60 protein-coding genes are annotated in these 54,895 nt (G+C 68.9%); 19 read left to right on the forward strand and 41 right to left on the reverse strand.

Annotated elements, in window-relative coordinates; translation table 11 throughout:
- Window positions 1–327: 327 nt before the first annotated feature.
- The 3 genes from AB0395_RS23650 to AB0395_RS23660 form a co-directional block, all read right to left on the reverse strand.
- Window positions 328–1,845, reverse strand: a complete 1,518-nt coding sequence (locus AB0395_RS23650) for an O-antigen ligase family protein (RefSeq protein ID WP_366283746.1) — start codon at window positions 1,843–1,845, stop codon at window positions 328–330.
- Between the two features lie 5 nt (window positions 1,846–1,850).
- On the reverse strand, window positions 1,851–2,615 hold the full coding sequence (locus AB0395_RS23655) for a hypothetical protein (protein ID WP_366283749.1): 765 nt from the start codon (window positions 2,613–2,615) through the stop codon (window positions 1,851–1,853).
- Between the two features lie 138 nt (window positions 2,616–2,753).
- Entirely contained in the window at window positions 2,754–3,701 is a 948-nt protein-coding gene (locus tag AB0395_RS23660; RefSeq protein ID WP_366283751.1) for a hypothetical protein, read from the reverse strand.
- Window positions 3,702–3,925: 224 nt separating this feature from the next.
- On the opposite strand from AB0395_RS23660, the gene AB0395_RS23665 reads away from it, so the two are divergent.
- Window positions 3,926–5,107, forward strand: coding sequence for an acyltransferase (locus AB0395_RS23665; protein ID WP_366283754.1), 1,182 nt, complete (start codon window positions 3,926–3,928; stop codon window positions 5,105–5,107).
- Window positions 5,108–5,164: 57 nt separating this feature from the next.
- Here AB0395_RS23665 and AB0395_RS23670 read toward each other — a convergent pair whose 3' ends face one another.
- Genes AB0395_RS23670 through AB0395_RS23705 form a run of 8 tightly spaced genes read right to left on the reverse strand, consistent with a single transcriptional unit; the run spans window position 5,165 to window position 13,749 of the window.
- Entirely contained in the window at window positions 5,165–6,052 is an 888-nt protein-coding gene (locus AB0395_RS23670; RefSeq protein ID WP_366283757.1) for a glycosyltransferase family 2 protein, read from the reverse strand.
- Between the two features lie 48 nt (window positions 6,053–6,100).
- Window positions 6,101–7,627, reverse strand: coding sequence for a lipopolysaccharide biosynthesis protein (locus AB0395_RS23675; protein WP_366283759.1), 1,527 nt, complete (start codon window positions 7,625–7,627; stop codon window positions 6,101–6,103).
- Between the two features lie 59 nt (window positions 7,628–7,686).
- Window positions 7,687–8,712, reverse strand: coding sequence for a hypothetical protein (locus AB0395_RS23680; protein ID WP_366283761.1), 1,026 nt, complete (start codon window positions 8,710–8,712; stop codon window positions 7,687–7,689).
- A 5-nt stretch (window positions 8,713–8,717) separates the two neighbouring features.
- Window positions 8,718–9,971 (reverse strand): DUF4910 domain-containing protein, encoded by a 1,254-nt coding sequence (locus AB0395_RS23685; protein WP_366283763.1) that lies wholly within the window; start codon window positions 9,969–9,971, stop codon window positions 8,718–8,720.
- Between the two features lie 55 nt (window positions 9,972–10,026).
- Window positions 10,027–11,070 (reverse strand): SDR family oxidoreductase, encoded by a 1,044-nt coding sequence (locus AB0395_RS23690; protein WP_366283766.1) that lies wholly within the window; start codon window positions 11,068–11,070, stop codon window positions 10,027–10,029.
- 5 nt (window positions 11,071–11,075) lie between these two features.
- Window positions 11,076–11,726 (reverse strand): PIG-L deacetylase family protein, encoded by a 651-nt coding sequence (locus tag AB0395_RS23695; protein WP_366283769.1) that lies wholly within the window; start codon window positions 11,724–11,726, stop codon window positions 11,076–11,078.
- On the reverse strand, window positions 11,723–12,517 hold the full coding sequence (locus AB0395_RS23700) for a sugar phosphate nucleotidyltransferase (RefSeq protein WP_366283772.1): 795 nt from the start codon (window positions 12,515–12,517) through the stop codon (window positions 11,723–11,725). Before AB0395_RS23700 ends, AB0395_RS23695 begins: the two co-directional genes overlap by 4 nt.
- Window positions 12,514–13,749: a class I SAM-dependent methyltransferase gene (locus AB0395_RS23705; protein ID WP_366283775.1), complete on the reverse strand. Its 1,236-nt coding sequence runs from the start codon at window positions 13,747–13,749 to the stop codon at window positions 12,514–12,516. Before AB0395_RS23705 ends, AB0395_RS23700 begins: the two co-directional genes overlap by 4 nt.
- Window positions 13,750–13,880: 131 nt before the next feature.
- Here AB0395_RS23705 and rfbC point away from each other — a divergent pair, with 131 nt between their 5' ends.
- Window positions 13,881–14,489 carry a dTDP-4-dehydrorhamnose 3,5-epimerase gene (gene rfbC / locus AB0395_RS23710; protein ID WP_366283777.1) on the forward strand — a complete coding sequence of 203 codons (609 nt, stop codon included), beginning with the start codon at window positions 13,881–13,883 and terminating at the stop codon, window positions 14,487–14,489.
- Window positions 14,490–14,499: 10 nt separating this feature from the next.
- On the opposite strand, the gene rfbD is transcribed toward rfbC, so the two are convergent.
- The 7 genes from rfbD to AB0395_RS23745 form a co-directional block, all read right to left on the reverse strand.
- Window positions 14,500–15,351 carry a dTDP-4-dehydrorhamnose reductase gene (gene rfbD / locus AB0395_RS23715; protein ID WP_366283780.1) on the reverse strand — a complete coding sequence of 284 codons (852 nt, stop codon included), beginning with the start codon at window positions 15,349–15,351 and terminating at the stop codon, window positions 14,500–14,502.
- On the reverse strand, window positions 15,348–16,355 hold the full coding sequence (gene rfbB / locus AB0395_RS23720) for a dTDP-glucose 4,6-dehydratase (RefSeq protein ID WP_366283781.1): 1,008 nt from the start codon (window positions 16,353–16,355) through the stop codon (window positions 15,348–15,350). Before rfbB ends, rfbD begins: the two co-directional genes overlap by 4 nt.
- Window positions 16,352–17,419 carry a glucose-1-phosphate thymidylyltransferase gene (locus AB0395_RS23725; RefSeq protein ID WP_366283783.1) on the reverse strand — a complete coding sequence of 356 codons (1,068 nt, stop codon included), beginning with the start codon at window positions 17,417–17,419 and terminating at the stop codon, window positions 16,352–16,354. The genes rfbB and AB0395_RS23725 overlap by 4 nt, the downstream gene beginning before the upstream one ends.
- A gap of 2 nt (window positions 17,420–17,421) precedes the next feature.
- On the reverse strand, window positions 17,422–18,876 hold the full coding sequence (locus AB0395_RS23730; protein ID WP_366283785.1) for a sugar transferase: 1,455 nt from the start codon (window positions 18,874–18,876) through the stop codon (window positions 17,422–17,424).
- 251 nt (window positions 18,877–19,127) lie between these two features.
- Complete coding sequence (locus AB0395_RS23735; protein ID WP_366283788.1) at window positions 19,128–19,484, reverse strand: hypothetical protein; 357 nt, start codon at window positions 19,482–19,484, stop codon at window positions 19,128–19,130.
- A gap of 99 nt (window positions 19,485–19,583) precedes the next feature.
- Window positions 19,584–20,204, reverse strand: coding sequence for a GntR family transcriptional regulator (locus AB0395_RS23740; RefSeq protein WP_366283791.1), 621 nt, complete (start codon window positions 20,202–20,204; stop codon window positions 19,584–19,586).
- Window positions 20,201–21,055 (reverse strand): EamA family transporter, encoded by an 855-nt coding sequence (locus tag AB0395_RS23745; RefSeq protein ID WP_366283793.1) that lies wholly within the window; start codon window positions 21,053–21,055, stop codon window positions 20,201–20,203. Before AB0395_RS23745 ends, AB0395_RS23740 begins: the two co-directional genes overlap by 4 nt.
- A 101-nt stretch (window positions 21,056–21,156) precedes the next feature.
- Between AB0395_RS23745 and AB0395_RS23750 the strand changes: the two genes are divergently transcribed.
- On the forward strand, window positions 21,157–21,645 hold the full coding sequence (locus AB0395_RS23750) for a ribonuclease domain-containing protein (protein WP_366283796.1): 489 nt from the start codon (window positions 21,157–21,159) through the stop codon (window positions 21,643–21,645).
- 5 nt (window positions 21,646–21,650) lie between these two features.
- On the forward strand, window positions 21,651–22,142 hold the full coding sequence (locus AB0395_RS23755; RefSeq protein ID WP_366283800.1) for a barstar family protein: 492 nt from the start codon (window positions 21,651–21,653) through the stop codon (window positions 22,140–22,142).
- Here the strand turns inward: AB0395_RS23755 and AB0395_RS23760 are convergent.
- The 3 genes from AB0395_RS23760 to AB0395_RS23770 all read right to left on the reverse strand — a co-directional run bounded on the left by AB0395_RS23760 (window position 22,052) and on the right by AB0395_RS23770 (window position 24,481).
- Window positions 22,052–22,543, reverse strand: coding sequence for a hypothetical protein (locus AB0395_RS23760; protein ID WP_366283803.1), 492 nt, complete (start codon window positions 22,541–22,543; stop codon window positions 22,052–22,054). The two genes, AB0395_RS23755 and AB0395_RS23760, sit on opposite strands and share 91 nt — an antisense overlap.
- 494 nt (window positions 22,544–23,037) lie before the next feature.
- Window positions 23,038–23,529, reverse strand: coding sequence for a GNAT family protein (locus AB0395_RS23765; protein ID WP_366283806.1), 492 nt, complete (start codon window positions 23,527–23,529; stop codon window positions 23,038–23,040).
- Complete coding sequence (locus tag AB0395_RS23770) at window positions 23,522–24,481, reverse strand: helix-turn-helix transcriptional regulator (RefSeq protein ID WP_366283809.1); 960 nt, start codon at window positions 24,479–24,481, stop codon at window positions 23,522–23,524. Before AB0395_RS23770 ends, AB0395_RS23765 begins: the two co-directional genes overlap by 8 nt.
- A 227-nt stretch (window positions 24,482–24,708) precedes the next feature.
- On the opposite strand from AB0395_RS23770, the gene AB0395_RS23775 reads away from it, so the two are divergent.
- Window positions 24,709–26,121, forward strand: a complete 1,413-nt coding sequence (locus AB0395_RS23775; RefSeq protein ID WP_366283812.1) for an MFS transporter — start codon at window positions 24,709–24,711, stop codon at window positions 26,119–26,121.
- 397 nt (window positions 26,122–26,518) lie between these two features.
- Entirely contained in the window at window positions 26,519–27,532 is a 1,014-nt protein-coding gene (locus tag AB0395_RS23780) for a glycerophosphodiester phosphodiesterase family protein (RefSeq protein ID WP_366283815.1), read from the forward strand.
- A gap of 165 nt (window positions 27,533–27,697) precedes the next feature.
- Here AB0395_RS23780 and AB0395_RS23785 read toward each other — a convergent pair whose 3' ends face one another.
- Complete coding sequence (locus AB0395_RS23785; protein ID WP_366283981.1) at window positions 27,698–28,291, reverse strand: TetR family transcriptional regulator; 594 nt, start codon at window positions 28,289–28,291, stop codon at window positions 27,698–27,700.
- A gap of 75 nt (window positions 28,292–28,366) precedes the next feature.
- On the opposite strand from AB0395_RS23785, the gene AB0395_RS23790 reads away from it, so the two are divergent.
- A complete protein-coding gene (locus AB0395_RS23790) occupies window positions 28,367–28,936 on the forward strand; it encodes a dihydrofolate reductase family protein (protein ID WP_366283817.1) in 570 nt (189 codons plus the stop codon).
- A gap of 97 nt (window positions 28,937–29,033) precedes the next feature.
- On the opposite strand, the gene AB0395_RS23795 is transcribed toward AB0395_RS23790, so the two are convergent.
- The 9 genes from AB0395_RS23795 to AB0395_RS23835 form a co-directional block, all read right to left on the reverse strand.
- Window positions 29,034–30,299, reverse strand: coding sequence for an RNA polymerase sigma factor (locus AB0395_RS23795; protein WP_366283984.1), 1,266 nt, complete (start codon window positions 30,297–30,299; stop codon window positions 29,034–29,036).
- Window positions 30,300–30,328: 29 nt separating this feature from the next.
- The gene (locus AB0395_RS23800; RefSeq protein ID WP_366283819.1) at window positions 30,329–30,703 is read right to left on the reverse strand and encodes a YciI family protein; all 375 of its coding nucleotides are present in this window, start codon (window positions 30,701–30,703) and stop codon (window positions 30,329–30,331) included.
- Between the two features lie 48 nt (window positions 30,704–30,751).
- Window positions 30,752–31,444 (reverse strand): DUF998 domain-containing protein, encoded by a 693-nt coding sequence (locus tag AB0395_RS23805; protein ID WP_366283822.1) that lies wholly within the window; start codon window positions 31,442–31,444, stop codon window positions 30,752–30,754.
- 274 nt (window positions 31,445–31,718) lie between these two features.
- Window positions 31,719–32,876, reverse strand: a complete 1,158-nt coding sequence (locus AB0395_RS23810; RefSeq protein ID WP_366283825.1) for an alpha/beta hydrolase — start codon at window positions 32,874–32,876, stop codon at window positions 31,719–31,721.
- A gap of 336 nt (window positions 32,877–33,212) precedes the next feature.
- Window positions 33,213–34,163, reverse strand: a complete 951-nt coding sequence (locus AB0395_RS23815; protein ID WP_366283828.1) for a CU044_5270 family protein — start codon at window positions 34,161–34,163, stop codon at window positions 33,213–33,215.
- On the reverse strand, window positions 34,163–34,729 hold the full coding sequence (locus AB0395_RS23820) for an RNA polymerase sigma factor (RefSeq protein ID WP_366283830.1): 567 nt from the start codon (window positions 34,727–34,729) through the stop codon (window positions 34,163–34,165). The genes AB0395_RS23815 and AB0395_RS23820 overlap by 1 nt, the downstream gene beginning before the upstream one ends.
- Before the next feature lie 166 nt (window positions 34,730–34,895).
- A complete protein-coding gene (locus AB0395_RS23825; RefSeq protein ID WP_366283833.1) occupies window positions 34,896–35,672 on the reverse strand; it encodes a neutral zinc metallopeptidase in 777 nt (258 codons plus the stop codon).
- Between the two features lie 312 nt (window positions 35,673–35,984).
- Complete coding sequence (locus AB0395_RS23830) at window positions 35,985–38,240, reverse strand: transglycosylase domain-containing protein (protein WP_366283835.1); 2,256 nt, start codon at window positions 38,238–38,240, stop codon at window positions 35,985–35,987.
- A 131-nt stretch (window positions 38,241–38,371) separates the two neighbouring features.
- On the reverse strand, window positions 38,372–38,902 hold the full coding sequence (locus tag AB0395_RS23835; protein ID WP_366283838.1) for a CGNR zinc finger domain-containing protein: 531 nt from the start codon (window positions 38,900–38,902) through the stop codon (window positions 38,372–38,374).
- Window positions 38,903–39,010: 108 nt separating this feature from the next.
- Here AB0395_RS23835 and AB0395_RS23840 point away from each other — a divergent pair, with 108 nt between their 5' ends.
- Both AB0395_RS23840 and AB0395_RS23845 read left to right on the forward strand, forming a co-directional pair.
- Window positions 39,011–39,766 carry a class I SAM-dependent methyltransferase gene (locus AB0395_RS23840; protein ID WP_366283841.1) on the forward strand — a complete coding sequence of 252 codons (756 nt, stop codon included), beginning with the start codon at window positions 39,011–39,013 and terminating at the stop codon, window positions 39,764–39,766.
- 153 nt (window positions 39,767–39,919) lie between these two features.
- Window positions 39,920–41,068, forward strand: a complete 1,149-nt coding sequence (locus tag AB0395_RS23845) for a hypothetical protein (RefSeq protein WP_366283844.1) — start codon at window positions 39,920–39,922, stop codon at window positions 41,066–41,068.
- Window positions 41,069–41,076: 8 nt separating this feature from the next.
- Here AB0395_RS23845 and AB0395_RS23850 read toward each other — a convergent pair whose 3' ends face one another.
- Both AB0395_RS23850 and AB0395_RS23855 read right to left on the reverse strand, forming a co-directional pair.
- Window positions 41,077–41,202, reverse strand: a complete 126-nt coding sequence (locus tag AB0395_RS23850; protein ID WP_366283847.1) for a hypothetical protein — start codon at window positions 41,200–41,202, stop codon at window positions 41,077–41,079.
- A complete protein-coding gene (locus tag AB0395_RS23855; protein WP_366283849.1) occupies window positions 41,199–41,630 on the reverse strand; it encodes a hypothetical protein in 432 nt (143 codons plus the stop codon). The genes AB0395_RS23850 and AB0395_RS23855 overlap by 4 nt, the downstream gene beginning before the upstream one ends.
- Before the next feature lie 944 nt (window positions 41,631–42,574).
- Between AB0395_RS23855 and AB0395_RS23860 the strand changes: the two genes are divergently transcribed.
- The 4 genes from AB0395_RS23860 to AB0395_RS23875 all read left to right on the forward strand — a co-directional run bounded on the left by AB0395_RS23860 (window position 42,575) and on the right by AB0395_RS23875 (window position 44,735).
- Window positions 42,575–43,120 carry a matrixin family metalloprotease gene (locus AB0395_RS23860; protein WP_366283852.1) on the forward strand — a complete coding sequence of 182 codons (546 nt, stop codon included), beginning with the start codon at window positions 42,575–42,577 and terminating at the stop codon, window positions 43,118–43,120.
- Window positions 43,117–43,545: a hypothetical protein gene (locus AB0395_RS23865; protein WP_366283854.1), complete on the forward strand. Its 429-nt coding sequence runs from the start codon at window positions 43,117–43,119 to the stop codon at window positions 43,543–43,545. Before AB0395_RS23860 ends, AB0395_RS23865 begins: the two co-directional genes overlap by 4 nt.
- A 330-nt stretch (window positions 43,546–43,875) precedes the next feature.
- Window positions 43,876–44,169, forward strand: a complete 294-nt coding sequence (locus AB0395_RS23870; RefSeq protein ID WP_366283856.1) for a hypothetical protein — start codon at window positions 43,876–43,878, stop codon at window positions 44,167–44,169.
- A gap of 41 nt (window positions 44,170–44,210) precedes the next feature.
- The gene (locus AB0395_RS23875) at window positions 44,211–44,735 is read left to right on the forward strand and encodes an NUDIX domain-containing protein (RefSeq protein WP_366283858.1); all 525 of its coding nucleotides are present in this window, start codon (window positions 44,211–44,213) and stop codon (window positions 44,733–44,735) included.
- Window positions 44,736–44,981: 246 nt separating this feature from the next.
- On the opposite strand, the gene AB0395_RS23880 is transcribed toward AB0395_RS23875, so the two are convergent.
- Complete coding sequence (locus tag AB0395_RS23880) at window positions 44,982–45,644, reverse strand: hypothetical protein (RefSeq protein ID WP_366283860.1); 663 nt, start codon at window positions 45,642–45,644, stop codon at window positions 44,982–44,984.
- Between the two features lie 63 nt (window positions 45,645–45,707).
- Here AB0395_RS23880 and AB0395_RS23885 point away from each other — a divergent pair, with 63 nt between their 5' ends.
- Window positions 45,708–46,433 carry a MerR family transcriptional regulator gene (locus AB0395_RS23885; protein WP_366283862.1) on the forward strand — a complete coding sequence of 242 codons (726 nt, stop codon included), beginning with the start codon at window positions 45,708–45,710 and terminating at the stop codon, window positions 46,431–46,433.
- A gap of 107 nt (window positions 46,434–46,540) precedes the next feature.
- Here the strand turns inward: AB0395_RS23885 and AB0395_RS23890 are convergent, their stop codons facing one another.
- From AB0395_RS23890 to AB0395_RS23905, 4 genes are all read right to left on the reverse strand, one after another.
- On the reverse strand, window positions 46,541–47,011 hold the full coding sequence (locus AB0395_RS23890) for a hypothetical protein (RefSeq protein WP_366283864.1): 471 nt from the start codon (window positions 47,009–47,011) through the stop codon (window positions 46,541–46,543).
- A 166-nt stretch (window positions 47,012–47,177) separates the two neighbouring features.
- The gene (locus AB0395_RS23895; RefSeq protein WP_366283867.1) at window positions 47,178–47,552 is read right to left on the reverse strand and encodes a type II toxin-antitoxin system death-on-curing family toxin; all 375 of its coding nucleotides are present in this window, start codon (window positions 47,550–47,552) and stop codon (window positions 47,178–47,180) included.
- Window positions 47,549–47,752, reverse strand: coding sequence for a hypothetical protein (locus AB0395_RS23900; protein ID WP_086577476.1), 204 nt, complete (start codon window positions 47,750–47,752; stop codon window positions 47,549–47,551). Before AB0395_RS23900 ends, AB0395_RS23895 begins: the two co-directional genes overlap by 4 nt.
- 415 nt (window positions 47,753–48,167) lie before the next feature.
- Window positions 48,168–50,081: an FAD-dependent oxidoreductase gene (locus tag AB0395_RS23905; RefSeq protein WP_366283869.1), complete on the reverse strand. Its 1,914-nt coding sequence runs from the start codon at window positions 50,079–50,081 to the stop codon at window positions 48,168–48,170.
- A gap of 337 nt (window positions 50,082–50,418) precedes the next feature.
- Between AB0395_RS23905 and AB0395_RS23910 the strand changes: the two genes are divergently transcribed.
- Together AB0395_RS23910 and AB0395_RS23915 are read left to right on the forward strand one after the other, a co-directional pair.
- The gene (locus tag AB0395_RS23910; protein WP_366283987.1) at window positions 50,419–50,679 is read left to right on the forward strand and encodes a DJ-1/PfpI family protein; all 261 of its coding nucleotides are present in this window, start codon (window positions 50,419–50,421) and stop codon (window positions 50,677–50,679) included.
- Entirely contained in the window at window positions 50,592–51,116 is a 525-nt protein-coding gene (locus AB0395_RS23915; RefSeq protein WP_366283872.1) for a helix-turn-helix domain-containing protein, read from the forward strand. Before AB0395_RS23910 ends, AB0395_RS23915 begins: the two co-directional genes overlap by 88 nt.
- 275 nt (window positions 51,117–51,391) lie before the next feature.
- On the opposite strand, the gene AB0395_RS23920 is transcribed toward AB0395_RS23915, so the two are convergent.
- Window positions 51,392–51,538 (reverse strand): hypothetical protein, encoded by a 147-nt coding sequence (locus tag AB0395_RS23920; RefSeq protein WP_366283875.1) that lies wholly within the window; start codon window positions 51,536–51,538, stop codon window positions 51,392–51,394.
- 199 nt (window positions 51,539–51,737) lie between these two features.
- Between AB0395_RS23920 and AB0395_RS23925 the strand changes: the two genes are divergently transcribed.
- The 3 genes from AB0395_RS23925 (at window position 51,738) to AB0395_RS23935 (ending at window position 53,595) form a co-directional block, all read left to right on the forward strand.
- Window positions 51,738–52,112 carry a nuclear transport factor 2 family protein gene (locus AB0395_RS23925; protein WP_366283882.1) on the forward strand — a complete coding sequence of 125 codons (375 nt, stop codon included), beginning with the start codon at window positions 51,738–51,740 and terminating at the stop codon, window positions 52,110–52,112.
- A 1,112-nt stretch (window positions 52,113–53,224) separates the two neighbouring features.
- Window positions 53,225–53,386, forward strand: a complete 162-nt coding sequence (locus AB0395_RS23930) for a hypothetical protein (RefSeq protein ID WP_366283990.1) — start codon at window positions 53,225–53,227, stop codon at window positions 53,384–53,386.
- Entirely contained in the window at window positions 53,383–53,595 is a 213-nt protein-coding gene (locus AB0395_RS23935; protein ID WP_366283992.1) for an ATP-binding protein, read from the forward strand. The genes AB0395_RS23930 and AB0395_RS23935 overlap by 4 nt, the downstream gene beginning before the upstream one ends.
- Before the next feature lie 104 nt (window positions 53,596–53,699).
- Here the strand turns inward: AB0395_RS23935 and AB0395_RS23940 are convergent, their stop codons facing one another.
- Both AB0395_RS23940 and AB0395_RS23945 read right to left on the reverse strand, forming a co-directional pair.
- Entirely contained in the window at window positions 53,700–53,984 is a 285-nt protein-coding gene (locus tag AB0395_RS23940) for a hypothetical protein (protein WP_366283885.1), read from the reverse strand.
- A 247-nt stretch (window positions 53,985–54,231) separates the two neighbouring features.
- A complete protein-coding gene (locus AB0395_RS23945; RefSeq protein WP_366283888.1) occupies window positions 54,232–54,816 on the reverse strand; it encodes a hypothetical protein in 585 nt (194 codons plus the stop codon).
- Window positions 54,817–54,895 lie beyond the last annotated feature (79 nt).

Below are 54,895 nucleotides of genomic sequence, written 5' to 3' on the forward strand. Positions count from 1 at the left end.
TGTGCGGGTTTGCGACCGCGCCGATCCCAGCGGGGGGGACCCGGGCCATGGGTGCCCTCCTTGTGTTCGCCCCGCCTGGGCGGGCGTTCACACGCCCGCCCCGCCGCGTTTCGCCGACCCGTCCCCGGCGTTTCTCCGGCCTGTCCCCCGGTGGGCGTCACTCGCGGACGCCACCGCCCCGTCGTGTTTCTCCGGCCCCTCCCCCTGTCGGGCGTCACCCCCGCGGACGCCACCGCCCCGCGTGGGCGCCGCGGGAGGCCCTCGGGGGCGTTGGCGTCCCCTCCGCGGTTACCGAGCTCCGTCCGCGGCCTGAGCGTCGCGGGCGGGTCAGGCGGCGCCGGGAGCGGCCCGCTGTTCCTCGGAGGGCGCAGCGGGCCGCTCCCGCCTGTGGAGCAGGCGCCGCGCGCCCAGGCGCGCGGCCTCGCGCCACGAGAGGCTCTGCGTACGGGGCCGCGGTCTGGCGGTACTCATCGTGCTGCGCAGCAGCGAGCCCGCCGCGCCGATCAGCACGAAGGACAGGCCGGTTATGGTGGCGAAGGAGAGCAGGTCGAAGGTGGCCGCGCCGATCAGCGGGACCACCAGGCAGGCGGCGAGGGTCAGTCCGAGGTCACGGGTTCCCGGGTCGGTGCTGAGGTAGCGGGCCTTGAGTCCCGAGTAGATGCCGCACAGGAACATCGCCACGACCGACCCGATGCCGAGCACACCGGTCTCGACCGCGGAAAGGAGGTACTGGTTGTCGAACACCTGGTGTTTCGGGGCGTACCAGGTGCCCGCCCCGCGTCCGAGCCACAGATGTTTGGCGACCTCGTACGCGGCGACCGCGTAGTCGTGGGTACGGTAGCGGACGCTGTCGTCGTTGCCCGCGTTCGCGAACAGGTTGTAGAAGGCGTTGATGAGGCCGGGAACCATGAGCCTCATGCCGAGCAGGAACCCGGCCGTGACGAGCAGCGCCTGGATCCGCCGCCGGGCGGGCCAGCCGAGGAAAAGCACGACGGAGACGCCCGCCAGGCTCAGCACCGCGGAACGGGAGACCGAGAACATCAGCCCCATCGCGATCAGGCCCGCGCACGCCCACCACCGCAGGGCCGGCTGGGCGCGCTCACGGGCCTTGAAACCGTAGTGGGCGGCCATCGGCAGCAGCATCGCGCAGATGACGCCGAACTCGATGGGATGGCCGGTCGTCGCGGCGACCCGACGAAACTCGGACCTCGCGATGATGGACGCGTCCTCCGAGGTGTACCGCAGACCCGGCAGCGCGAGGTAGCGGGTGAGGTCGAACTCGAACAGGAACTGGAAGGCCCCGATCAGCGCGATGGCCGCTCCGGTCACCACGACCGTCTTCAGCACGAAGTCGAGACGGTCGATGCCGCGGACCCCGTCGCACACCATCAGCGCGATCCCACCGTTCGCGACCAGCAGGATCAGCGCGTGGTCGGCGAGGTTGAGCTCATCCGACGGCAGGAAGCCGTAGGTGGCGTAACCGAACGTGGCGATCATCGCGGTCAGGAAGACGAACACCGCGGTGCGCACCGGAGTGCGTCCCTTGGCCATCCCCAGCGTGACGGTGAAGTGCGCGAACAGCCAGCAGAAGGTGGCCAGGAGGGCCATGAAGTTGGCCGGGGTGAGCGAGAGCGGGATCCCTCTGAAGACCAGCCGGGCCGGAATGATCATCAGGGCCACGAGGAAGAAGCAGGCCAGGGTCGCGCCGTCGGCGTGTCGGTTGAGCGGCTGGGCGAGGTCGCGCGCGGTGACGCGGGTCGTGGCCCTGGCGGGGCCCGTGGGCCCGGCTTTGGGGGCTTTGGGGGCGCCTGCGGGCTTGGCAGGCGGGACGGGAGGGGTCGCCACGGGTATCAGGGCCTCACAACCGGGCCGCCGACCGGTAGCCGGCCGTTGAGTTCCGACGCCTTCTGCGAGTGGTTCGCGGACGCCGACGTCTCAGCGGCCTTTCTCGCGGCGGCCTCGCGGCGCAGCCTGCGGTTGGTGACGAAGCTCTCGACCGTGAAGGCCATGAACAGGCTCGCCACGACGCCGACGCCGACGGCGGCCGCGACGGCGCGCAGCTTCCGGCCCCGCTGTGCCAGCGGGACGGTCGGCGGCACCGCCTCGTAGGCGCTGATGTAGGTCGCCTTCGGCGCCTTCACGGCCTCTTGGCGGTTGACCAGTTCGGCCTTCGTCCTGGCGATGACCCGCGTCACGATGTCCTTGGCGCCCTCAGGCGTCCCGCTCTCACCCTCGATGAACACGTAGGGGCCCGTGGCCAGCGACTCGATGTTGCTGCTGCCGTTGGTGACCTTGAAGGCGGTGTCCCCGCCCTCGACCGCACCCAGCTCGGTCGCCGTGTCCGGGCTGCCCATCACCGCGATGAGGATGGAGGCGGAGATGCTCAGTCCCCTGTCGAAGTTCAGCATCGGGTTGGTCAGGCCGTTGGGCACGCGGGGGTTGGACGGCAGGCTTCCGCCGGTGGTCGGCGTGGTCAGGATGAGGACCGCGGAGGAGGCGTAGGTCGTGGGGATCGTCGAGTAGATCCCGGCCGCCGCCGCGACCGCGAGGGTGAAGGTCGGCAGAACCACGTACCAGCGCCGGAACAGGACAAGGACCGTCCCCCAGAAGTCCATGCGTTCCTCCCCGAACCGAACCGCGGGCCACCTGACCAGAGCCCGTCATTGTCATCGCCCGCACCGGGGCAGGCCGTTACTGTCTCGTCAAGCTCGTCAAGCCGTACGGCCGGGCCCGGCCCCCGGCCGCCGCGGATGTCATTTCTCGTTCTCCTCCCGCCAGCCGGCGCGGGTGAACACGATGGTGTCCGCGCTCTGGTCGTGCCGGTCGAGCGGCTCGTCCTCATCGTCGACCACGACGATGATTCCGGTGGAGTCGTCTTGGAACGGTCCTTCACCGGATTCGGAAACGGCAGGGACCCTCGGGATGGCCACAGGGGGGTCGCCGTCGACGATCGCGCTCCCGTAGCCCGCGCCCGCGGCCTCCCAGGCCTGCTCGTCGCTCATCTCCCGCTCGTCGCGGGCCACCGCCTGCCCCTGGCCGGGGGGACGCCTGCGGCCTGCCCGTATCTGGGTCACGCCGTAGACGATGCTCAGGCCGCCGAAGAGCACGACGAACATCGTCGCGCCCGCGGCCGTGAGCTTGCCGGAGATCTTCGCCGTCGGCACGGACGAGGGGACCACGTCGACGACCGTGATGAAGGTCGAGCGCGGGGCCTTGAGCGCCTGCTGGCGGTTGGCGAGCTCCCTGCGGATGCGCTCCTTGGCGCGGAGCACCACGTCCTGTGCCGCCGGGGCGGACCTGCTCTGGACCTCGACATAGACGAACGGGCCGTTGGTGCTGATGCCCAGCAGCTCCGGGTTGGTCCGGCCGTCGTTGATCACGATCTGGGTCGGGCCGTCCGGGGTGACGCCCAGCTCCGCCGAGACCTCGGGAGTGTTCATGGACAGGATGAGGATGCCCGCGGTTACCCGAAGGCCGTCACTGAACTGCAGGAGCGGGTTGGTCAGCCCGAGTGGCCTGGTCGGGTCCGCTGAGAGCGTTCCACCGGTGGCCGGAGTCGTCAGCACCATCGACGCCGTGGACACGTAGTACGTCGGTATCAGGAAGAAGACCAGCGCGGCGGAGACGAGAGAGAGGGCCGCCAGGGGCGGACCGATGGCCTTACGTCTGGCGAGACCGAAAATGGTCTTCCAGAAGTCCATGTGTCTCCGCCCCCTATTCATACCGGGGCACAGCAAACCCCCGAGACAATACAGTTACCAATCGATGAGCGCGTGCTTCCCGTTACAGGGCCGGGCGGGGCGCCGAACACTCGGCATCCCCTCCGGGATGTTACGTCTGGCGACCATACAGCGATAGACCCGTTGATAGGCCAAAAGAGGGCAGATATCGGGGCGTGTGGCGGCCCGAGACGGGAGTTGATCGGATGGGGTCGTCCCATCAGGGCGTCCAGGAAAGCTCTCCCGAGGCTCCGGCGGAGACTTCCACAGGCTGCGGCAGGCTCGCAGGGCTGGACGGCATCCGGGGCGTGGCGGCCCTGTTCGTCATGCTGCACCACTGCTGGCTCATGGCCTTTCCCGGCTTCCCTGTCAGCACGGGCCCTGTCTGGCTCGGCTGGCTGCTCTACGGGCACTTCGCGGTCGTGGTGTTCATCGTACTGTCCGGCTTCTCGCTGGCGGTATCCCCGGCCCGCGCGGGATGGCGCCTGGGGAGCCTGCGAAGGTTCGCCAGACGGCGCGCCTGGCGCATCCTGCCCCCCTACTGGGCCGCCCTGGTCTTCAGCCTGGTGGTCGCCTGGACCCTGGCCGCCCAGCCGGGTGAGGGGGCGCCGACCGCCAAGTCGGTGCTCGTCTACGGCCTGCTGCTGCAGGACATCATCGGCTCGCCCAGCCCCAACGGGGCCTTCTGGTCCATCGCCGTCGAGGCCCAGCTCTATCTGGTCTTCCCGCTGATGCTGCTGGTCCTGCGCAGGGCCGGCGCGATCGTGATGCTCGGAGCCGTCACCGCGGTCGTCGCGGTGATCGGGCTGCTGGCGCCCAGCGTGCACGTGGTGAGCATGCTGCTGCGCCTGACGCCCCAGTTCGCCGTGCTGTTCGCCGTCGGAGTCGTCGCCGCGGGCGTCCTCACCGCGGGCGAGCGAGCCCAGCGGCTGCCCTGGCACTGGATGGCGCTGCTCGCCACCCTCCCGGTGCTCGCGATGATTCTCCTGCGCGGCTCTGAGTGGACGGTCGGGCACTTCTTCTGGGTCGACATCGCGCTCGGCCCCGCGGTCGGCCTGATGCTCGCCGGGGTCGCGACGGGCCGGGCGAAGGTCCTGGTCCGGCTGCTCGACCTGCGGCCGATCCGGAGCCTGGGGTCCTTCTCCTACACCCTCTATCTGATCCACGCCCCGATCGTCGTCACGATCTTCCTGCTGGTCGTCGCCCCGCGTGTGCCCGCCGGCCTGCCCGCCTTCTTTGCGGTCACGGCGCTGGCCGTGCCGGTGGCGCTGCTGGCGGCCCGGCTGTTCGCGGCGGTCTTCGAGCTCCCGTTCCAGCGCCACCGGAGCTGGCCCGCGCTGCGCGAGGCGGCACGGGCCAAGCTGTCCCGCTCGCGCCCCGCTGTGTGAGCCCCGCCGGAGTGGAACGCTCCCGCGCCGTGAGGACGGCGCGGGAGACGCCCTGGGTCAGCGACCGGCCGCGGTACGGCCCGGCATGAGCGCCCCCGTCGCCAGCCGTACGAGCTTGCGGCTGCGCCTGGACACGACGCGCCGCTGGCGGCGGGCGTACATCAGGTGCACGGCCGCGCGGGCACGGCGGCGCTGCTCCGGGGTGAGGTCGACCTCGTCCAGCCAGCGCAGGAGTTCCCGGCACTGGAGCGTCGTGGAGAAGTGCGCCTGCCAGCCGGGAACGCCGAGGCGCCGCCCGATCGTGCCGATGCTCTCGTGCTTCCAGTGACGGTGGGCGAGCACCTCGTTGACATGCCCCCACGGCCCGGCCAGCGCGAGCTTCCCGGCGAACACCTCGTCCTCGCGGAGCATGTTGCGCCGGGGGATGCCGACCACCGCCTCGCGGCGCATGAGGCCGTACAGGGGGTCGACCAGCAGGTGGCTCTCATTGAGCACGCGCAGCATCTCGGCGAACCGGTCGGCCGGGTCGTCGGAGCGCAGCCCGGGGTGCTCGTAGACCGCGGTCTGGGTCGTCCCGTCCGGGTCGGTGTAGGAAACCTGCGTGGTGACGAGGATGAGCCGCTCGTCCTCGGCGAACGCCTGGAGCGCGCGGGAGACGCATTCGGGCTCCAGCGCGTCGTCGTCGCCGATCCAGCGCAGGAAGGTGCCGCGCGCCGCCCTGCCCGCGTAGATGAAGTTGTTGAGCAGCCCGATGTTCTGCGGCTGCCGGTGATAGGCGATCCGGCTGTCGGCACGCGCCAGTTCCCTGCAGAGCTCCTCGGTGCCATCGGTCGAGGCGTTGTCGCAGATCACCAGCTCGAGGTTCTGGTGGTCCTGCGCCAGCACCGACCTGACCACGGCCTCCAGCCTCGCGGCGCCGTTGCGCACGGGAAGTCCGATAGACACTAACGTGTCGGAATGATCCATCCGTTTCCTTCTCGGGTCGGCCTCGGGTCAGCGTGAACGTGCGGGGATCAGGCCGGTCACCCGGCCGCCGAGCTGCCTGAGCACGGCCTGCGGCACGACGATCAGGACATAGACGAGCAACCCCGTACCACCGGCGACGGCCAGCTGCACGAAGGGGGTGGCGGTGACCACTCGGGCGAGCAGCAGTGTAACGATCGCGGAGACCACAGCGCCGAGAAGCGGGCGCGCCAGCGCGGAGACGATCGGGGCGAGGGTCACACCGGCCCTGTGCATCGCCAGCACCGCGAGCGGCAGGGCGACGACGAACGCGACCACCGCGTGCCCGATCGCCGCGCCGCGGATGCCGTCCAGGTGGGCGCCCACCAGCAGCGCGGGAATCAGCGCGACCGCCCAGCCGAGATTGAGCCACATGGTGGACTTGGTCGCGCCCATGGCCGCCAGGATGTCGACGACCAGGGCCGTCATCATCCGCACCACCATGAGGATCGACAGGAAGCTCAGCACCTGGGCGGCGGGCCCCCAGCGCTCGCCGTACAGGAAGGCGATCACGGCGGGCGCGAGGGTGCCGAGCAGCACGCCGACCGGCAGGACGATGGACAGCAGCAGCGGGACGGCCCGCTGCACGCCCAGCGAAACCGAGTCGCGGTCCTCCTCGGCCAGCCGGGAGAAGCTGGGCAGCGCCACGTAGCGCACCGCGGTGCCGACGAGCCCGGGAACCCAGCTGGAGATGTTGAAGGCCAGCAGGTAGTAGCCGAGCTCCTTGGCGCCGAGGGCGTCGCCGACGATGACGGAGTCGGCGTTCAGCAGCACCCCCTCGATGCCGAGGGTGACGCACAGCGGCAGCCCGAAGACCAGGAGCTTCTTGGCCATCGGACGGTCGAGGCCGAACCCGGTCCGCACGTTGGCGTACAGGACGACCAGCACCCCGGTGGCCACCGCGCCGAGGAGCTGGCCCCAGGCGAAGCTGTAGGCCCCCGCGCCGTTGGCCGCGAGCGTGATGGTGACCGGGGCGGTCACCAGGAAGCCGACCAGGTTGGCCTTGGTGAGCTTGTCCTGCTCGAAGCGGCGCAGCAGCGCCGCGCTGCGCACGGCGGTCATGCCGTAGACGAGGTTGACCGCGGTGAGGACCCGGATCACCCCGGTGGCCTCCTGGCTGCCGGACAGCTCGGCGAAGAAGGGGGCGATGACCCAGAAGAGCACGTACAGGGCGGTGCTCGACGTGATCGCCACGACCGTCGCCGTCGGCGCCATCTCCTCGAGCTTGCCTCGCCACTGCACGGTGGCCGCGATGATGCCCGCGTCGTTGATGTAGATGACGAACTGGCTCGCGGCCAGCGCGATGGCGTAGATGCCGAAGTCCTCCGGCACGAGCAGGCGGGCGAGGATCAGGCTCATGACGAAAGAGCCGGCCTTCATCACCAGGTTGCCCAGCACGCTCCAGCGCAGGCCACGACCGGCCTGACGGCCGATCTCCCCCATCTGTGAGACAGGGGTGCCCGGCTCGCCGGGGTCCTCGTCGACCGCCGTGGGCTGCGCGCCCTGTGTGTGTTCCATGTCTTACCTTTCACCGTTCGCCCGCCGAACCGCCATGGCCGCTCAGGGTCCCGATCGGGTCAGACGGGTTCCTCGACCCGCTCCAACCAGATCTCCCGCCAGAACGGGACGAACTCCCGCGGGCAGCTGACGTTGTACGCACCGGCGCAGACGATGCCCTCCAGCACGATGCAGGAGCTCTTCATCTCCAGCATTTCGCCGGTCCGCTCGTCGAGGCACCGGTCGACCCGCGAGAGGACTCGCGCGGTCTGCCCGCAGTAACGGGCCATCTCCTCCTCGAAGCCCAGGCCCCGGTTGAGCAGGTTCTGGTTGAGGGTCTTGACGATCTCCTCTTTGGACTTGACCCGGACGAGCTCTCCCGGCTTGAGGTCGAGTGTCTCGTTCGGCGTCGCGCCGACGAGCGCGCCCTTGACGAAGCCCCAGCGCAGACCGCCCTTGATCTGCAGCCAGCTCGGCAGCGTTCGCTTGCTGCGCTCCTGGAAGCGGTTGAACAGCCCGACGAAGAGCCCGCGGAGCGCGAAGAACACGCTCGCGTTGCCGGTCTTGACGTCCGTGACGTACTGCCGCATGTCCTTCAGCGGAAGGCAGGTCGGCGCCGCGCGCAGCAGCTCGGTCGCCTGGCAGGAGAAGCGCTCCCCGCCGTCGGGTCCCGGCTCCTTTTTGCTCGCCACCTCCAGGATGGGCAGGAGGCGGCGGCCCGCCGCGAGGCCGCCGGACGGCGTCTCGGGCGCCGGGGAGGCGCCGGGCTCGACCCGCTTGAGCCAGGCCTCCTTCCAGTACATCAGGCAGGCCGTCTGGCACCCGCCGTGCGCCGAACCGTCGCACCGCGCGCCGGTGAGATGTACGGCGCGCTCCATCCTGCGCATGCCGCTGCGGCTGATGGTGTCGCACAGCTTGTAGGCGACTTTGTGCACCGTGAGCCGCTTCCCGCAGAAAGCCAGCATCTCCGGCATGAAGGGCAACTCATCCAGCTCCCCCCTCTCGTCCAGCGTGGCCATGATCTCGGCCTCGCTCAGGACCTCAACCGTCTCCCCCACCCTGAGGTTCAGCACCTCGGGCCCTGTGACGGTTTGCAACCGCGTCATCTCCACTACTCCTTGAGGAGTCCTGCACCACGCAGGGCTTGTGCCGCTTCCGCCACGATGGCGAAGGGCAGGTCGGACTTTTCAGCGATGTCGAGCAGGGTGTGCTCTCCGTCGGAGAGATTCAGCACCCACAACATCGCCATCTGCGTCTGTTTGGTGTCGCTGCGGCCCCCCAGCGATCCGTACAGACCTCTCCGGCCGAGCTGCGGCTCGCCGTACGGACTGAGGTTGAGGTAACGGCGGTTGCCCTCGAGCACCCGCGTGACCTCCCAGAGGGTTTCCAGGGTGTCCGTCATCGCCTCGGGCGAGACGAAGTCCGGGTTGTCCGCTGAGGTGTGGTACTCCGGGTATCCGGCGTACGGCGTCCGGGTGAGGGAGCCGACGGGCAGGTTGAACCCGGGCGAGCAGAACTGCCGCTCGTCGTAGCCGTAGGGGGAGAAGTCCACGACCGTGTGGTCGCGCCCCGAGGCCCGCAGGACGTGTCGGACCGCCCTGTCGATCTCGGCGTCGCCCCGCCTGCTGCGCTTGTAGGTCAGCGCTCCGCTGTCACCGGCGCAGGCCAGTACGAGACCGTGCCTGACCCGCTCGACGCGCTCCCTGTTGCGCGCGAGCCAGGTGATCGCGCCGATGGTGCCCGGCGCGAACAGGAAGCGGTAGGTGTACCACGGGTTCGCCTCCGCCAGCCGCCGCGCCAGGCGGGTCGCGACCGCGATGCCCGCGAGGTTGTCGTTGGCCAGCGAGGGGTGGCACACGTGGCAGGAGATGAGGACCTCGTCGGTGCTCCGCCCCGGCACGACGTGCTCGCCGTACGTCAGGTGGCCCTCGGCCAGCGTCGAGTCGACCACGACCTCGTACGGCCCGTCGCCGAGCCCCGCCAGGGTGTTCTCGCGCAGGCAGAAGCCCCAGGTCTCGGCGTAGTAGCTGGTCCGGTAAGGGATCAGGTCCGGCTGCTCGGGCAGCGTGTGCAGGTGCCCGCGCAGCTCGTCGAGGGTCATGGTCGCCGCGACCGGGACGCTGTAGCCGACCACGTGAAGGTTGGACTCCGCGAAGTCGACCACCCGGGCGCCGGAGGCGTCCTTGATGTAGGCGTCGCGGATGTTCCACTCCCTGGGCACGGTCCAGTCGAGGACCTCGGTGCCCGTCGGCACCTCGCTGATCTCCAGCGGGACCGACTCGGAGACGATGTCCAGCGTGCCGCGCACCCCGTCGCCGGTGATGCTCCTGCAGAGCGGGTAGAGCCGCTCGACCAGGGCGTGCATCTCACGTCCCTCGGTCTCGCGGCTCTCCTGCCCGGGTGTTACCTCCGTTTGGGCGTCAGCCGTCACTGACGGCCGCCTCACGTGGTCGCAGCGTCTCGTCGACGGTTCCGTCGGCGCTCCTGGCCGCCAGGCGGGCGAGCCTGGTGAAGCTGTTCTTGAAGGCGTCCTCGGTCAGCCCGAACCGCTGGTAGGCCTCGACCAGCTCGTCCGCGCCCGCCTTGACGGTCCAGCGCGCCTGGTAGTCGGGAAGCGCGGCGCGGACGCGGGCGAAGTCGACCCGGTAGGAGCGCGGGTCGGCGCCCGCCTCACCGGTGATCACCAGTTTGGACCCGGGAACCGCCTCGGCGACCTCGGCGGCGATCTCCGCGACGGTCACGTTGTTCTGCTCGGTGCCGATGTTGAACGCCTTGGCGTGCACGGCCTCCCTCGGGGCGGCCAGCGCCAGGACGAAGGCGTCGGCGATGTCCTTCGCGTGGACCAGCGGGCGCCACGGGGTGCCGTCGGACAGCACCCGCACCTCGCCGGAGAGCAGCGCGTGCCCGACCAGGTTGTTCAGCACGATGTCGGCGCGCAGCCTGGGCGAGAACCCGAACGCGGTCGCGTTGCGCATGAAGACCGGGGTGAAGTCGTCGTCGGCCAGCTCGGCCAGGTCGTCCTCGACGCGGACCTTCGACTCGGCGTACGGGGTCACCGGGCGCAGCGGCGCGTCCTCCCCGACCAGCGCGTCACCGCCGGAGGCGCCGTAGACGGAGCAGGTGGAGGCGTACAGGAAGCGCCGCGCCCCCGCGTCGCGGGCCAGCCTGGCCAGGTGCACCGAGGCGTGGTGGTTGATGTCGTAGGTCAGCTCGGGCGCCAGCGAGCCGAGCGGGTCGTTGGACAGCGCGGCGAGGTGCACGACCGCGTCGACTCCCGCCAGCTCCGCGGCGGTGACGTCCCGCAGGTCGACCCGGTGGCCCGGGGGGTCGTCGGGGGAGGGACCCAGCAGACAGTCGGCGAACAGCCCGGAGTCCAGGCCGATCACCTCGTGGCCCGCTTCGGCGAGCGCCGGGGCCATCACACTTCCCAGGTATCCCTGGTGCCCGGTCAGCAGCACGCGCATCCGGTTCATCCTCCAGCCAGGTCGAGAGTCAGCTTGTTTGTGTGAAACGCCTCCGCGTAGCGCGAGTGGCACTCGATGCCGCGGATGCGGGCGAGCCCGAGGAACGCCTCGCGGTCGTACCAGGGACGTTGCCGTTGTGAGGGGTAGTGCTGTTGGAGCAGGGCCACCTTCGCCTCCGCCACCTCCGGCGTGAGCGGCTGGTAGGCCGAGGGGCGCCCGAGGTCGCCGTCCCACTTGACGATCTCGTAGCCGAGCACCTGGTGGTCGCGGAAGGCGGTCGGCACCAGCTTGGCCAGGCCCCGGTGGTCCTGGTGGGCGTCCCCGGGGTGCGGGGCGAACAGCAGGTCGGGGTCGGTCCTGGCGCGCAGGTCCTCGACCGCTGCCTTCGCCTCGTCCCAGTTCGCCGGCAGCCGTCCGTCGGGCATCTTGAGCACGGTGAGCCGCAGGTCGGCACCGGGGCAGAAGGCCGTCAGCGCCGCGTGCTCCTCCTCCTCCCGCTCCGTGCCGCCGCCGGAGAGCACCAGCGCGTCGACCCTGAGGCCGGGCCGCGCCGAGCAGAGGGTCAGCAGGCTGCCGCCCGCGCCGATGGCGATGTCGTCGCAGTGCGCGGCCAGCAGGGCGATCCGGTCGATCGCGGGAGGCTTGAGTCCGATCATGCGGTGCGCACCGCCGGTCCGCGTTCCCACAGCGCCCACGGCCGGTCGCCCCGCGAGTAGGCCTCGTCGAGGGCGATCCGCTCCTTGACGGTGTCGGTCGGCTTCCAGTAGCCCCGGTGGGGGTAGGCGAGCAGCCGCCCGCGCTTGGCCAGCTCGCCACAGCCGTCGGCGACGAGGTCACCGCCCGGCGGGATGTGGTCGAAGACCTCCTGGCGGAGCACGAAGTACCCGCCGTTGATCCACAGCGGCATGTCGCTGACCGGGGTGATCCCGCCGACCATCCCGCCCTCGCCCAGCTCGATGCAGTGGAAGGTCTCCGAGGGCGGGACGACCATCATCGAGGCGCCCGCGTCCGAGGCGGTGAAGCGGTCGATGATCTCCGGAAGCGGCGCGTCGGTGAGCACGTCGGCGTAGTTGGCCAGGAAGATCTCGTCGCCGCCGAGGTGGTCGCGGACCCGGCGCAGCCGCTCGCCGATCGGCGAGTCGATGCCGGTCTGCACGAACGAGATCGACCAGTCGGAGATGTCGGTCGACAGCAGCTCGACCTCACCGCCGCGCAGGACGAAGTCGTTGGAGGTGGTCTCCTGATAGTTGAGGAAGAAGTCCTTGATGTGGTGCGCTCCATAACCGAGGCACAGGATGAACTCGGTGTGCCCGAAGTGGGCGTAGTAGCGCATCACATGCCAGATCAGCGGCCGGGGGCCGACGAGCTGCATCGGCTTGGGCGCGTCGCCCGGGGTGCCGCTGCGCATCCGCGTTCCGTAACCGCCGCAGAAGAGGACGACCTTCACGGGTTCACCTCGACGATCTCCAGGTTCGGGATGGGGAAGACCAGCCGGCCCCCCCACTCGTGGACGTAGGACAACTGGCCGGTGAGCTCCTCGCGGAGGTTCCAGGGCAGGACCAGCACGTAGTCGGGCCGGTCCTCGGCGATCCGCTCCGGCGCCGCGATCGGGATCCGCGTGCCGGGGGTGAACCTGCCGTGCTTGTAGGGGTTGCGGTCGACCGTGTACTGGAGCAGGTCGGCGCGAATCCCGCAGTGGTTGAGCAGCGTGTTGCCCTTGCCAGGGGCGCCGTACCCCACCACGGTCTTGCCCTGCTCCGCGGCCTCGACGAGGAACTTCAGCAGGTCCCGCCGTACCTTGGCCACCCGCGCGGCGAACTCGGCGTACCCGGACAGCTCGTGCAGCCCGGCCGCCTTCTCCGCGGCGAGCACCTCGACGACCCGCTCGCCGGGCTCGCCCGCGACCTCCTGGGGACGCGCCCACAGCCGGATCGACCCGCCGTGCGTCGGCAGCAGCTCGACGTCGACCAGGGAGAGCCCGCCGGAGGCCAGGGCTCGCTGCGCCGAGGCGACCGTGTAGTACTGGAAGTGCTCGTGGTAGATCGTGTCGTACTGGTTGTGCTCCATCAGCGTCAGCAGGTGCTGGACCTCGATGGAGACCCAGCCGTCGTCCGCCACGAGCGCGCGCAGGCCCTTGGTGAACCCGATGACGTCGGGGATGTGGGCGTAGACGTTGTTGGCGACCACGAGGTCGGCGGGCCCGTGCTCCCCGCGCACCTCGGCGCCCGTCTCGGGGCCGAGGAAGGCGGTGAGGGTCGGCACGCCCTTGTCCCTGGCCGCCTGGCCGACGTTCTTCGACGGCTCGACACCCAGGCACCGGATGCCCCGGTCGACCACGTGCTTGAGCAGGTAGCCGTCGTTGCTGGCCACCTCGACCACGAACGAGTCCTCGCCGAGCCCGAGGCGGTCGACCGCCCCGGTCACGAACTCCCGCGCGTGCTCGACCCACGACGTGGAGTAGGAGGAGAAGTAGGCGTACTCGGTGAAGGTGTCCTCGGGGGTGATCAGCGGCGGAATCTGCGCCAGCCAGCACCCGGTGCACACCCTCAGGTGAAGCGGGTACGTCGCCTCCGGCTCGTCGAGCTGCTCCGCGGTCAGGAACCGCTCACAGGGCGGCGTCGCCCCGAGGTCGACGACGCTGGCAAGGCTCGTCGAACCGCACAGCCGGCACGTTGTCATCAATACGCTCCCTCGCCGCGAGACGCGGCTCGACCGGTATCTTTCATGATCATTTCATCGAGGGCGAACCCTAGGATTTCGCCCGATCGTCCTGGGTTGTTACAGCCGCCTGCTGTGTCATGCTTCGGCCCATGGAACCCCTCAGCATCGACGGAACCTGGTGCCACACCCCGCGCGTCCACGCCGACCAGCGCGGCGCGTTCCTGGAGAGTTATCGCGCCGCCGACCTGCAGGAATTCATCGGCCACCGGATGGACCTCGCCCAGGTCAACTGCTCGATCTCCCGGCGAGGCGTCCTGCGGGGCATCCACTTCGCGGACGTGCCGCCGGGTCAGGCGAAGTACGTCACGTGCGTCTCCGGCGCCGTCCTCGACGTGGTCGTGGACATCCGCGCGGGTTCGCCCACCTTCGGCCGCTGGGAGGCCGTACGGCTGGACGACGAGTCCCGCCGCGGCCTCTACGTCGCCGAGGGGATCGGCCACGCGTTCATGGCCCTCAGCGAGCAGGCGACCATCTTCTACCTGTGCTCCGAGCCGTACGCCCCGGGGCGCGAGCACGAGGTCAACCCCCTGGACCCGGCCATCGGGATCGAGTGGCCCACGGACCTGGAGCCGATCCTGTCGGACAAGGACGCCGCGGCGCCGACCCTCAAGGAGGCCCTCGACGCGGGCCTGCTGCCCGACTATGACACGTGCCTGGCCCACTACCGAGACCTCGCCGCACGCGTGCCCGGCCGCTGACAAGCATCGTCTAGACGAGCGCATTGGATTCCCGTAGCGCCTCTCGCCAGTCCCGCATCGGCGGCAGTCCCGCCCGGCTCCAGCGGTCGTGTCCCAGCACGCTGTAGGCCGGGCGCGGCGCCGGGCGGGTGAACTCCTTCGAGGAGACCGGCTTGATCCGTCCCGGGTCGGCGCCGACCAGGGTGAAGATCTCCCTGGCGAAGTCGTACCAGCTCCCCTGCCCCGAGTTGGTCGTGTGGTAGACCCCGGGCGCGGGCGCGGCCCGTGCGAGCTCCACGATCCAGGCCGCCAGATCACCCGTCCAGGTCGGCTGGCCGAGCTGGTCGTTGACGACGTCCAGGGTTGGCCTGGTCTTCTCCAAGCCTGCGATCGTGCGGACGAAGTTCTTGCCCGCCGCGCCGTACAGCCAGGCGGTCCGCACGACGTAGCCGGTGTGCGGCAGCACCTCAAGAACGGCGTGCTCGCCCGCGAGCTTGGTACGCCCGTAGGCGTTGATCGGCGAGGTCGGCGCGTCCTCGCGGTACGGTTCGAGCGCGGTCCCGTCAAAGACGTAGTCGGTCGAGGGCTGGACCATCAGCGCGCCGAGGCGCTCGCACGCCTCGGCCAGCACCCGCACGCCGTGCCCGTTGACGGCCAGCGCCTCGTTCTCCCGGGTCTCCGCGTCGTCGACCGCCGTCCACGCCGCGCAGTTCACCACGATGTCCGGCCTGTGCTCCGCGACCAGGTCCCGTACGGCCTGCCCGTCGCGGAGGTCGAGATCGCTCCTGCCGAACGCCGCGACCTGCTCCCCCTCGGCCCGCAGCAGGCCGAGCAGCTCGGTCGCGAGCATGCCGGAGGCACCGGTGATCAGCCACCGGCTCATCCGATCTCCTCCGCGACGATCTCCTCCGGGACGGTCTCCTCAGCGCCGTTCTTCGCCGCGCTGGTCCCCGCCGCGGCGGTCTTCCACCAGTCGGGGTTGTCGACGTACCAGCGGACCGTCGCGGCCAGGCCGCGCTCGAACGGGACCGAGGGGCGGTAGCCGAGGGCGCGCAGCCGGGAGTCGTCCAGGGAGTAGCGGCGGTCGTGTCCCTTGCGGTCCTCGACGTGCTCCACCATGTCCCAGCCCGCGTCACACGCCTCGAGCAGCAAGGTGGTCAGCTCGACGTTCGTCAGCTCCGCCGTACCGGCGATGTGGTAGACCTCGCCGGGCTCGCCCCGCTCCGCGACGAGCCGGATGCCCGCGCAGTGGTCGGCGACGTGGATCCAGTCCCTGACGTTGCCGCCGTCACCGTAGAGCGGGACCTTGCGCCCCTGGAGCAGGTTGGTGACGAAGAGGGGGATCACCTTCTCCGGATACTGGTAGGGCCCGTAGTTGTTGCCGCAGCGCGTGATGGAGACCGGCAGGCCGTGGGTGACCGCGTAGGCGCGGGCGATCATGTCCCCGCCCGCCTTCGACGCCGAGTACGGCGAGCGCGGGCGCAACGGCGCGTCCTCGGTCCACGAGCCGATGTCGACCGACCCGTAGACCTCGTCGGTTGAGACCTGGACCACCCTGGAGGTTCTCGCCTCCAGACAGGCCTGCATGAGGGTCTGCGTGCCGAGCACGTTGGTCCTGACGAACTCCCCCGCCCCTTCGATGGACCGGTCCACGTGGGACTCGGCGGCGAAGTTGACGACGACGTCGTGGCCCGGCACCACCTCGCTGAGAAGGCCCGCGTCGCAGACGTCGCCGAGCACGAAGTCGTGGGGGACCCCCCGCAGGTTCGCCGGGTTGCCAGCGTAGGTGAGTTTGTCGAGAACCGTCACAGCGATACCGTCCGCGCTGAGCGTGCGGACGTAGTGGGAGCCGATGAACCCGGCCCCACCGACGACCAAGACCTTCATGAGCTGATCTGCACCTTGCTGTGATCGCCCAGCACGAGACGGTGGGCTCTGGGGGTGTTGGGGGCGGGGGTGACCTCGACGTCGTGACCGATGAGCGAGGCCTCGATCCGCGAGACCCCGGAGATCGAGGCCCTGGGCAGCACGATCGAGTACTCGATCTCGCTGCCGTCGACCACGCAGTCAGCCGCGATGGAGGTGAAGGGACCGATGTAGCTGTCCACGATCCTGGCTCCCGCGCCGATGATCGCCGGGCCGACGATACGGGACCGCTCGACCACGCCGCCCGCCTCGACGACCACCCGGCCGATCAGCTCGCTGGCGTCGTCGACACGTCCTTCGAGACGGGTGTCCAGGGACTCCAGCACCAGCCGGTTGACCTCAAGCATGTCGGTGACGTTCCCGGTGTCCTTCCAGTAGCCGGAGATGACGGTCGACTCGACCTGGTGCCCCCGCTCGATCAGCCACTGGATCGCGTCGGTGATCTCCAGCTCGCCCCGCCACGACGGCTTGAGCTCGGCCACGGCCTCATGGATCACAGGGGTGAACAGGTAGACGCCGACGAGCGCGAGGTCGCTCTTCGGGGCGGAGGGCTTCTCCTCGAGGCCGACCACCCTTCCGCTCGCGTCCAGCTCGGCGACGCCGAACTGCCGGGGGTCGCCGACCTGGGTCAGCATGATCTGCGCGGTGGGCCGGTCCTGGAGGAACCGGCCCACGACGTCGCCGATGCCACCCACGATGAAGTTGTCGCCGAGATACATGACGAAGTCGTCCTCGCCAAGGTAGTCGCGGGCGATCAGCACCGCGTGGGCGAGCCCGAGCGGGGCCTGCTGCCGCAGGTAGGTGACCTGCAGGCCGAGTGAGGAGCCGTCGCCGACGGCTGCCTCGATCTCGGCCTGTGTGTCGCCGACGACGATCCCTATCTCGCGTATCCCGGCCGCCGCGATGGCCTCGAGCCCGTAGAAGAGCACGGGCTTGTTGGCCACCGGGACGAGCTGTTTGGCCGAGGTGTGGGTGATGGGCCGGAGCCGGGTGCCCGACCCGCCGGCGAGCACGAGAGCTTTCACTGCTAGTAGGCCCCTTCTCCGCCGGTTACGGCGCTCCAGGTCTTCCACAGAATCTGCAGGTCCAGAAAGAGCGACCAGTTTTCGACGTAGCGGAGATCCAACCGGACAGATTCCTCCCAGGTCAGGTCGGAACGTCCGCTGACCTGCCACAGACCGGTCATGCCCGGCTTGACGACCAGGCGGCGGCGCACGTCGGCGCCGTACTGCGCGACCTCATCGGGCAGCGGCGGACGCGGCCCCACGAGTGACATCTCCCCTCGGATCACGTTGAGCAGCTGCGGCAGCTCGTCAAGGGAGTAGCGACGAAGGAAGGCCCCCACGCGGGTGATCCTTGGATCGTTCCTCATCTTGAAAAGCACGCCGTCGAACTCGTTCTGCTGCTGGAGCTCGATCTTGAGCCGTTCCGCGTCGTTGACCATGGTGCGGAACTTCACGACGTTGAACTCCCTGCCGCCCCTGCCGACCCTGACCTGACGGAACAGTGCGGGCCCCGGGCTGGTCGCCCGGATCAGCAGGGTGATGACCAGCATCGGTACGGCCAGCATCAGCAGGGCGATGCTCGCGCCGACCCTGTCGAACAGGCTCTTCGCGAGCTGCTTGGCCCCGTCGAACTCGGGATGCTCCACATGGAGCAGGGGCATCCCCGCCACGGGCCGGATACTGATGCGCGGACCGGCCACGTCCATGAGCGCGGGCGCCACGAACAGGTCGGTGCGCGCGTCCTCGAGGCCCCAGGCGATCCGGCGCAGCGCGACGCCGTCCAGCTCGGGACAGGCCAGGATGGCCACGGCGTCGGCGTCGACCTTGGCGACCACCGCGGCGACGTCGCTGAACCCTCCGAGCACCGGGACGCCGTCGACGTCCATCGTCTCGGGACCGGAGGGCAGACACGCCGCGGCCACGGTCATGCCGTGGTGCGGCTGCCTGCGCAGCTGCATCACCAGGTCGAGCACGGACTCCCGGTGCCCGACGGCGACCACCTGGCGCATGTACTCGCCGAGGGCGCGCCGCTGGTGCAGCCGTTTGCGCATGCGGTATCGGAAAATGATGGTGAGCACGAGTGCCAGGGGGAGCATCGCCATCACGAAACTACGAGCGATCGTCGTCTGTGTGGCGTAAGCCCCGATCGCGACAGCGGCGGTCAAGCCGACCCCGCCGTCGAAAACCGCTCGGAACTCCTCCGTCCCCTCACCGTGCGCACGCTTACGATAGGCGCCCCCCACTGCCAGGAACAGGGGCCATGCCAGGGCGAGACCGAGCCCGAACAGTGCCTCCGTCCTGGGGATGAAGGCGCCGAACCAGAGTCGGACTCCCAAGACCGACTCGCACGCGACGACCGCGCACGCGAGATCTCCGGCCAACAGAATCCGCGCGTAGGACCGTGTCCAGATGCTAGGAGCGGTCCGTACCGAATCATCGAGGAGCGTTACAGCGGGCTCCTCTGTCCCCACTCTCATACCACCCCACCCAGATGCCCCATCGTTACCAGGTAACGGGACGCGCATCTCATTTCATTGGTTGACAGCTTTCCCGAATGCACCAGGCGCGTGGATACCCCTTGAAATCCTAGTGATCATCTTTCGGCAGGGGAATACTGCCCTACTGTCCACTACTGGCCGAACAGGTACAGAGGGAACATCTTGACGGAACGGTCCATACGTGTAGGTTTGCCGCTTTGCCCGGCCCGGACAGGCCGGGCTGTCGCCCGTCAGTCGTACTCGAGATCCGGCATCGGGGCAGGCGGCTCGGGGCTGCGCCAGACGACGACATAGCCGTCGCCGATGGCCTCAACCGCCTCACCGAGACGCTCGACATCGAAATCCGGCAGGTAGCGGAGCCGGGTGAGGAAGGTGGTGTCCGTCGCCGATTTGGGCACCACACAACCCTGACCGCCCCGATCGAGCAGGATGTACAGAATGTCGGAATCCGAGCTCGTGTCGCCCTCCACCCGCACCTCGACGACGTCCTCCCACGCGAGGGCGTCGACGCTACCGTCCGCGTAGTGACGGGTCACGCCTTCTTCGGTGACGTACACATAGGAGTCCGGCACTGAATTGCCGTGCATGGCCGCGATTGTGACGACTTCACGGCATCTGGTGCAAGAGAAGCGGGCAAGTCGGCACTCGATGCATCCCCGAGGTCACCCTCGGGCGATCGTCGGGCCTCACTCGCCCCAGCCGTGGTCGAGGTGCGCGGCGACGGCCCGTCTGGCCTCCTCGGCCGACCCGCCGCCGATCGCGTCGAGCAGGTCCCGGTGCTCGGTGACCAGGACCTCCCTGTCGGTGTAGACGGTGCGCAGCCGTACCAGGCCGAGACGGGTCTCGGCGGCCAGCGTGGCGTAGAGCCGCTCGAGGCGGGGGCTGCCGACCGCCACGATCAGCGCCTGGTGCAGCGCCATGTGCTCGGCGACCACGTCGGACCAGGGGGCGTCGCCGGGCAGCGCGGCCATCCTCGCCAACGCCGTGTCCGCCTCCTCGACCCGCCGGCCCGCGAGCGTGGTCGCCATCAGGTCCTCCAGAGGACGCCTGACGAACATCAGGTCCGCCAGGTCGGTCACGGTCACCTCCGCCACCTGCGCGCTGCGGTGGCGTTCGCGCCTGAGCAGCCCCTCGTGCACGAGTACGGCCAGCGCCTCCCTGACCGTCGGCCTCGCGACGCCGTACAGGGCGGACAACTCCTGCTCGGGGAGCGCGGTGCCCGGGGATATCTCGCCGGAGAGCACCCGTCCGCGCAGGGCGTCGGCGAGGGCGTTCACGGCGGAGACGGGACGGAGCGGGATGGTCACGCCGATGACCCTAACGCCGCGACGCGACGCTCAGGGAGGGCGACCACGACCAGGCTCGCGCCGAGCATCAGCAGCCCGCAGGCCGAGATGAGCGTGAGCCGCTCACCGAGCACGACGACGCCGAGCAGCGCGGCGACCGCGGGTTCGGCCAGGGCGAGGGTCGCCGCGGTCGCGACGGGGGTCGTGCGCAGGCCCCTGCCGTACAGGATGTAGGCCAGCGCGGTCGCGACGCAGCCGAGGTAGAGGGCGGTGAGCAGGCCACGCGGCTCGGCCAGCCAGGCGGTGCCCGTCCACAGCAGGACGGGGAACATCAGGACGGCGGCCCCGCCGAACATCGCGGCCATCACCGCGTCGGAGGGGGCCCCCGTGCCGATCACCCTGGCGGCCGTCACCGCGTAGAAGGCGTAGAGCAGGCCGCCGAGCAGCGCGAGCAGGACACCGTCGAGACGCACCTGGCCTCCCCCACCGGTCAGTACGGCGCAGCCCGCGACGGCGACCGCGGTCGCCCCCGCCCAGCGCCGGGTCGGCACCCGCCCGTCAAGCAGCCAGGACAGCAGGCCGGTGAAGACGGGACCGCTGCCGATGGCGACCACCGTGCCGACGGCCACGCCGGTCCTGCTGACCGCGGCGAAGAAGCAGAGCTGGTAGGCGGCCACGGCGACCGCGGCGAGCGGCAGCATGCTCCGGCGGGGCAGCAGGGGCAGGACCCGGCGCGCGGCGACCACGAGCACCAGGCCTCCGAGCACCAGGCGGGCGGCGGCGAGGGAGACCGGGTCGACCCCCGCGGCGAGCAGTCCCACGGTGCCCGCGGTCCCCCAGAGCACGGCGGCTCCGATGACGGCGAACTTCATGCCCACATTGTCTGACAACTAGACAATGTCTGTCCAATTCTTGCCGTTGATCACACGTCCCCCGTCGTTTTCCCTGATGTGCTCACGGGTAGCTTGGCCAGGTGACATATCGGGGAATCGCCGCACTCGTCTCGGCTGCGGCACTGTCGACCATGATGCTGCTGGCCGGATGCGCACCCGCCGAGCAGGCGGCACGGGCCAGGACCTCCTCCCCCACGGCGACCGCGGGACAAGGCGCTAAAGACCGGGTCTCACCGACCGGGCGCCCGGCCACGGCACGCCCCAAGCCGGAGGCGGCGGGCACGCTGCCGATCAAGGCGCTGTCCGCGCTTCCCCCTGAGGCGGGCGCCACCTGGCGGCTCATCGTGAGCGGCGGCCCCTTCCCCTACTCGCGCGACGGCGTGGTGTTCCAGAACAGGGAGCGCCGCCTGCCCGCCAGGGAGCGGGGGTACTACCACGAGTACACCGTCCCGACCCCGGGCAGCCGCGACCGGGGGGCACGGCGGCTGATCAGCGGCGGCGGGACCGAGGAGCTCTACTACACCGGTGACCACTACCGGTCGTTCGTCATCGTCGATGTGCGGAGGTGACCGGCGTGCCCAGGGGAACGTTCGAGGAGGGCTCACAGGCCCTGGAAACCCTGCATGCCCTGCGTGCCTCCGGGGGCGCGGGGGTGGCGCGTGCTCCCGAGATCACGGAGGTCTCGGAGACCGCGAGGATCACGAGGGTCACCGAGGTCCCCGAGGTCCCGGGAGTCACGGAGACGGTGGAGACGGCACGCGGCACGGCCTTCACGCACCGGATCGACGGCTCGGAGATCACCACCTCGGCGGAGGCGATGACGGCGATCGCCGAGGCGCTCTCCTTCCCCGACTACTTCGGGCACAACCTCGACGCCCTCTACGACTGCCTGACCGACCTGGCGTGGCTGCCCGCGGGAGAGCACCTGCTGATCTGGTCGCGGCCGTCGGTGCTGCGGGACGCAGACCCCGCGGCCTACGAGGCGATCCGGGCCGTGCTCGCCGACGCCGTCGCCGACGACACCCCCGGGGAGTCGTTCCTCTCGGTCCTGCTGCCGGACGGCTGAGCGGCATCCCCTCCGCCGGACGACCGGAGCGCGCCGTCGCCCTCCGGCGACCGAACCGCACCGTCACCGTCCGGCGACCGGGTCGCGCCGTTGCCGGGCGAGCGAGCCGCTCCCCCGACCGCGGACTGGCCCATCCTCCTGCCGACCGACCTGGCCGTCGCCACGCAGTGGGCGCAGAAGGCCCCATTCCTGCCCTCGTCACAGGTGCAGTACCAGCGCAGGTCTCCGTCGACGAGCTGGAACCGCACGCACGTGGCCGCGTCGTCCACCTCCGCGGTGATCAACAGCGGGCTGAACCGGACCAGCTGGACCGCACCCGCCTCCTCCAGCTCGCCGCCGCGAGCCAACGCCGTCTGTGACGCGAGTTTCGCCTCGAGTCCGATCAGTTGCGCGATGTCCACCTTGGATCGCCTCCCCCCTCGCCAATGTGGACGTGTTCCAGACGGTAGGGGTTCCCGTTATGACGAAACTCCACGTTCCACAAATAAGAGCACCCCATCTCCCCAGCCACCATTCATCTGTTATGGGTGCGATGACCGCTTTGTCCATGCCGTGAGCGAGATCCTCAACGGCATCGCACGGCGGCGGCACGGGCCCGGTCAGCACCGGCGAGCTGTCCTCGATCCGGTGACCCCTCCCTGGCCGCAGCGCCAGGGTTTCGCTGCTTTAACCATGGGTGTTCGGAGCGCACCACCATTGCGGATGTCAGTAAACTCGAAACAGGTGGCGATATTACTTTTTCGGGAAATTTCCTTTTTTCGCTAGGAAAAATGGGATTTCGGGTGTCCAGTGCCGACGACGATCGGCGCACGGCCGGATACGCGTCGTCGAATCGGCCGGGAGGCGGATCAGCGGGACCGACCAGGGGCAGGTCAGCCGGTGGCCGGGGACCAGGTCAGTCGGTGGCCAGGCGTGCGTGCCGCTCCACATCGTGCCGGACGCCCCCCTGGTTCAGCTTGGCCCGTTCGACGCCCTCGGACAGGAATCCCGCCCTCGTGGCCACCGTGCATGAGGCCTGATTGTTCAGCCGGTGCCCCAGTTCGAGACGGAACAGACCTCGTTCCCTGAACGCCCAGCTCGCCAGCTTCGTGACGGCGGCCACCGCGACTCCCCTGCCCCTGGCGTGCGACACCGTCCAGTAGGACACCCAGCCGGTGTCGTGCGAGTCGATGTTGCTCACCGCGACGTTCCCCACGACCTGGCCGCCGACCAGCACCGCGAACGCGTGCGCGTCGTCCCTGAAGCCCCACGTCCCCATCCACTCCAGCGCCGCCCTGTGAGTGTCGATCGGCCGCGCCGCCTGCTCCGCCATGTCCGGTGACTCGAACGCGGCGATCACGACCTCCACGTCACCGGGACTCCAGCCGCGCAGCTGCACCTCAATCATGCGGTGCAGGGTATTTCGCCACCGGTCCGGCCGGAAGCCCCGCGCCGTGCGAATGCCCCACGTCACGCGAAAGCCCCGCGCCATGTGAATGCTCCGCGCCGTGCCGTACGGCGAAACCCCTCAGCAGCCGCAGCGCCGCCTCGGAGGGCGAGCCGGGCTCCGCGCTGTACATCAGCATCCGCTGCCCAGAGCCGTCGGGCATTTGCATCATCTCGAAGGACAGCTCCATCGGCCCGACCAGCGGGTGGTGGAAGTGCTTCGTGCCGGAGGCGCAGTTGTGCACCGGATGGCGCGACCACAGGGCGGCGAACTCCGCGCTCTTCATCGTCAGCTCCCCGACCAGCTCGGCCAGCCTCCTGTCGTCGGAGTGACGACCCGCGAGCAGGCGCAGGGATGCGACCGACCGCTTCGCCTCCTCCTCCCACCTGGCGTACAGCTCCCGCGTGTGCGGATCCAGGAAGAGCATCCGTGACAGGTTGGGGCGGTCGGCGGGACGTTCGGGGCTTCCGGGATCGAGGTGTCCCGCGAGCAGCGCGTGGGCCGCGGGGTTCCAGACGAGCACGTCGCCGCGCCGGTCGAGGGCGACGGCGGGCACGCCCTCGACGGCGGCGACGAGCTGCCGGAGGCCGGGCCTGGCGTGCTCGGCGCGCGGCGCCTGGCGGCGGTCGCGGCTCCTCGGCCTGGCGAGGTCGCGCAGGTGGGCGTGCTCGTCCTCGTCAAGCCGCAGCGCGCGGGCGATCGCGTCGAGCACGCCCTCTGAGGCGTTCCCGCTCTGCCCCTGCTCGAGGCGTGTGTAGTAGGCCACGCTCACCCCGGCGAGCTGGGCCAGCTCCTCGCGGCGCAGGCCGGGGACGCGACGGCGAGCGCCGTAGCCGACCAGACCGACGTCCTCCGGCCGCAGCCGGGCACGCCGGGTGCGCAGGAAATCTCCCAGCTCCGCAGGTGTGTCCATGAGGACGAGTCTGCCCGACGGAGCGGGCGGCTGCCTGTCCCTGCCGGTGGTAGGAACCGCGAGCGTACGCGAGGCGGAGGGCTGGGCAGGTCTTGCCACCGGGCACAGGCTTCCTTCCGTACCCCCTCACCCCCTTCCGACGTTCCCGCCCAGACGGGCGTACTTCCTCTTGGACGTGCCGGTTCAGGACTCTCTGCCGCGCTCCGCCCAGGAAAGGACCTTCCGACATGACGACCCTCGACCACGTACGGCCCGCACCGGCCCCGGTGCGGATGACAGGACGGCAGCGGCTGCTCCTGGTGCTCCTGCTCGGCGCGCAGTTCACGCTGGCCGTCGACTTCTCCATCCTGGGCGTCGCCCTGCCCGTGATCGGCGGGGGTCTGGGGTTCTCCCTGGCGCACCTGCAGTGGATCGTCACCGCGTTCGCCCTGTCCGCCGCCGGGTTCACCCTGCTGTTCGGCCGTGTCGCCGACCTGTTCGGGCGCCGCCGCCTGTTCCTCGCGGGCATGGCGCTCCTGGGCCTTTCCTCGCTGGCCGGTGGCCTGGCCACCTCGCCCTCCGTGCTGCTCGCGGCCCGCGTGGCCCAGGGGCTCGCCACCGCGGCGGTCACCCCGGCGGGGCTGGCCCTGTTGACCACGTCCTTCCCCGAGGGACCGCTGCGGGCCAGGGCACTGGGGCTCAACGGCGCCCTGATGTCGGCCGGGTTCACCTCCGGCGCCATTCTCGGCGGCCTCCTGACCGACCTGCTGAGCTGGCGCTGGGCCTTCTTCGTCAACGTCCCGGTCGCGCTGGCCGTACTGGTCGCGGCCCCCTTCCTGATCGCGGAGTCGCGTCCGGCGCGGCGGGCCAGGCTGGACGCGCCCGGCGCCGTCACCGTGACCGTCGGCCTGCTCGCCCTGGTCTACGGCCTGACCGCCGCGGGAGAACGCGGCTGGACCTCCCCCGTGGCTCTCGGCTCACTGGCCCTCGGCGCGGTCATGCTCGTGGCGTTCTGGTTCGTCGAAACCCGCGCGGCGGCTCCCCTGGTGCCGGTGCGGATCCTCAGGCGCCCGACGGTCGTCTGGGGCAACCTGGCCGGGCTGATCGCCTTCCTCACCGAGACCTCGCTGGTGTTTCTCATGACCCTCTACCTGCAGAAGGTGCTGGGCTACTCCGCGCTGGCCACCGGCCTGGCCTTCGGGGTCCTTGGCGCGGGCACCGTCGTCGGCGGCGTCGCCGGTGCCCGCGTCGTCGGCCGTCTCGGCACCCGCGTCTCACTGGTGACGGGCTTCGCGATCCAGGCCACGGCCACCCTCGCCCTGGTCGCCCTCGGCGACGACCGCGGCTGGCTCCCCCTGCTCCTGGTCGCCACCTTCGTCGGCGGCGTCGGCAACATGGTCGCCATCGTCGCCTTCATGATCACGGCTACCGGGGGCCTGCCTGACGAGGAGCAGGGCCTGGCCACCGGCCTGGCGACCATGACACAGCAGGTCGGCATCACCATGGGCATCCCCGTCATGAGCGCCGTCGTCACCGCCAGGATGGCCGGTCAGGGCGTGACCGTCCTGGACGCGGTCGCGACCGCGACGGCCGCGAACGCCGCCGTCGTTTTGGCGGGCGCCGTACTCGCCGCCCTCCTCCTGCCCCGCGGGCGGGCGTGACCGGTCCTACCAGCACGGACATGGCGGCTCTGATCACGGGATCCAGATACGCCTCAGGATGCCGCCCAGCAGGCGCCGGTGAGGCCGTCGGTGCAGTCGGCGGGCGTCGAAGCCGGAAACACCTTCGTCATCGCCACGAACACCCTTCCCGCCGCGATCGCATCGTGCGCGAAGATTTTTCCTCCGGTTTCCGCCGCCCGGTCTGCCCGTTCGCCGCCTGAGGCGCACGAGAGATTCCAAGCGTCTCCAACCATTCGCCCCGCGCTCGGCCGCAGGACGCCCGCCCGCCGCCCCGGCCTCCGATGGTGTCGGGTAGGCGCACACGAGCGGAGGAAGGGGACTGACGCGTATGAGGATGAGGCGCACGGTCGCGGCCGCCCTGGTCTGTGGAGCGGTGATGACATCGCTCACCGGAACGGCGTGGGCGGACGACGCCCGCGGCGGGCACCGCCGTACCTTCGACCTCCAGGCCCACCGCGGCGGCCTCGGCCTGGTGGTTGAGAGCTCGCTCCTCGGTTTCGCCAACGCGCTGGAGATCGGGGTCAGCACCCTGGAGCTCGACGTCCAGATCACCGAGGACGGCGCGGCCGTCGTCACCCACGATCGGCGGATCAGCGACAGGAAGTGCCGCGACACCGCGCCCGCCTTCCCCGGCGACCCCGAGTTCCCCTACGTCGGCAAGTACGTCAACACCCTGACGCTGGCCCAGATCAGGACCATGGACTGCGGCTCGCTGACACTGCCGGAGTTCCCCGGTCAGCACCCGTCGCCCGGCGCGCCGATGGCCACGCTGCGCGAGGTCTTCGACCTCGTCAAGAGCTACCGGGCGAACGACGTCACGCTCAACGTCGAGACCAAGGTCGAGGCGGGAGCCCCACAGGAGACGGCGCCGCGTGAGCAGTTCGTCCAGGTCACGCTGGCGGAGATCAGGCGGGCGCGGATGTGGCGGCAGGTCACGATCCAGAGCTTCGACTGGGGTTCCCTGATGCGGGTGCGGCAGCTCGAGCCCCGGCTGCCGATCGTGGCGCTGACCAACAGGGATTTCCTGCAGACCGGACAACCCGGGGCCTCGCCCTGGCTCGGCGGGATCGACATCGACGACTTCGGCGGCGACCCGCTCAGGGCGATCGACTCCTTCGGCGCGGACGCGTTCTCACCGGTGCACGGCTTCCCTCAGGACGGCAAGGTGACCGACCCGGGCTACCAGCCGTACGTGACCAGGGAGATGACCGACCAGGCCCACGCCCTCGGCATCAAGGTGATCCCGTGGACCGTGGACGATGAGCCGACCATCGACAAGTTGATCGACGACGGCGTCGACGGCCTGATCACCGACTACCCCGACCGGCTGCGGCGGATCATGGGGGAACGGGGGTTCAGGCTGCCCAGGCAGTACCACGGGCGGCGCTGAGCTCCGCTCGGGCACCCACGATCCCAGGCGGCGCCGGGTGCCCCGACGCTCCTCGCGCCCGCCCCATACACGGCGATCGTCGTCCCGTCGTTCAACGGAGCACGGGGGACGGCGGTCGTCGCCACGGCGCGCACGCCGTCGCGAACGCCCCCTGCCCGCGCCCGCTCACCCCGCGCCCGATCGGTCCGATTCCGGGATGAGGCGCTCGACCGCGCGCTCGACCAGGTCACGCAGCTGCTCCTGGGTGAACACCTCGGGCAGCGTGAGCTGCTCCACGATCAGCCAGTTCATGGCCAGGTAGAGGAGCATGACCGCCGTGGCGTCGCCCGGCAGCCCAGAGCGCAGGTGGTAGTCGACGTTGGCGTCGATGTCCGCCCTGATCCTCGGGGTGAGCACGGCGCGCAGCCCGGGCCTGCGGGTCGCCTCGAGACGCAGTTCGAGCAGGGCGAGATAGCCGGTGCGGTAGGTGCTGATCCGGTCGACCAGCTCGTGCATGAGCTGGGTCACCCGTTCACGGTCGCGAGGACCCTCCAGGCTCCTGGCCAGGGTCGCGGCGTCCGGCTCCAAGCGCTCATAGATGCGCGCGCCCGCCTGGGTGAGCAGGTCGTCCCGGTTGGCGAAATAGTTGGACGCCGTACCGCCCGGCACCTCCGCCTGGGCGTCGACGGCGCGGAAGGTCAGGCCCCGCGCCCCTTCACGGGCCAGCACGTCGATGGCGGCGTCGAGCAGCGCGGCCCGCCTCGCCTGGTTCTGTCGCATCTCGGTTGACACCACTCCGATTGTAGTACTACGTTTCAGGCCACTACAAACAGAGTACTGCAAACGGAGTGACTTATGCGAAAGCTCGTCTACTACGTCGCCGTCAGCATCGACGGTTACATCGCGGGTCCCGGCGGCGAGTTCGACTTCTACCCCGAGTCGGACGACATGGCGGCATGGATGACCGCTGAGTATCCGGAGACCCTCCCGACCCACGTCCGCGCGCGGATCGGCCTCGACGCGCCGAACAGGAGCTTCGACACGGTGCTGATGGGCCGCGGCACCTATCAGCCCGCGCTCGACGTCGGCGTCACCAGCCCGTACGGGCACCTGAGGCAGTATGTCGTCTCGACCACGATCCCCGAGATCCCCGACCCCGAGGTCGAACTGGTCACCGGCGACCCCGCCGGGCTGGTGCGCGCGCTGAAGCAGGAGGACGGCGCGGACATCTGGCTGTGCGGAGGCGGGAAGCTCGCGGGCGCCCTGCTCCCGGAGATCGACGAGCTGATCGTCAAGAGCTACCCCGTGGTCGCGGGTTCCGGCGTCTCCGCCTTCACCGGAGCGTTCGGCCCCACGCTCTTCATCCCGGCCAGGACCCGCTCCTTCGGCAACGGCGCCACCGTCACCTGGTACCGCAGGGCGTAGCCCGGACAACGCGCGGCACGGCGCCCGTCACCGTTACGCCCGCCCGGGCGGCTCCGTGGATCCGGTCAAAGCGTCGCAGCCGCCCCTCCCGGGAAGGTCACGCACCCGCCTCGCGGATGGCGGCCACGCGGGCGAGGAAGACGGTCCGCTCGCGCTCGTTGCGGGTGAGCGCGGCGGCGCGCTCGAACTCCTCGCGCGCCTCGTCGAGGCGCCCCAGCTTCTCCAGCAGATCCCCCCGTACGGCGGGCAGCTGCGGATAGTCCCTGAGCGCGCGCTCCGCGACGAGCCCGTCCACGATCTCCAGGCCGCGTGCCGGGCTGTGGGCCATGCCGACCGCGACCGCGCGGTTCAGCTCCACGACGGGGGAAGGGGCGACGTGGGCCAGCACCCGGTAGAGGGCGGCCATCCGCTCCCAGTCGGTGTCCCCTGCGGACGGCGCGCGGGCGTGGCAGGCGGCGATCGCGGCCTGCAGGCCGTACGGACCGAGCGTGCCGAGGGCCTCGGCGCGTCCGAGCGCCTCCAGGCCGCGGCGGATGAGCAGCCGGTCCCACAGCCCTCGGTCCTGGTCGAGGAGGAGGACGGGCTCGCCTCCCGGGGCCGTCCTCGCGCCGATGCGGGAGGCCTGGATCTCCATCAGGGCGACGAGGCCGTGCACCTCGGGCTCCTCCGGCATGAGGGCCGCCGTGATCCGGCCGAGGCGCAGTGCCTCCTCGCAGAGCGACGGGCGCATCCAGTCACCGCCCGCGGTCGCCGAGTACCCCTCGTTGAAGATGAGATAGACCACCTCGAGGACGGACGAGAGCCGCTCGGCCAGCTCGGCCGGCCCGGGCATCTCGATCCGGATCTGTTTGTCGGCGAGAGTGCGCTTGGCCCGGAAGATCCGCTGACCGACAGTCGGCTCGGGCACGAGGAAGGCCCGCGCGATCTCCTCCGTGGTCAGGCCGCCGAGCAGGCGGAGGGTCAGCGCCAGGCGCCCTTCCGTGGACAGCACGGGGTGGCAGGCCGTGAAGAGCAGGCGCAGCACGTCGTCGCCGATGTGGTTGTCGAGGGCGTCGTCCAGCTCCGCCTCCGCCGACGCCTGGCGGATCTCCATGTCCCTGCCGACCTCTTCGAGCTTGCGCTCGTACCGGGTCCTGCGGCGCAGCAGGTCGATCGCCCGGTGCTTGGCGGTGAGCATGAGCCATGCGCCGGGATTGTCCGGCACCCCTGACGTCGGCCACTGCTCCAGCGCGGCGACCAGGGCGTCCTGTGCCAGCTCCTCCGCGAGGCCGACGTCGTGCACCATCCTGGCGAGCCCCGCGATCACCCGGGCGGACTCGATCCGCCAGACCGCCTCGACCACACGATGAGGATCGGCAACCATCATGACCACCGATCCAACCATCTCACCTCTTATGCGGGGGCGGCGAAGTCCTCGGGACCGAAGACGCGCAGGACGTCGGCCTCACCCTCCCAGCCCTCCCAGAGATCGCGGTGGAGCCTCAGGAAGCGGGAGGTCCATTCGACGGCCTCCTCCTTCGACCTGACCTGGTAGAGGGCATAGCTGATCAGCTCCTTCGTCTCGGCGAACGGACCGTCCGTGACGCTCAGCCTGCCGCCGGTGAGCTCGACCCGCGCCCCCTGGGCGCTCGGCGCCAGGCCCGCGGTGTCGAGCAGGGCACCCGCCCTGGTCGCCTCCTCCCCGAGCTTGGCGATGGCCTCCATCAGCTCGGCGGGCGGCGGGGTCGCGGGCTGGTCGGTGACCCTGAGGATGATCATGTATCGCATCGCGTTTCTCCCTCGATCTGGTTTCCTGAACGGTGTGCTCTGACGGGTCTAGACGTGCTCGGGCGTGACGTGCCGGTAGAGGTGGAGCGAGAGGGCCGAGAGCCAGGCCCAGACGATCACGACTCCGGTGACGAAGCCAAGGTTGGCCCAGGCGGCGCCCGCCCCGGTGGCGACGGCGACGAAGCCCGCGAGGAACAGCGTGCCGGTGAGCCGGGAGTAGACGGCCCATCCCGTACGGCCCGCGACCGCGAACCGGCGGCCGATGACGAAGCAGGCCGCGATCACGCAGAGAAAGCCGACGGCACCGCAGGCGAAGTGGAGCATCCCGTGCCAGGTGACCTCCCCCGGGCCCTGCGGCGTCCCTGCGGGAAAGCCCATCGCCGGGTCCGCCCTGAAGATCCCCGCCCCGACCAGGGACAGCCCGTACCCGCCGACGAGCCGGGGCGCCCAGGCCGCGCCGTACCCCGTGCCGAGTGCCCGGCGCAGGCCGGTCGCGCAGACGACGACCATCAGCCCGGCGAGCACGAAGTTGGCGATCTGGATCCAGCCGAGGCCTCCGTTGGCGAGCAGGCTCCACGCGTGGCGGGAGAGGTCGAACCCCTCCCGGGTCAGTGCCTGGGCGAGGGAGACCATGACGTACAGCGGTCCGGCGATGACGCCGTAGCCCAGGAGCGACCTGGTGACGCCGGTCCGCGGGTCACAGGTCGCCGGGTTCGCGATCCTCGTCATCTGCTGGGTCATGGCCTTCTCCTCGCGGGTCCGGGGCCGGTTCTCGGATTCCTCCCGGCCCTCTGACCACGCTTCGAACGGGACCACACCGATTCGACAGATCACCCCAATCTTTTTTCAAGATTTTTCAGGACGCGCGTCCTCCCAGCTCAGAGCGGGGTCACGGCGGACGCCGAGCCCGAAGGCCTGACCGGGTCCCGGACTCGGCGCCCGCCGGGCGCGCCGCGGGGCCGCACGGGTGGCTCGGCCGAGGCCGCGCAACCCGGCGGCCGGGGTCACCGCGGGGTCACTTCCAGAACCTGACCTCCGGGTAGCGGGGGGAGGACCGCTCCAGCAGGGGCTGGGGGCGTCCACGGAGGGCGCGGTCGAGGAAGGCGCCGACGTACTTTCGGGTGATCTCCACCGCACGGGTACCGGAGAACGTGCCCGCGGTACCGCTCAGTTGCTCGAGGAGCAGCTGGTGGTCGGTGAAGGAACCGTGGTTCGCGCCGTCGACGCTGAGCCAGCGCTTCCACCCGGTCATGTGCCGCCAGTCGCGCTCCCAGGTGGGGTCCTCCCCTCCCGGACGGCTATTCTCCGCGCCAAGCAGGAGGAACGGCCGGGAGAGCCCGCTGTCGGGGATCGGCATCCAGAAGGTGCCGTCCATGTTGACCCCCGCGTCGACCCGGGGATCGTTGAGCATGGTCCAGGTGGCGCTGTTGCCGCCGATGGAGTGACCCGCCATCGCGATCCTGGACGAGTCGATCAGGTCGGCGTGCTCCCAGGCCGGACGCGATCCGGTCAGCCGGTCGAGCACGAAGGAGACGTCCGTCGCCCTGATCCTGGTCGACTTCTCCCCGAAGCCGGGCTTGCCCTCGGACCCGCAGGGGACGCAGGTGGCGGTGTGCCCGTCGGGGAAGGTCGTACCGGCCACCTCATGGGTGTGGTCGATGCCCGCCACGACATAGCCCCTGCTCGCCAGGTCCTCGGCCAGGGCCGTCAGCGAGCTTCGGGGCAGCCCGAACCCCGACGACAGCACGACGAGGGGAAGACCGCGCCTGCGCCCGACCGGCGGAGCGTCGGCGACCGCGTTGGTCCGCGTCCTGCTCAGCAGGTCCGGAGGCAGGTCGCCAAGATCCTGCCCCTTCAGCAGCAGCGCCGATTCCTCAGGAGTCATGTACGGCGCCCGCCGCCCCTGGGACGTGCGTGACGGGTACCACAGCGAGACCATGAGCTCACGTGACGTCTCCTCGGCCACCCAGGGGTCCGGGCGGGAGCCGTCGACCAGGTGCAGGGGCGTCATGCCCACCGGATGCGGACCGGTCGGCCGGGGCAGGAACAGGTTCGGGATGGGCGGGGCAGGGGTCGGAGTCGGCGGAGCGGAGGCGTCGGCCGTGGCGGGGACGGCGAACGCGAGCAGCATGACAGCGGCGGCCAGAGCGCCGCGAAGGACGGATTTCTGCATACGAAGGATCCTGGTGACGTACGGCCACGAGCACATCGTCTGAAAGACGATCGGGAACTGCGACTTCCGTCACCGAGATGCGACGACAGTCGCAGCGGACAGCGGCGGGACGTCCTCCGCGGGAATGACGGCGACCCGGGTCTCAACAGCGGCAGGCACCCGGCCCGGCTCTCGACAGCGGCAGGCACCCGGCCCGGCTCTCGACAGCGGCAGGCGGCCGGCAGGGGTCTCAATGGCGGCACGGCCAATGGGTGAGGCCGCTGCCCACCCCCGCGGGCAGCGGTCTCACCCATGTCCCATCACGTCTCGGACGCGATCACGAAGGTCTCACCGGAGTCAGCCCTGGTCGTCCGCGGCCGCCTGGGACACGACGGCGCTGCTGCTCAGGAGGGTCCCGGCCTTGCCGCGGGAGGAGCTGGCGATCAGGTAGTCACGCGTCCCGAGATAGGCGAGGGAGTCCTTGTCGAAGACCCACTCGACGCGCTCCCCGTCACTGTCGAACGCCACGGCCATCCCCTTGCGGTCCATCGCATCCTCCGAGGAGGCGATCACATGCACGCCGGGAATGAGCGCCGTCGCCCGGTAGAACGCGGCACGGGTCGTCGGCGGCACGATCACCTCGCTCATCAGGCCCTGGACCAGACTGAACGCGCGCGCGGGACTCCGGTCGCCCTGCCGGGTGTAGATCCACTCCAGCAGCGCGGCGGGATCGGTCGGCAGCGCGGCCATCTGCTCATAGGTCAGGCCGTCCCCGGCCAAGGTCAGAGGTATGTCACGCCCGCTCTCCCGGATGAGCCCCTGCTCCGACGAGTCCTGGGGAATCCACGTCTGCCGTTTGTGCAGGGCGATCAGCTCAACGGGCCCGTCGAAGGTCCGCTGTTCCATCGGCCGTGTACTCGTCACCATGCTCTCGGTGTAGGTGTACTGGTCCGGGCGGATGGCGACGGCCGGTTCGCGCGCGGCGGCGTCGGCGATCCGCTCCAGCGTCGCGGCGACGTCATCGGTGGTCGCGTCCTGCACCTTGATGATCGGCGCCGGGACATACGCGATCTTCTCTATGGGGGTGCTGGGGTCGCTGCTCCCGCCAAGCACCTGGAAGGCCACGAGCAGCCCGAGCGTTCCCGCGGCCGCCGGAGCCAGTAGCGAGATCAGGCGGATCCGCGGCCGGGTGCGGGAGCGGCCGATCTCCCGCTCGAAGTGGCTCTTCAGCTGGCGGTGCCGCATCGGCGACAGTTCGGGATCGCCCGCCGGAAGCATGCGAGCGAGATCCTCGATCTCGGTGTCCATCAGTTTTCCCCCTGCATCGTCTTCTGCATCGTCGTCTTGGTGAGTTCACGCAGCCGGGTCCTCGCCCGCGACAGCCGGGAACGCACGGTGCCCACCGGAATCCCAAGCGCCTCGGCCGTGCCCGCGTAGTCCAGCCCCGCCCAGACACACAGCGTGATGATCTCCCTGTCGGTGCTGCTCAGCTGGGCCAGCGCCGTATGGGCGGCCTCGACCCGCTGGGCGTCCTCGAACCGGCCGACCAGTTCATCGGCGAAGTCGGGCACCGGGTCGCCGGGAGGTATCCGAGACAGCGCGGCTCTGTGCCGCCGGGTGGCGCGCGTCTTGTTGCGCAGCACGTTGGTTGCGATACCGAAAAGCCACGGGACCACGCTGTCCCCCTCCGGCTCCAGGCGTCCGCGCAACCGCCAGGCCTCCAGGAAGGTCAGGGAAACCACGTCTTCCGCCGCCGCCCAGTCCCCCGTGGTCCGGGCGGCATAACGGTAGATCGCCTGTGCGTGTTCGTCGAACAGCTCGCTGAAAGCGGCTGGGTCACCGGCTCGGAGCCGGGCACGCGTTTTTCGTTCCACACCCGCTACCTGTCCGCCGCCGCCGGCGGGTTCCTGTGATCTGCGTCACCGGTCACGAAGAGGCGAGGACACGGGAGCAGGCCAAGCTTCGTCGATGCGCGATCCCGGATCCGGCGATCCATGGAACCGCCGGTCAGAGGTCATGCAGGCCGCTGCCCATGGTAGGTCAGGACACCTGGGGCGCCCGAGCCGTCCAGGTGTTGCACGCCGCCGGTGACGTGGCGCGGAAACCTTTGTCGAGCCAGGCCGCGATGTTACGGCCCTTCCCGTGGTCGCGGACCTTGGAGTGCTCGTCACCGCTGTCGCGCGTGATGTCCAGCAGTTCCTCCCAGTCCGCTTCCGTACGGTCCAGGGAGTTCCAGACGCTGCCGGTGAAAACACCTCCCAGGCACTCGGCCTGCAGTTCGTTGCGGCGGATCTGCTCGTTCAGCTCGCTCTTGCCCTTGTACGGGTGGTACTCGAACGCACGGCCCATCCCGGTGATGTTCTGAATGTGGTGCCCGTATTCGTGGGCGGCCACCTGAAAGAGATAGAGATCCGAGGGATCGCTGAGCGTGTCGTCGTCCAGGATGACGAGGAAGCGCTGCTCAGCGTCGCAGTAGGTCCCCGCGGTCTCCTTCCCCCACGGCTGCCCGCAGAACCGTTTCGGCTTGGTGATGAATCCAATTTCGGCCTTGGTGAACGGCAGACCGGCCCGCTTGAAATAAGTGCCCCATGAGGCGTTGAGACAGTTCATCACCGAGGTCAGGTACCGCTTCGCGGAAGGGACGTCGTTCGGTTTGATGCGCCGCTCCGGGCACTCGCTCGGTTTGAGTTTGCCGCTGCGGTACAGCTTGTTCTGGGTCAGGACGGAGTCGTTGATGGGATGAAAGGCGGCGTTAGCCGTACCTGATAGTAAGAGTGAGAAAAGCGTGCAACCTACAAGAATAGGAGTGAAACGCATGATGGGCATCATAGAAGCCATACGGCCTTTGATGCCGACAATTTATCCGCAACGGCGCCGCGTAGACCCGTGGCCTCTGCCCTGAGAACGCCGCGCCGTGGAACGCGCCCTCGCGGCTCCGGGCGCCGACGACCACGGGGTGCTGCTTGATCAGGCGATCAAGCAGCACAAACGGTTCCGGGTGCCGACCACGACGACGTGGCAGGCCCACCGGCTCTTGTGTCTTCGCGATGGCCGTCGGGGCACCGCGTGATGACCATCGCGTCGCCGTACCGGCAGCGATCGTCCCCGCAGACGCCTCCCGGCGCCGTGTCAGTGGTCGTTCTGGCCGAGAGCGTCGTCCTGAGGGCCGGGGTCGTTTCCGTCGGTGCCGTTGGCGTCGTTGGTGCCGTTGGCGTCGTTGGTGCCGTTGGCGTCGTTGGTGCCGTTGGCGTCGGCGTTCCGGTCGGGGCCGCCGTCATTCGACGGAGGCGGCGCGGGCTGGCAGGCCTGGCCGCAGCCACCGAACCGTGCCATGTTCATCGGGGTGAACAACGTCGGGTCGACGTTCTTCAGCGCCGCGAGCATCGTGTCCTTCCAGATGGGCCCCGGGATGCTGGCACCGGCCACCACACCGTAATAGCGGCCGCCGATGGTGACGCCGGTCAGCTTGTGGTTCTGCGAGCCGCGCGGGTCACCGATGCTGACCGCGCCGGCCAGGTCCGGGGTGAATCCGGCGAACCAGGCGGTGGCGTAGCTGTCGGTGGTGCCGGTCTTGCCCGCCGCGTCACGGCTGATGCCGCCGACGGCCCGCATGGTGCCCTTGGTGAACACCCCGGACAGGACGTTGGCCGCCGCGTCGGCGACCTCGGGGTCGAGCGCCTGACGGCATTTGGGCTTGTAGGTGGTGGCCTTGCCGTCGCGGTCGGTGATCTGGGCGATCGCCGTCGGCGCGCAGTACTTGCCGCGGGCGGCGATCGCGGCGTAGGCGTTGGCCACGGTCACCGGGTCCATCTCGTTGATGCCGAGCGTGAACGTCTCGTACTCCTGGAGCTTGTTCCCGTCGGAGCGGTGGATGCCCAGCGACTTGGCGGTCTTGACCGTGTCGCAGAGCCCGACCTGCTGCTCCAGCGTCATGAAGAACGTGTTCACCGAACCCCACGTGCCCGTCTGTAGAGTCCGCCAGCCGGGAGAGCCCTCGTCGTTGGTGACGGTGTGGTTCGGGTCACCGATGTTCTCGTTCTTGCAGTTCTTGAACGTCGAGTAGCCCGGCGCGCGGTAACCCGCGCCGACGGTGAAACCGTCGTTGACCTTCATGCCCTTACTCAGGGCGGTGAGCAGGGTGAAGGTCTTGAAGGTGGACCCGGCCTGGAAGCCGATGCCGCCGCCGTGCGCGGCGTCCGCGATGAGGTTGTAGGCCATCTCGTGCTTGGCCGCATTCTGGCCGTACGGCCGACTGGCCGCCATGGCCCTGATCGCCCCGGTGCCCGGCTGGACCAGCGCCTCGGAGGCCACCGGGTTGTCGGAGGAGTGGACCCACTTGCTGATCGCCTTGTCCGCCGCCGCCTGCATGGCCGGGTCGATCGTGGTCCTGACCGTCAGGCCGCCGCGGTTGAGGAGCTTGAGACGATCCGCGGCCGTCTTCCCGAAGTCAGGATTTTTCAGGATGTCGTTGCGAACGTAGATGCAGAAGTACGGATACTTGCTGGACTCACAGCCGCCGGGCAGCTTCGTGCCCTTGTACCCAAGCCCGGTGGCCTTCGCCTTCGCCGCCTCATCCGGAGTGATCTTGCCCAGCTCGGCCATCCGGTCCAGCACGACGTTGCGCCGGTTCAGCAGCCGCTCACGCTGCTTCCTGCCCAGGTTGGGGTCGGTGGCGTTGGGGTTCTGTACGGCGCCCGCCAGCGTCGCCGCCTGCGGCAAGGTGAGCGCGTCCGCCGTGACGCCGAAGAATCGCTTGGCCGCCGCCTCGACACCGTAGGCGCCCGCGCCGAAGTAGGCGATGTTGAGATACTTGCCGAGGATCTCGTCCTTTGGGTACTTCTTCTCCACCGCCATCGCGTAGCGCAGCTCCTTGAGCTTGCGCGCGTAGCTGGCCTCCAGCGCCTTGTTCCGCTCGGCGTCGGTATCAGCGGAGTTGAGCAGCACCTGCTTGACGTACTGCTGGGTGATGCTGGAGCCGCCCTGGGCCACCCCGCCGGCCTGCAGGTTCCTGGCGAACGCCCGGATGGTGCCCTCGACGTCGATCGGACCGTGCTCGTAGAAGCGGTAGTCCTCGATCGAGACGATGGCCGTCTTCATGATCGGGGCGATCTGGTCGAGCCCGACGACCTCGCGGTACTGCTCGTAGAACCGCGCGATCTCGTTGCCCTTGACGTCTTGCACGACCGTGACCTCCGCCGGAGGCGGCTCGACCAGGTCCTCGGGTGCGAGGTTCACCTCGTTGGTCGCCGATATGAGACCGAAGCCCGCGCCTCCCACGGCCGGTAGCGCGAGCCCCGCGACCAGAGCGCCCGCTGCCACTCCCGTGGCAGCGAGAAGCGCGACCTTCGACACGACTCCCGACTGCGCCTCACCCCGTTTTGGCATAGGCCAAGACTATGGCGTCCCAAAGCACCCCTGTCGCACGACGCGTTCGTCTCGGTCAGCTCACCCTCTTCAACCACCGCGACCACGGAGGCGTCGACGGCACCATACGAGGACCTGTGACGCGACCCTCACTAGGGGTTTCCCCTGGCGCGGAAGGCCGCGGTCTTGACGCGGTTCTGGCATGCGGTACTGCAGAATCGGCGGGTGCCGTTGCGGGAAACGTCCACGTAAACCCGGTCACAGTGCGGCGCCGTACACACGCCGAGCCGGTCGTGGAACTCGCTCCCCAGCACGATCGCCAGCCCGGTGGCGCAGCTCGCCGCCCAGTCACCGGCCACGGCGCCACCGGGGCCGTGGAAGTGCAGATGCCACGGCTCTCCGTCGTGCCGTTGGAGCAGCGGCCGCGCGCGGGTCTCCTCGAGAAGCCTGTTGACCCGCAGAGCCGCCGCGTCGACGTCTCCTGTCGCGACGGCGTCGAAGACCGCACGCAGCCGCGCCGCGATCCCGGCGAACTCAGTGGCCTCGCTCTCGGTGACCTCCTGGTGGCCCGGATAGCCGGCCCGCAGACCCTCGGTGGCGGCGGCGGTGAGGTCGCGCGGCGGCGGGAAGGGGCGGCCTCGCCTCTCCCCGGGGGTCAGCTCGTTGACCAAGCCGACCGCCACTCGGACGATCATATCGGCGTGACTGTTGAAATCCACTTGACCAGTTACATCCTCACGCTCTAGCTTGTGACTATCAAAAGCTTAAACGACAGTCACAAGGAGGTCATCATGCTTACCCACGATGCCGCACTCACGTGGATCGCACGCTGGGACCGCCAGCAGGAGGGCTATCTGCCCGACCGCGAAGAGCGCTTCACCGCGTTGATCGACGCCGTCGAAGCGATGGGCCGCCCCGATCCGTTGATCATCGACCTCGGCTGCGGACCGGGCTCGTTGTCCGCCCGCCTTCTGGAGCGGCTCCCCGGGGCGACGGTGGTCTCGGCCGACGCGGACCCACTGCTGCTCGGCCTCGGCCAGGCCGCCTACCCTCACCTCACGTTCGTCTCCCTTGACCTGCGCACCCCCGGATGGACCGGCTCCCTGGGCCTGGACAGGCCCGCCGACGTCGCGGTGAGCACCACCGCGTTGCACTGGATCTCCGGACCGGATCTCCCGAAGATGTACGCGGAACTGGCGACCGTGCTGCGTCCAGGCGGGCTCCTCCTCAACGGAGACCACCTGGAGACCCACGACACCACCCCGGTCATCGCCCACCTCGAGCGCGCCGTGCAGAAGCGGGAGACCGAGCGCAGATTCGCCGGCCACCGCCCCGAGGACTGGCGGCAGTGGTGGGAAGCGGTCGCCGCCGACCCCGCCTTCGCCGAACTCCACACCGCACGCACCACCGCGGGCGCCGACCACCACGGCTCGGAGTCCCCCCTGCTCTCCACGCACGTCGACGCCCTCCTCGACGCCGGATTCACCGAGGTCGGCTGTCTGTGGCAGCGCGGCGACAACCGCCTCCTCTGCGCCGTCCGCGCCTGACCCGGGGATCAAGCCGTCCGCGCCTGACCCGGGAATCAAAGGGACGGCGCCACCACGCCCGCGGTAATCTCCTCCGCCTACTGTTCACCTTCGGAGGCGCAACCGGAGACCGGCGAACACCGTCTCCCTAGTGTGGACGGATATCGCATCCTCTTGCCCCTCATGCTGGCGGTCGGCATCAGCCTCGCGCCAGCCCCTTCGACCGCGGCCGATTCGGCGCCCGGCTGGCAGGTGAGCCTGCGCGGCGGGGCCGACTCGTCCGTCGGCGACCTCGCCGCCACCGGGACCGCCGACGCATGGGCCGCGGGCACGCGCAGAACCAGGACGCTCGATCCGAGGAACGGCTCGTACTTCACGGCTCCCCTGATCAGGCACTGGGACGGGAGCAGGTGGACGACGACCGCGAACCCCGCCGGTCCCCCGGGGTTCCCGCTCCGCGAGATCTCACTGATCGACGCCTCCTCCCCGGCCAACGTGTGGACCGCGGGAACGGCCGTCGCCCAGGGAACGGGTGACGTCTCAGCCGCCACCCGGTCGGTGCTGTCGCGCTGGGACGGCACCCGGTGGCGGCTCATGGGCTCTGGCCGTACCACGATCGCCGACCTCGACGTTCTCGACGCGACGCACACCTGGATCCTGGGCCGTGACGACCGAACCGGAAGAGGGTTCTTCAAGCGCTTCGAGAGCGGCCGCTGGACGAGCCTGCCCGCCCCGGCCTCTCTGAAGGGGATCAGCGTACGGTCGCCGGGCGACATCTGGGGCTTCGGGCCCTCGTCGGTCATGCGCTGGAACGGCCGGGCCTGGAGCAGGGTACGACTGCCCGAGATAGCCGTGCCCGCCGCCCCCGCCCCGGCGTACGGGCCCGTGAAGCTCCGACTCGACGCGCTGGTCACCTCGGGGGCGAAGGACGTCTGGGTCGCCGCGGGGTTCCAGCAGGGCGACTGGTCCCAGCCGGGAGCCGTCCTGCTGCACTGGGACGGCGCGAAATGGCATCAGATTCACCTGCCCGGCGACGTCCTCAGAGACCTCTCCTCCGACGGCCGGGGCGGCGTGCTCGCGGCTTCGTACCGGCAGTCGATCACCGCGACGCCTGACGGGCAGGACCCCTACGCCTACACCACCCTGTCCGTCGACTCCCTGCGCTACACCGGCGGGAAGCTGACCCGCCAGACCGTCACCCCCGCCTCGAGCGGCTTCGAGTGGTCGGACATCGTCGCCATTCCGGGTACCGGCTCGGCGCTGGCCGCGGGCTTCAACTGGCGAGTTCCCCAGGGCCATGTCGTCTTCCGCTACGGCGGCTAGCGCGTCATTCAGGCCAGGCGGCACGGCGTCCCCGCGGGAATCGCCACCATGATGACCGTCGTGCCGATGCTCGTCCAGAGCGTGGCCTCCGGCTGGATCGAGGCACGCCCCTGCCCCGGCCTGACCACAGTCACCGGGGGGAGCCGAAGGTGTTGATCTGCACCCCCTGGCCCTGCACCGCCTGCTGGGCCTGGCCGAACGCCTGGGCGTTGACCTGCACCGCGCCGGAGGCGGCCACGGGCACCTTCTGGCCGAGAAAGTCCAGCGCTGCCCGCAGCTGCGCCTCCCGCTCCGGTTCCTCCTCCAGAAGATCAGCGAACCGGGTCCGCCACGCCGCCTCCTGCGCGGCCCTGACCTGCTCCACCTGATCGGCGGTGGCCGAGGTCACCTCTTGGCGACTGCGCTCCAGCCGGATCTCCTGCCGGGCCTCCTGCTCGGAGTCCCCTCGGCCCAGCAGCTTGCCAAAACGCGTCTTCACCTCGGTCCACGCGTCGGTGGTCATCGCCGTCACCAGGCCCGTGCCTGCGGCACCCGCCAGTGCCGTCAACGCCTCGTTCAGCATCCGCCCTCGTCTCTCTGTTTCCGCTGCCCCGACATTTCCGGCCGTTACCTTTCGATTACCTCACCGAACATCGAAACGAGGCGAGCTTCCAGCAAAAAACACCAACCGAACATTATTCTTTTCTATTTCAGTGGGGAATCGCCCTGGCCGCAGAGGCCGTCACGGCGCGGAAACGAGTCCACGAGACGTGCGAGACGGTGTAGCGACTCGCTGCCACATGGCGGGCAGTCGGCGCATGCGTGACGTGGCCGCGACTGGCCGGAGAGCCGTAGCACGGTCGACGACCCACCCGACGACGCACGGCGGGACACCGAAGGCGGCCCGCCTCCACCCCTATGAACTCTGTAATGAAACGCCTCGCCGAAAATGACTCCACCCCAAGATCGGCATCGGGCGTGCCGAATGACCCTGAGCCAGGACTGCACCATCTCCGCAGGTCTACGTCTCACCGGAGGTCAGACTCACAGGACAGGCGACGCTCGTGCCGCCAACGCCGCGGCAGCCGTTCCCGCCTCAGAGACATAGCCGGCGACAGCGCTTTTGCATCCGGTCGAAAAGCTCCCACATCATTGGCCACTTCGGCGCGAACTCGTGACTGGAAGGTCGCCGGGGGATGTTGGGCCGTGTCGAGCGCTCGTTGGCGGTTGTTCGACACTGGCGTGGTCACTGCCGGGTGACCGCACCCCCGTTCGCGAGCGGCGAGCGGACCGTGGCCGAATGCGAACAAACGATTCCAGGTGTCGCAATAATTTATTTCGGATATTTTCGGGGCTGCAATAGCCGGCAATCATGGTCGACTCCCAACACTTTTCCACTCCCTCCATCCGTTCCGATCCCCCAGTGGCGATGAAGCAGTTTGGCCATCGACAAGGACAAAGAAACGCCCATTTATGATCACTTACATGTCAAGTGTTGCTAATTGACGTTAGCATTAACAAGATCTCATGATCTTGCTTATGCATCGATCTTCAATCCGATGGCGACTGACGCAGATAATCGCTGCGTTAGGCATAGCCGCAGGAGTCATTGCGGGATTTCCCGCGTCCGCCAGCGCCGTCCACTATCTTCTCGGTTCCGATGCCGTAGGCAGCGGACCCGAGATCGACTGGGTGGACAACACCAAGTATGACACCGCCCGATCGTACGCGCAGAACCTCTGGGTTCCGCTGAACTGTGTCAACATCACCCCTGACACACTGTTCACGATCGCCGATCTGTACTGGGAGGATTACTCGGCCAACGACGGCTACCTTGCGTATTATGACCTGGGTGATTCGATTTACATGAATGAGTTGGGTCTTGACGCCAGCTCGGTGACAAGGCAAAAGAACGTCGCGGCCCATGAGTTCGGTCATGCTCTCGGGCTCGGCCACAGCGTCAGCGGGCAACTTATGTGGTCGAACGTTCAGAGCTACACCTCTCTCAAGGGCATCGACTCACAGGACAGTTACGACTACAAACACCTGTGGTGCGGAGGGCCGTTAAGATGAAGATCCAGACATCTGTGATTACCTCTGCCCTTCTGGGTTGTGCGGTTAGAAGTCTGTCGATGGCTCCTATCACCGGCAGCGTCGCCAGCACTCCCGAGTTCAGCGTCGCCCGAGGACACGCCGCCCTCGCCTTCGATGCCACCGATGACAGAAAGGTGGCCGGCTGGGCCGACGACGTATTCATCGGAAAGGTGGTCGCCAAGCAGGAGCAAACTACGGCTCCGCGGACGAAGTTCCCTCTGACACTGTGGTCCGTCGAGGTCGTCGAGAACTTCAAGGGCGACCTCTCCGGAACCGTCACGGTCAGTCAATACGGTGGCTATGACGCCAAGACCAACACTCTCCGACTCATGGAGGAAGACACTCTCCTGGAGCCCGGACAGCAATACGTTTTTGCCACTAACGCCAACAAAGAGAAGGGCTGACATCACCTGCTGTCGCAGTACGGTGACGTAAAGATTCCGGAAGGCGCCCTTGCGCGCTCCGATGACATTCGCAACCGGTGGAAGGACGCCGTCGCGAAGCAACTATCACGCGACGAGGTTCCGAAGAACGGCTAATGACCTGACGCGATTCGGTCTGTGAAACATTTGGGTGCGACCTCCGGTCACTGACCACAGAGGTCGTGCCCAGATTTTTGCATTCAATTCTCCGCCGTAGGGCTCACGCCCGGCTTCATTACACGACGCCACGCCTGTCACCAGCGAAAACTCGCGCACCATCCCCCTGGACGTGAACGGCGGCTCGGTGATCTCATGGCGGCACAGGCCTACGCCGAGGAGGCACTCAAGTCCGCCGGCACCTGCCATCTGCGCGGCCAGACACACCGGCTCGCCCCCCTCGCCCTCGCCCTTGTCCTGGCCGAGCGTCGCGAACTGGATCAGGCCGTCACCACCGCCGAGACCATGTTGGAGCACGCGCAGGGCATGGAGTCCGAGCGCATCGCCGAGCGGGTCGCCACGGTGGCCGACGCGCTGCGGCCCTACGACGCCCGTGCGGTCCGAGGGTTTCTGAGGCAGGTACGCCAGCAGGCACGTGTGCCCTTGTAGCGTGGGGCCGAGATCAGGCAACCACACTGGGAGTACGCCGCATGCGCTGGCAGGTCAACTCCGAAGAGCCTCTCTACACCGACCCGTGGCTCGACGTCCGGGTGGCGGATGTGGAACTGCCCGACGGCAGGCATCTGGATCACCGGCTGATTCGCACCGCGCCCGGAGCCGGAGCCGTGGTCACCGATGAGCGGCGCCGGGTGCTGCTGATCTGGCGGCATCGCTTCATCACCGACTCCTGGGGATGGGAGATTCCCATCGGGAAGATCGAGGATGGGGAGGAGTCGGCGGCCGCCGCGGCGCGCGAGGTCGAGGAGGAGACCGGCTGGCGACCAGGGCCACTGCGCCCGCTGGTGAAGGTCCAGCCGACCAACGGCATCTCCGACTCCGTCCACCACGTCTTCCACGCCGACAGCGCCACCTACATCGGCCCGCCCACCGAGGATTGGGAGGCCGAGCGCGTCGAGTGGGTACCGCTGGGCGACATCCCCCGACTGGTCGGCAAGGGCGACATCGTGAGCGGCACCAGCATGGCCGCGCTGCTGTATGCCCTCACCGAGCTATAGGAACCGGCTGTAGTCCGGATAACAGGACGGCTCGCGCCCAGGAGTTGAGCGCGAGCCGTACAACGGAGTGCTGTGAAGTTACTCTTCGGTCGGAACCAGGCCCGTCTGGCAGGCGCCCCATCCCGACGGGTCACCTAGCTTGACGTTGGTGCCGCCGACGCCGCAGTAGCCGATAGCGCAGCGACGCCTTCGGTGCCTCGCTCAGAGCCGCACAGGCAGCAGGGCGTACGGGTTCACAGGTGCCGGTCACCGGCCGCGCAGATACCGCCAGCCCAGCACCCCGTACCAGAGCATGATCGGCAGATGGAGGACGTACCCGAGCTGTTCCAGCGCCGCCGTCGGCCCACCGGTTCCGGTCGTCCACGGAAGCGCGACCGCGGCCAGGCCGGAGATCGCGGCGACCGCCCCGGCGATGCGGAGCCCGGCGGGCATCGGGATACCGGCTGCCGCGGCGGCGGTGGCGGCGACCCACAGCAGCCCGGCCAGGTTAACCGCCCACTTGGCGGTGAGCAGCACCGCCCAAGCCACGGAGGCGGCCGCCGGGGCGGCGGGGTCGGCGGCCAACTGGGTCAGCGCCAGGTTCCCGGCGTCATGAAGAAGGCCCGCCAGCCCGGCGGCGGCCAGCAGTCCGCCGGACAGCGTCACCAGGTGCGGTCTGGGTGCCTCGGCGGAGCCGGCGGACATCACGAGCCCGACCGCGGTCAGTGCCAGCCAGCCCAGCACGTCGAGGGCCAGCTCGGTCAGGTGCAGCTCGAACTGCTCGCCTACCGCGGCCAGCGCGGCGGCGGGGTCGGCTGAATTCAGGGTCAACCCCGATGGCACCACGATGGCCGCACCGGTAATCATGGCCAGCAACGAGGTCAGCAACAGGACACCGGCAAGTCGGGGCCGAGGATTCGAATCGGTCATGGACGGTGACGGTAGGACCTTGCCGCAGCGACAAGGTCAACATGTCGGGGAGAAGAGGCCACCGTGTGGCGGATCGGGCAACTGGCGCGCATGGTCGGCGTATCCGAACGCACCCTCCGCCATTACGACAAGATCGGACTGCTGACTCCCGCCGCGGTGAACCACACCACCGGTTACCGCTGGTACGGCGTGGCCGAACTGTCACGGTTGGAACGCATCCGCGGATTGCAGCGCCTCGGCCTGCCGCTACGCCAGATCGCCGATCTGCTGGACGCTCCCGAGGAACACCTGCGACAGGCCCTGGCCGAGATCGTGACGGACATCAAGCGTGACATCGCCGCTCTGGCCGCCACCGCGGCCCACGCCGAGGACCACCTCGCCACGCCGATGTCGATCCTGCCCCAGCAGACCACGATGGGCCCGCGCCGCCTGCGCGTCCGCCGTTTGCACCTCGATCATCCGTCCGAGCTGGCCGCCGTGTGCCCGGCACCGCCGGCGACCCTGCTGACCTGGCTGCGCGGGCAGCCGACCGGCGGATTCACCGCGGCGGTGACCACCGATCGCGTCGGCGAGCGGCTCACCCTGCCCGCTCGCGCCGTCGTGCGAGCCGTCGTTCCGCCCTCCACGGATGTGGTCCGCGCCGGGCGGGAGTTGTTCGGTTGGTTGCACCGCCATCGCCTGGCCGTCACCGGCCCCACCGTGGAAGAACACCTCGTCGACGCCGACGGAGCCGACGCCGTCGTCCTTGAAGTATCCGTACACCCCCAACGACACACCCCCTTGGCCTGATCGCTCCTCACACGCCTCCCACCCCCTGACCGCGTCGCCGGCACCGAACCGGATGTCCCATTCGTCATCCGAAGGCGGGACCGTGACTCGGTCACCGCGCTTTGGGCTCACGCTGAAACCTCTACCGGCCCATAGTCGCCGCTCGTGGCCTTGCGGGCCTGGGCGTAGTGGGCGGGGTCGGCCTTGATCCGAGCGGTCGCCCGCCAGCCCGCGATGACTTCCTGTGTGGTGAGGTCGACATCCAGTTCCGCGGCGTCAGAGAGCGCCTCTACCAGTTCGAGGGTGAAGGCGCGCAGTTCGTCAGAGGTGAGGTGGCGCACCCAGGGGAAGACCTCGGGCATGGCGATGACCAGCGCGCGGGCGGTCGGATCGTGCTTGATGAGGGCAAGGAACAGCCGGGATGCCGTAGCCAGTGTCTGCCCGCGCTGATCCTCACGATCAGCGGCGGTCAGGTAGAAGTCCGGGGCATCACGGTGAGTGACGCGTACTCGTCCGAGGCGTGCGGCGCGTTCGGCGACGGCTCGGGGGTTTCTCGACAGGTCCGAGAAGGTGACGGCGTCGGCGTTGCTGGTACTCACGCTGCCATCGTAAGTCAGAACACATTCTGAAGTTGGCGAACCGGGGAAGGAGCGTCACACGATCACCTGTCTGCAAGCGGGCCAAACCGAGCTGCCAAACGACTCTCAGCGCGAAGAACAGCCATGAATCGTGCAGCAGCCCTTAGAAGGTCACCCTTGTCAATCTTCACTCACGAAGTTTGCGGAGTCGCTGCGCCAGGTCGGGGATGTCTTTCAGCTCACCCATTGCTACGGCGATGACGAGCTTTTCGGCTTCGTCCACGTCCCGGTACTCCAGGATCTCCCCGTTGTCCTCCAGAAAGGCGACGGACGCCGCCCAAGCGAGCCGCTTGTTACCGTCCACCAGCGGGTGCCCGATCAGAATGCTCTGCATCAGAGCCGCCGCCTTCTCCCACAGGTCCGGATAGGCGTCATCGCCGAAGACGATGGCCTGCAGGCGCAGCACCGCTGCGTGCAGTTGGCCACCATCGCGGAGAAGGACCTCCGGCAGCACCACCTCAGCCAAGGCAAGAAGGTCCGAGGTGGTCGGATAGAGCATCATCGAGCGAGCCGCTCAAGCAACTCCCGGTCCCGCTCAGCGATCTTCCGGCCCATCGCCTGGTAGCGTTCCCGCCTCCGTCGGGCGATGTATTCCTCGATGGCCACCACCATCGCCGAGTTAACGCTCTGCGCGTCACCGCCGGCGATCTGCTTGATCTGCTCGTACGTCTCATCCGGCAGCCGAAGCCGTGTCTCAGCCATACGACCGACGGTACCATTTTTTGGTACCACTTCTCGGTGACATGAGGGTCTTCAAGCCCTGGTTCTGCGAACCGGTCTTGCTTCAAGAGGAGTACCCATGGTGCAGCGCAGCGGACGGGGCCCGCTTTAGGCAGTAACTCATATCCCCCACGGGAGGACGAGCCAAGCACCTGGCGGCTGTGATCAGTGTCGCCCTGTCATGAGATGATCATCTGGTTCGGTCCGTACGAGCTCTCGTCCGAGGCCGATCTACGCACCGACATGCTGATCGGCTGCCCCCGGGGCGAGGTTGTCGCCGTCGGTACTACCGCAACGCTGAGCGAGCGGGCCGCCACGCATGAGGCTCCAGTCGGCCCACCACACCAACCGGGCACGCGTGGCCCGTCGGCGGACCCAAGGAGGGCCTGGGCAGGTCTCAGATGGTGCCGACGTCGCGAGTGATCCCCCCGGCGATGGCCTGGAGTTTGTCCGGGTTGGCGATGTTGTGGATGGTGGTGATGCGGCCGTCGGCATCGAAATCGAAGGTCACAGTGGCGATGATGCGTTCCAGACCGCTGAACACCATGCCCGGGCCGCCGTTGATCTCGACCAGTTCGGCGTTCATGTCGGCGGGCTCGACGCCCTGGTAAGTGACCTTGCCGATGGCGGCGAACCAGGCGGCCACCGTCTGAGCACCCACGACCGGACGCAGGGCCTGACGGACCTTGCCTCCCCCATCGGTCCACAGCGTGACGTCCGGGGACAGCAGTTCCATGAGTGTGTTGATGTCACCCCCGGTCGCGGCAGCGAGGAACCGCTCCGTGACATCGCGCTGCCGCGATCGGTCGGCGGTGAAACGCGGCCGCCGTGCCCGTACGTGCTCGCGGGCACGGTGCGCGGCCTGGCGCACCGCCGTCTCGGAACGCTCAACCGCCTGCGCGATCTCGGCATGACTGAAGTCGAAGACCTCCTTCAGCACGAACACCGCGCGCTCAAGCGGGCTCAGGGTTTCCAGCACCACCAGCATCGCCGTCGAGACCGACTCGGCGTTCGTGATGTCGTCGGCGGTGTCGCCGACGGTCAGGATGGGTTCCGGCAACCACGGCCCCACATAGGTCTCGCGCTGGTACCGGCCTGAGGCCGGCATCTTCTTCATACGGCCGTAGGTCGGCCAGGGTGATGCGGTCACCGTCTCCTTATACCGTGCCGCCACGCGACCGGTCAGATACACCCGTCGGGGGCTGTCGTCGGGGTGGGTGAACTGGACAACCGCATCGTGCCGTCCCAGGCTCACCGGCGTGTGGTAATAGCCGAAGCGGAACGGCTTGGGCTGCCCGCCGTCCAGTGCGCGGACGATCGACACCGCGGCGTGCACACCGGTCGGCATGCCCCCCTGACAGGTGCCGTGCATGACGCCAAAGCCCTGGCGGATCGCGGCCGCGTCGCCCACGGCGTACACGTCCGGGTGCGACACCGACCGTAGCGTTGCGTCGGTGACGATGCGGCCGTGCTCGTCGACGGTCAGACCGGCGGCGGCCGCCAGCGGCGACACCCGCGTACCGCTCGTCCACAGGACGACATCGGCGGCGACGCTCTCCCCGCCCGCCAGTTCGACCGAGTCGGGCAGTACCTTCACCACCTCGATCCCGCTGCGCACCTGGACACCCAGGCGCGTGAGCGCGGCCTGCAGATACGCCTTCGGCTTGGGGCTCATAGCCGCGCCTGGCTCCTGCCGGCCCAGCAGCACGACGTTCAGCCCGGGGTACCGCTCAGCGATCTCCGCGGCCGACTCGACACCGGTCAACCCGCTGCCGCCGACCACGACCGTGCCACGGTCGAGCCGAGCCAGCCGCTCGGCCAGCACCTCAGCGTCTTGGGCGGTGTTAAGGGTGTACGCGTGCTCCTCCACACCCGGCACCGTCACCGTGTCGGCCACGCTGCCCAGCCCGTACACCAGCGTGTCGTAGTGCAGCACCCGGTTGTCGTCGATCCGCACGATCTTCGCGTCCGCATCCACCGCTGTCACCCAGCCGCGCACGAACCGCGCATCCGTGCCCTCCAACAGCTCCGGGATGTTCATCTCGGCGACCTGCTGCCCGGTCGCCGAGATGTGCAGCCGCAACCGCTCGGTGAACCGCTCCTGCGGATTCACCAGAGTCACCTGCATGTCTTCGCACCCTTTGGTCCGAGCCGCGAGCTGGATCACCGCGGCCATGCCTGCGTACCCCGCCCCCAGGATCAGAACGCGGTGGGGGGCCGCCGTGCCGGTTTCGCGCTGTGTGGTCATCGTTGTGCCTTTCACTTGGTGTGGACAACCACGGGATGCAAGTTGCCCACCGATCCGTGACATGCGATCGATGTGACACGTGACACAGTCATCTGGCCGAGGCACCGCGAGATCAAACGCCTCCAGCCGTAATCGCCGCGCAGGCGACGCCGTCGGCTGCGACTACCGTGTTGCCCCTGGATCCGAGCGATGAGAAGCGCGCCGGGCACCGGATAGGACAGCCCTCAGGCCGTGCCGCCTTGCGAGCGGTTGAGCAGCCCCCACCGGGAACGGATGAGGTCCACGAGCGAGGGACCTCCGCTTTGACCTGTCCCCCCCGATCGAGGTCTTCACCCGTACGCGATCGCCGGACGGCCGTCCCGGTTACCAGATCCCCGGCACCGCGAGCCCGACGGACCCGCTGTCACCGGCCGTCCGCCACGCCCTCAAGGCCGCCGCCGCCAACGGCACCCGTATCGCCTCCATCTGCTCGGGCGCCTTCCCCCTGGCCGCCGCCGGACTGCTCGGTGGTCTGCGTGCCACCACCCACTGGGCCGCAGCCGACTGCTGGCCACCGCGTACCCGGACATCGAGGTGGAGCCCGACGTTCTCTATGTCGACAACGGACAGATCCTCACCTCTGCGGGCGCCGCGGCCGGGCTGGACCTGTGCCTGCACCTGATCCGCCGCGACTATGGTTCCGCCGTGGCCGCCGACGCCGCACGACTGTCGGTCATGCCGCTGGAGCGGGAGGGCGGGCAGGCTCAGTTCATCGTCCAGCCGCTCCCGTCCGCGCCTCGAGGCTCCGCACTCGAACCCCTGCTCATCTGGCTGCAGACCTCCCTGGACCGCGACCTGACCGTGGCCGACATCGCCGCCCACGCCGGTATGAGCCCCCGCACACTGATGCGCCGCTTCCGCGAGCAGACCGGCGCCAGCCCGCTTCAATGGCTGCACCGCGCCCGTATCCGCCAAGCTCAGCACCTGCTGGAAACCACCGACCACACCGTCGAACGCATCGGCGCCCAGGTCGGTTTCGCCTCCTCCACCGCCTTCCGCGACCGCTTCAAGCGGGTCACAGGCGTCAGCCCTCACACTTACCGGCGCACGTTCCGCTAAGCCTGCCCGGCCTGGAACTCCTGACCGAATGTGATCAGTGCTTCGCCGACTCACCTGGATCGGCGAAAAGGTGCCGGCGAAACCGCACAGACGGCACGGCTCACGCCCAGGCAACGAGAGCCGTACAGGCAGAACCTGGGGAGCTACTCCTCGGCCGAGACCAGCCCCGTCTGGCAGGCACCCCACCCCAACAGGTCACCTGGCTTAACGTTGGTGCCCCCGTACCGCGGTAACCACTACGCGTCATGACACGAGACGCGTCTTCGATCTCGTGTTCAGAGCCGTTCGGACAGGAGAGTGAACACGTCCACATGCCGGGGGCGCACAACGGTGAAATGACGGCGATCGAGTGTGACCACCTCGGTCAGGCCAAGCCGCTCAGCCACCGCGAGCACGGAGGTGTCGACAACGCCCGCCAACACACTCGGTCACACCTCGATGTGGTCGTACGGCGAACAACCCGCGTGCGGGACCACATCCTCCAAAAGCGCCTCACTCCGGCGATGATCTGCGGCTACTTCCACCGTGAACGCATTCTCACCGCGGGGAAACCGAAGCCGGGCGGCCGCTGTACCGTGTCGGGGACATGCTGGCGCCATTCGCTGAAAGGCCCCCCGAATAATGATGGATGAGGATCCCTACGCGCAGGCCATCGACATCTTCATCGAGGCCACCGCCACCACCGATCCTGAGCGCCGCGCCACCCTCCTGAGTCGCGCGGTGACCGCCGATGTCGTCTTCTGGGGTCCATTGGGGCGCGGTGTCGGCCGCGAGGTCGTCGGCGACTTCATCACCGAGGTCGTCCACGGTCATCCCAGTGGACCGGGACGCCTCGTCAGGACGACCCGGGTAGACGCTCCCGGCGAATGGGCGAGGTTCGGCTGGCGCTATGAGACCGCCACTGGTGAGAGCATCTTGTCCGGCATGGATGTTGTCCATGTGACCGCCAAAGGTGACATCGACGAGATCATTGTCTTTGCCGGGTCGCTCACCTGAGACCACGAGCTTGACCATGACCTGCGCGAACGCCATGAAGAACGGCCCATACCCGGAGATCGAGCATGAGCCGTACGGCAGAGCGCTGTGGAGCCACTCCTCTGTCGCTACCAGGCCCGTCTGGCAGGCACCCCACCCGATGGGTCACCCAGCTTGACGTTGGCGCGCCAAAGGCGCAGTAGCTGTTTTCGGTGCCTTGTGCCATGCGGGAACCCTCCACAAGGGCCCTCGGCCACGAACCGGCGCCGGGTAGCCGACGACCTTCGCGGGCCGTGTGCCCGGCAGGTGCTTCCGCCCCGCTGGGCTGGTCACCTGTCCGCGCCCTGTGCCAGGGTGACCGGTATGTTCGCGATCACCGTGCTGACGGAGGACGGTCACCGGTACGTCCAGGCAAGCGCCGAGGAACTCGCCGAACTGGTCAACCGGCTGGGCAGCCAGGGCGAAAGGTTCCTGGTCGTCCAGCGGATTCCCGACCTACCCGAAGTCTTCATTCAGGTATGGCACGAGGATGGAGGCGACTATGTGCTGGAACACCGCGACGGGGCACCCGACCGGCACTTCCAAGCGATCCTCGACAGGCCCGAGTCAGTGATCGCAGCCATGACCCGCTGGGCGTGCCTGGACGACGGATGGGGATCAGGACTGGACTGGACCCTGCTGGACCTGGACATCCCCGGGCCCCCGCCCCCTCTCGAACTTGACGAGGACGAGCACAAAAAGCTCGATGCGCGCCCGCAAAGAACAACTCGATCCCTACGTCGCCCCCGCGGCGTACCTGTACATCGACTCCCCCGCCGAGACCACCGGCCAGCACATTCCGCTGCCCTCGATCGCCGGTGCCACCCTCCTCGTGCTCGTGCTGACCGTGGGCGTGAGCGTCATGGCGGCCAGGCGCCTGGTCAGGCCTGTCAACGCGCTCACCCACGCCGCGCAGCGGATGCGCGACGGCGACAGCTCCGCCCGCGTCACGGTCAGGACCACCGGCGAGATCAGCGAGCTCGCCACGGCGTTCAACGAGATGTCGGAACACCTCCAGCGCATGGAGGAGCAGCGCAAAGCCATGGTCAGCGACCCACGAACTGCGCACACCGCTGAGCAACCTCAGGGGCTGGTTGGAGGCCTCCCAGGACGGCGTCGCCGAGCTGGACCCCGCGCTGATCGCCTCGCTGGTCGAGGAGATCCTGCTGCTGCAGCACATCGTCGACGACCTCCAGGAACTCGCCCTCGCCGACGCGGCGCCCGCCAGGATGGCGACCAGGTCGTCATCGAGGTGACCGACACGGGGATCGGGATCCGCGCCGAGCATCTCCCCCACGTCTTCGACCGGTTCTGGCGGGCGGAGAAATCCCGCAACCGCCAGACCGGCGGCAGCGGGCTCGGGCTCGCCATCGTGCGCAACCTGGCCGAGGCGCACGGTGGCACAGCCACGGTCGCCAGCGTGCCAGGTGTCCGCACGACGTTCACCCTGCGTCTTCCGTCATAGGGGGATCGGGCGGCAGACCGGCACCCTCCTGAGAAGAGCGACCGTAGTCGCGTTGTACGCAATAGGCCAGTCGGCCGGAAAGTCACACCCCACACAGATGGCCACTATCCGGACGCGACAACCTCGCCGGCCGTGACCTGAGGAGGGTTCGGAAGCAGGGAGGCAAGCTCCTCCCGCACGTAGTCCGCAGCCCTCTTGGTGGATTCTTCGATCCCGGTTCGATCTTCAAAGACGCTGGTGGAAACCATCACCCCGTCTCCAGCGTCGACCCAGTAGTAAGCCACGAACCCGGGGACCTGGCGGATGAGTGGCACGAACTCCTCACTCACTCTGCGTCCCGCCTCGGCGGGATCGGTTATCCCCTCGTATCGCCGTACCGTTGCATACATGGCCGACCTCCTTCCTAGGCCCAAGATCGCCCTATGAGGGACGACATACCCCTGCCGTGCGTCCTCAGAGGCCAAGGATCTGTAAATGAATGACACACGGCCGTAGGTGTGGTGGTGGCGCTCCGCTCCGGGTGCCGGTCGCGACGAGCGAGGCGGATTCGCTCCAGTTCCTGCATGTCTCTTATATGGGAGCGGCTGATCGCCGCCCCACGGATTGGCGGCGGCGATCAGGGCGACACGGGCGGGATCAGCCCTCGAAGGTCACCGTGGCGTACTGGTAACGGGTCTTGCCGTTCTCGTCCCCGTTGTGCGAGCGGCCGGTCATGACCTGGTTGTAGCCCGCCTGTACGGTGTGGTTGCTCTCCGTGTAGTCGCCGCTCCAGGGCAGGTTGGTCAGCCGTACCTGACGGCCCTGCCAGTACAGCGCACCGGTGCGGTACTTCGTCATGCCGTTCTCGTCACCGGTGTGCCACCTGCCGACGAGCGCCTGGTCCGTCGGGGCGGTGTAACTGGACTTGCTCTCCCTCTGGCTGGAGGTCCAGTCCCCGGAGTGCACCTCGACCTGCTCACCGTTGATGAAAATCCAGCTGCAGTAGTAGGTGGTCCACTTGTTCTCGTCACCGACGTGCGAACGGCCGGTGAGCACCTGATTCGCCGGACAGGTGAACGCGTCTCTCCGCTCCAGCACGCTTTCGGAGTAAACGCGCTCAACCTTGATCGTCACCGCAGCCGCGGCGGACTCGGCCGAGGCGGGAGAGGCCACCGTCATGGCCGCCAGAGCGGCAGCCGCCATCGCGACGGGTACGACCTTGCCGTACGTCCTCGTCTTCATCTTCTTCGGATCCCTTCTTGCGTGCGATTACGTCCAGAGAGGCGGCGGGATGAAGATCACAGTGCGGTGTGGCCATGAT

Origin of the sequence: Streptosporangium sp. NPDC051023, from assembly GCF_040689595.1 — a bacterium.
GTDB lineage: Bacteria > Actinomycetota > Actinomycetes > Streptosporangiales > Streptosporangiaceae > Streptosporangium.

Bases quoted from the DNA above. Each gene is read 5' to 3' on its own strand.
- AB0395_RS23655 (WP_366283749.1), bottom strand. From the start codon at position 2,615: ATGGACTTCTGGGGGACGGTCCTTGTCCTGTTCCGGCGCTGGTACGTG.
- AB0395_RS23660 (WP_366283751.1), bottom strand. From the start codon at position 3,701: ATGGACTTCTGGAAGACCATTTTCGGTCTCGCCAGACGTAAGGCCATC.
- AB0395_RS23665 (WP_366283754.1), top strand. From the start codon at position 3,926: ATGGGGTCGTCCCATCAGGGCGTCCAGGAAAGCTCTCCCGAGGCTCCG.
- AB0395_RS23675 (WP_366283759.1), bottom strand. From the start codon at position 7,627: ATGGAACACACACAGGGCGCGCAGCCCACGGCGGTCGACGAGGACCCC.
- AB0395_RS23680 (WP_366283761.1), bottom strand. From the start codon at position 8,712: ATGACGCGGTTGCAAACCGTCACAGGGCCCGAGGTGCTGAACCTCAGG.
- AB0395_RS23685 (WP_366283763.1), bottom strand. From the start codon at position 9,971: ATGCACGCCCTGGTCGAGCGGCTCTACCCGCTCTGCAGGAGCATCACC.
- AB0395_RS23690 (WP_366283766.1), bottom strand. From the start codon at position 11,070: ATGCGCGTGCTGCTGACCGGGCACCAGGGATACCTGGGAAGTGTGATG.
- AB0395_RS23695 (WP_366283769.1), bottom strand. From the start codon at position 11,726: ATGATCGGACTCAAGCCTCCCGCGATCGACCGGATCGCCCTGCTGGCC.
- AB0395_RS23705 (WP_366283775.1), bottom strand. From the start codon at position 13,749: ATGACAACGTGCCGGCTGTGCGGTTCGACGAGCCTTGCCAGCGTCGTC.
- rfbC (WP_366283777.1), top strand. From the start codon at position 13,881: ATGGAACCCCTCAGCATCGACGGAACCTGGTGCCACACCCCGCGCGTC.
- rfbD (WP_366283780.1), bottom strand. From the start codon at position 15,351: ATGAGCCGGTGGCTGATCACCGGTGCCTCCGGCATGCTCGCGACCGAG.
- rfbB (WP_366283781.1), bottom strand. From the start codon at position 16,355: ATGAAGGTCTTGGTCGTCGGTGGGGCCGGGTTCATCGGCTCCCACTAC.
- AB0395_RS23730 (WP_366283785.1), bottom strand. From the start codon at position 18,876: ATGAGAGTGGGGACAGAGGAGCCCGCTGTAACGCTCCTCGATGATTCG.
- AB0395_RS23735 (WP_366283788.1), bottom strand. From the start codon at position 19,484: ATGCACGGCAATTCAGTGCCGGACTCCTATGTGTACGTCACCGAAGAA.
- AB0395_RS23745 (WP_366283793.1), bottom strand. From the start codon at position 21,055: ATGAAGTTCGCCGTCATCGGAGCCGCCGTGCTCTGGGGGACCGCGGGC.
- AB0395_RS23765 (WP_366283806.1), bottom strand. From the start codon at position 23,529: ATGATTGAGGTGCAGCTGCGCGGCTGGAGTCCCGGTGACGTGGAGGTC.
- AB0395_RS23770 (WP_366283809.1), bottom strand. From the start codon at position 24,481: ATGGACACACCTGCGGAGCTGGGAGATTTCCTGCGCACCCGGCGTGCC.
- AB0395_RS23775 (WP_366283812.1), top strand. From the start codon at position 24,709: ATGACGACCCTCGACCACGTACGGCCCGCACCGGCCCCGGTGCGGATG.
- AB0395_RS23780 (WP_366283815.1), top strand. From the start codon at position 26,519: ATGACATCGCTCACCGGAACGGCGTGGGCGGACGACGCCCGCGGCGGG.
- AB0395_RS23785 (WP_366283981.1), bottom strand. From the start codon at position 28,291: ATGCGACAGAACCAGGCGAGGCGGGCCGCGCTGCTCGACGCCGCCATC.
- AB0395_RS23790 (WP_366283817.1), top strand. From the start codon at position 28,367: ATGCGAAAGCTCGTCTACTACGTCGCCGTCAGCATCGACGGTTACATC.
- AB0395_RS23795 (WP_366283984.1), bottom strand. From the start codon at position 30,299: ATGGTTGCCGATCCTCATCGTGTGGTCGAGGCGGTCTGGCGGATCGAG.
- AB0395_RS23800 (WP_366283819.1), bottom strand. From the start codon at position 30,703: ATGCGATACATGATCATCCTCAGGGTCACCGACCAGCCCGCGACCCCG.
- AB0395_RS23805 (WP_366283822.1), bottom strand. From the start codon at position 31,444: ATGACCCAGCAGATGACGAGGATCGCGAACCCGGCGACCTGTGACCCG.
- AB0395_RS23810 (WP_366283825.1), bottom strand. From the start codon at position 32,876: ATGCAGAAATCCGTCCTTCGCGGCGCTCTGGCCGCCGCTGTCATGCTG.
- AB0395_RS23815 (WP_366283828.1), bottom strand. From the start codon at position 34,163: ATGGACACCGAGATCGAGGATCTCGCTCGCATGCTTCCGGCGGGCGAT.
- AB0395_RS23825 (WP_366283833.1), bottom strand. From the start codon at position 35,672: ATGCGTTTCACTCCTATTCTTGTAGGTTGCACGCTTTTCTCACTCTTA.
- AB0395_RS23830 (WP_366283835.1), bottom strand. From the start codon at position 38,240: ATGCCAAAACGGGGTGAGGCGCAGTCGGGAGTCGTGTCGAAGGTCGCG.
- AB0395_RS23840 (WP_366283841.1), top strand. From the start codon at position 39,011: ATGCTTACCCACGATGCCGCACTCACGTGGATCGCACGCTGGGACCGC.
- AB0395_RS23855 (WP_366283849.1), bottom strand. From the start codon at position 41,630: ATGCTGAACGAGGCGTTGACGGCACTGGCGGGTGCCGCAGGCACGGGC.
- AB0395_RS23860 (WP_366283852.1), top strand. From the start codon at position 42,575: ATGATCTTGCTTATGCATCGATCTTCAATCCGATGGCGACTGACGCAG.
- AB0395_RS23865 (WP_366283854.1), top strand. From the start codon at position 43,117: ATGAAGATCCAGACATCTGTGATTACCTCTGCCCTTCTGGGTTGTGCG.
- AB0395_RS23870 (WP_366283856.1), top strand. From the start codon at position 43,876: ATGGCGGCACAGGCCTACGCCGAGGAGGCACTCAAGTCCGCCGGCACC.
- AB0395_RS23875 (WP_366283858.1), top strand. From the start codon at position 44,211: ATGCGCTGGCAGGTCAACTCCGAAGAGCCTCTCTACACCGACCCGTGG.
- AB0395_RS23880 (WP_366283860.1), bottom strand. From the start codon at position 45,644: ATGACCGATTCGAATCCTCGGCCCCGACTTGCCGGTGTCCTGTTGCTG.
- AB0395_RS23895 (WP_366283867.1), bottom strand. From the start codon at position 47,552: ATGATGCTCTATCCGACCACCTCGGACCTTCTTGCCTTGGCTGAGGTG.
- AB0395_RS23900 (WP_086577476.1), bottom strand. From the start codon at position 47,752: ATGGCTGAGACACGGCTTCGGCTGCCGGATGAGACGTACGAGCAGATC.
- AB0395_RS23905 (WP_366283869.1), bottom strand. From the start codon at position 50,081: ATGTCACGGATCGGTGGGCAACTTGCATCCCGTGGTTGTCCACACCAA.
- AB0395_RS23925 (WP_366283882.1), top strand. From the start codon at position 51,738: ATGATGGATGAGGATCCCTACGCGCAGGCCATCGACATCTTCATCGAG.
- AB0395_RS23940 (WP_366283885.1), bottom strand. From the start codon at position 53,984: ATGTATGCAACGGTACGGCGATACGAGGGGATAACCGATCCCGCCGAG.
- AB0395_RS23945 (WP_366283888.1), bottom strand. From the start codon at position 54,816: ATGAAGACGAGGACGTACGGCAAGGTCGTACCCGTCGCGATGGCGGCT.